General features: G+C 62.7%; 51 protein-coding genes and 1 other RNA gene (2 of these 52 cut by a window edge). 10 read left to right on the plus strand and 42 right to left on the minus strand.

All coding sequences use genetic code 11. The annotated features are described in order from the left end of the window. Positions 1-1,920 carry the 3' portion of an ATP-binding protein gene (locus ASD58_RS14715; protein WP_057261899.1) on the plus strand. It extends 57 nt beyond the left edge of the window, so 1,920 of the gene's 1,977 nt are visible here — the last part of the coding sequence; the start codon falls outside the window, past its left edge; the stop codon is at positions 1,918-1,920. Here ASD58_RS14715 and ureG read toward each other — a convergent pair. Genes ureG through ASD58_RS14755 form a run of 8 tightly spaced genes read right to left on the minus strand, consistent with a single transcriptional unit; the run spans position 1,917 to position 7,742 of the window. Continuing rightward, a complete protein-coding gene (gene ureG, locus ASD58_RS14720; protein ID WP_057261900.1) occupies positions 1,917-2,549 on the minus strand; it encodes an urease accessory protein UreG in 633 nt (210 codons plus the stop codon). The two genes, ASD58_RS14715 and ureG, sit on opposite strands and share 4 nt — an antisense overlap. 10 nt (positions 2,550-2,559) lie before the next feature. Beyond that, positions 2,560-3,219: an urease accessory protein UreF gene (locus ASD58_RS14725; protein ID WP_057261901.1), complete on the minus strand. Its 660-nt coding sequence runs from the start codon at positions 3,217-3,219 to the stop codon at positions 2,560-2,562. Positions 3,220-3,221: 2 nt separating this feature from the next. Next, positions 3,222-3,713, minus strand: coding sequence for an urease accessory protein UreE (gene ureE / locus ASD58_RS14730; protein WP_057261902.1), 492 nt, complete (start codon positions 3,711-3,713; stop codon positions 3,222-3,224). 12 nt (positions 3,714-3,725) lie between these two features. Further along, a complete protein-coding gene (gene ureC / locus ASD58_RS14735) occupies positions 3,726-5,426 on the minus strand; it encodes an urease subunit alpha (RefSeq protein ID WP_057261903.1) in 1,701 nt (566 codons plus the stop codon). Continuing rightward, positions 5,426-5,743, minus strand: a complete 318-nt coding sequence (locus ASD58_RS14740) for an urease subunit beta (RefSeq protein WP_057261904.1) — start codon at positions 5,741-5,743, stop codon at positions 5,426-5,428. The genes ureC and ASD58_RS14740 overlap by 1 nt, the downstream gene beginning before the upstream one ends. A 7-nt stretch (positions 5,744-5,750) precedes the next feature. Further along, positions 5,751-6,053 (minus strand): urease subunit gamma, encoded by a 303-nt coding sequence (locus tag ASD58_RS14745; protein WP_057261905.1) that lies wholly within the window; start codon positions 6,051-6,053, stop codon positions 5,751-5,753. Position 6,054: 1 nt separating this feature from the next. Further along, positions 6,055-6,897, minus strand: coding sequence for an urease accessory protein UreD (locus tag ASD58_RS14750; protein ID WP_057262107.1), 843 nt, complete (start codon positions 6,895-6,897; stop codon positions 6,055-6,057). Between the two features lie 11 nt (positions 6,898-6,908). Further along, positions 6,909-7,742 (minus strand): nickel transporter, encoded by an 834-nt coding sequence (locus tag ASD58_RS14755; RefSeq protein ID WP_057261906.1) that lies wholly within the window; start codon positions 7,740-7,742, stop codon positions 6,909-6,911. Positions 7,743-7,839: 97 nt separating this feature from the next. Between ASD58_RS14755 and ASD58_RS14760 the strand changes: the two genes are divergently transcribed. Together ASD58_RS14760 and ASD58_RS14765 are read left to right on the plus strand one after the other, a co-directional pair. Then, positions 7,840-11,187: an ATP-binding protein gene (locus tag ASD58_RS14760; RefSeq protein ID WP_057261907.1), complete on the plus strand. Its 3,348-nt coding sequence runs from the start codon at positions 7,840-7,842 to the stop codon at positions 11,185-11,187. Then, on the plus strand, positions 11,171-12,106 hold the full coding sequence (locus ASD58_RS14765; protein WP_057261908.1) for a response regulator transcription factor: 936 nt from the start codon (positions 11,171-11,173) through the stop codon (positions 12,104-12,106). Before ASD58_RS14760 ends, ASD58_RS14765 begins: the two co-directional genes overlap by 17 nt. Here ASD58_RS14765 and urtE read toward each other — a convergent pair. From urtE to secA, 7 genes are all read right to left on the minus strand, one after another. After that, the gene (urtE, locus tag ASD58_RS14770) at positions 12,084-12,782 is read right to left on the minus strand and encodes an urea ABC transporter ATP-binding subunit UrtE (protein ID WP_057262108.1); all 699 of its coding nucleotides are present in this window, start codon (positions 12,780-12,782) and stop codon (positions 12,084-12,086) included. The two genes, ASD58_RS14765 and urtE, sit on opposite strands and share 23 nt — an antisense overlap. A 7-nt stretch (positions 12,783-12,789) precedes the next feature. Further along, positions 12,790-13,569: an urea ABC transporter ATP-binding protein UrtD gene (gene urtD, locus ASD58_RS14775; protein ID WP_057261909.1), complete on the minus strand. Its 780-nt coding sequence runs from the start codon at positions 13,567-13,569 to the stop codon at positions 12,790-12,792. After that, positions 13,566-14,675 carry an urea ABC transporter permease subunit UrtC gene (gene urtC / locus ASD58_RS14780; protein WP_057261910.1) on the minus strand — a complete coding sequence of 370 codons (1,110 nt, stop codon included), beginning with the start codon at positions 14,673-14,675 and terminating at the stop codon, positions 13,566-13,568. The genes urtD and urtC overlap by 4 nt, the downstream gene beginning before the upstream one ends. Further along, positions 14,672-16,243, minus strand: a complete 1,572-nt coding sequence (gene urtB, locus ASD58_RS14785; RefSeq protein ID WP_229209985.1) for an urea ABC transporter permease subunit UrtB — start codon at positions 16,241-16,243, stop codon at positions 14,672-14,674. Before urtB ends, urtC begins: the two co-directional genes overlap by 4 nt. Positions 16,244-16,306: 63 nt before the next feature. Continuing rightward, positions 16,307-17,563: an urea ABC transporter substrate-binding protein gene (gene urtA / locus ASD58_RS14790; RefSeq protein WP_156401284.1), complete on the minus strand. Its 1,257-nt coding sequence runs from the start codon at positions 17,561-17,563 to the stop codon at positions 16,307-16,309. A gap of 36 nt (positions 17,564-17,599) precedes the next feature. Continuing rightward, complete coding sequence (locus tag ASD58_RS14795) at positions 17,600-18,709, minus strand: porin (protein WP_156401285.1); 1,110 nt, start codon at positions 18,707-18,709, stop codon at positions 17,600-17,602. 167 nt (positions 18,710-18,876) lie between these two features. Beyond that, a complete protein-coding gene (gene secA, locus ASD58_RS14800) occupies positions 18,877-21,639 on the minus strand; it encodes a preprotein translocase subunit SecA (RefSeq protein ID WP_057261912.1) in 2,763 nt (920 codons plus the stop codon). A gap of 145 nt (positions 21,640-21,784) precedes the next feature. Here secA and ASD58_RS14805 point away from each other — a divergent pair, with 145 nt between their 5' ends. Next, positions 21,785-22,258, plus strand: a complete 474-nt coding sequence (locus ASD58_RS14805) for a DciA family protein (RefSeq protein WP_057261913.1) — start codon at positions 21,785-21,787, stop codon at positions 22,256-22,258. Here the strand turns inward: ASD58_RS14805 and ASD58_RS14810 are convergent, their stop codons facing one another. The 5 genes from ASD58_RS14810 to ASD58_RS14830 all read right to left on the minus strand — a co-directional run bounded on the left by ASD58_RS14810 (position 22,259) and on the right by ASD58_RS14830 (position 25,116). Next, a complete protein-coding gene (locus ASD58_RS14810) occupies positions 22,259-22,537 on the minus strand; it encodes a hypothetical protein (protein WP_156401286.1) in 279 nt (92 codons plus the stop codon). It lies immediately after the preceding gene. After that, positions 22,537-22,743 (minus strand): hypothetical protein, encoded by a 207-nt coding sequence (locus ASD58_RS14815; RefSeq protein WP_057261915.1) that lies wholly within the window; start codon positions 22,741-22,743, stop codon positions 22,537-22,539. Before ASD58_RS14815 ends, ASD58_RS14810 begins: the two co-directional genes overlap by 1 nt. 74 nt (positions 22,744-22,817) lie before the next feature. After that, on the minus strand, positions 22,818-23,753 hold the full coding sequence (gene lpxC, locus ASD58_RS14820; protein ID WP_057261916.1) for a UDP-3-O-acyl-N-acetylglucosamine deacetylase: 936 nt from the start codon (positions 23,751-23,753) through the stop codon (positions 22,818-22,820). A 33-nt stretch (positions 23,754-23,786) separates the two neighbouring features. Then, on the minus strand, positions 23,787-24,629 hold the full coding sequence (locus tag ASD58_RS14825; protein ID WP_057262111.1) for a DMT family transporter: 843 nt from the start codon (positions 24,627-24,629) through the stop codon (positions 23,787-23,789). 112 nt (positions 24,630-24,741) lie between these two features. Beyond that, positions 24,742-25,116 (minus strand): hypothetical protein, encoded by a 375-nt coding sequence (locus ASD58_RS14830; RefSeq protein ID WP_057261917.1) that lies wholly within the window; start codon positions 25,114-25,116, stop codon positions 24,742-24,744. A 104-nt stretch (positions 25,117-25,220) separates the two neighbouring features. Here ASD58_RS14830 and ASD58_RS14835 point away from each other — a divergent pair, with 104 nt between their 5' ends. After that, complete coding sequence (locus tag ASD58_RS14835) at positions 25,221-25,775, plus strand: SET domain-containing protein (RefSeq protein ID WP_057261918.1); 555 nt, start codon at positions 25,221-25,223, stop codon at positions 25,773-25,775. Between the two features lie 8 nt (positions 25,776-25,783). Here the strand turns inward: ASD58_RS14835 and ASD58_RS14840 are convergent, their stop codons facing one another. The 20 genes from ASD58_RS14840 to rnpB all read right to left on the minus strand — a co-directional run bounded on the left by ASD58_RS14840 (position 25,784) and on the right by rnpB (position 48,884). Beyond that, on the minus strand, positions 25,784-26,287 hold the full coding sequence (locus tag ASD58_RS14840; protein ID WP_057261919.1) for a peroxiredoxin: 504 nt from the start codon (positions 26,285-26,287) through the stop codon (positions 25,784-25,786). Between the two features lie 81 nt (positions 26,288-26,368). Next, positions 26,369-27,589, minus strand: coding sequence for a cell division protein FtsZ (gene ftsZ, locus ASD58_RS14845; protein ID WP_057261920.1), 1,221 nt, complete (start codon positions 27,587-27,589; stop codon positions 26,369-26,371). Positions 27,590-27,692: 103 nt separating this feature from the next. Then, a complete protein-coding gene (gene ftsA / locus ASD58_RS14850; RefSeq protein WP_055932698.1) occupies positions 27,693-28,925 on the minus strand; it encodes a cell division protein FtsA in 1,233 nt (410 codons plus the stop codon). Between the two features lie 15 nt (positions 28,926-28,940). Further along, the gene (locus ASD58_RS14855; protein ID WP_057261921.1) at positions 28,941-29,705 is read right to left on the minus strand and encodes a cell division protein FtsQ/DivIB; all 765 of its coding nucleotides are present in this window, start codon (positions 29,703-29,705) and stop codon (positions 28,941-28,943) included. 16 nt (positions 29,706-29,721) lie between these two features. Beyond that, the gene (locus ASD58_RS14860; protein ID WP_057261922.1) at positions 29,722-30,681 is read right to left on the minus strand and encodes a D-alanine--D-alanine ligase; all 960 of its coding nucleotides are present in this window, start codon (positions 30,679-30,681) and stop codon (positions 29,722-29,724) included. A gap of 4 nt (positions 30,682-30,685) precedes the next feature. Continuing rightward, complete coding sequence (gene murC / locus ASD58_RS14865; protein WP_057261923.1) at positions 30,686-32,074, minus strand: UDP-N-acetylmuramate--L-alanine ligase; 1,389 nt, start codon at positions 32,072-32,074, stop codon at positions 30,686-30,688. Next, positions 32,071-33,141, minus strand: coding sequence for an undecaprenyldiphospho-muramoylpentapeptide beta-N-acetylglucosaminyltransferase (murG, locus tag ASD58_RS14870; RefSeq protein WP_229209986.1), 1,071 nt, complete (start codon positions 33,139-33,141; stop codon positions 32,071-32,073). Before murG ends, murC begins: the two co-directional genes overlap by 4 nt. Beyond that, a complete protein-coding gene (ftsW, locus tag ASD58_RS14875; RefSeq protein WP_057261924.1) occupies positions 33,138-34,349 on the minus strand; it encodes a putative lipid II flippase FtsW in 1,212 nt (403 codons plus the stop codon). Before ftsW ends, murG begins: the two co-directional genes overlap by 4 nt. Then, positions 34,349-35,854 carry a UDP-N-acetylmuramoyl-L-alanine--D-glutamate ligase gene (gene murD, locus ASD58_RS14880; protein ID WP_057261925.1) on the minus strand — a complete coding sequence of 502 codons (1,506 nt, stop codon included), beginning with the start codon at positions 35,852-35,854 and terminating at the stop codon, positions 34,349-34,351. Before murD ends, ftsW begins: the two co-directional genes overlap by 1 nt. Continuing rightward, complete coding sequence (gene mraY, locus ASD58_RS14885; protein WP_057261926.1) at positions 35,854-37,023, minus strand: phospho-N-acetylmuramoyl-pentapeptide-transferase; 1,170 nt, start codon at positions 37,021-37,023, stop codon at positions 35,854-35,856. Before mraY ends, murD begins: the two co-directional genes overlap by 1 nt. Before the next feature lie 2 nt (positions 37,024-37,025). Then, positions 37,026-38,480: a UDP-N-acetylmuramoyl-tripeptide--D-alanyl-D-alanine ligase gene (gene murF / locus ASD58_RS14890; protein WP_057261927.1), complete on the minus strand. Its 1,455-nt coding sequence runs from the start codon at positions 38,478-38,480 to the stop codon at positions 37,026-37,028. Next, the gene (locus tag ASD58_RS14895) at positions 38,480-40,015 is read right to left on the minus strand and encodes a UDP-N-acetylmuramoyl-L-alanyl-D-glutamate--2,6-diaminopimelate ligase (protein ID WP_156401305.1); all 1,536 of its coding nucleotides are present in this window, start codon (positions 40,013-40,015) and stop codon (positions 38,480-38,482) included. Before ASD58_RS14895 ends, murF begins: the two co-directional genes overlap by 1 nt. 9 nt (positions 40,016-40,024) lie before the next feature. Then, a complete protein-coding gene (locus ASD58_RS14900; protein WP_057261929.1) occupies positions 40,025-41,812 on the minus strand; it encodes a penicillin-binding protein 2 in 1,788 nt (595 codons plus the stop codon). Continuing rightward, positions 41,812-42,084, minus strand: a complete 273-nt coding sequence (ftsL, locus tag ASD58_RS14905; RefSeq protein WP_057261930.1) for a cell division protein FtsL — start codon at positions 42,082-42,084, stop codon at positions 41,812-41,814. Before ftsL ends, ASD58_RS14900 begins: the two co-directional genes overlap by 1 nt. Continuing rightward, positions 42,081-43,046, minus strand: a complete 966-nt coding sequence (gene rsmH / locus ASD58_RS14910; protein WP_057261931.1) for a 16S rRNA (cytosine(1402)-N(4))-methyltransferase RsmH — start codon at positions 43,044-43,046, stop codon at positions 42,081-42,083. Before rsmH ends, ftsL begins: the two co-directional genes overlap by 4 nt. A gap of 13 nt (positions 43,047-43,059) precedes the next feature. Further along, complete coding sequence (gene mraZ / locus ASD58_RS14915) at positions 43,060-43,488, minus strand: division/cell wall cluster transcriptional repressor MraZ (RefSeq protein ID WP_057261932.1); 429 nt, start codon at positions 43,486-43,488, stop codon at positions 43,060-43,062. 477 nt (positions 43,489-43,965) lie between these two features. Further along, positions 43,966-46,188 carry a M9 family metallopeptidase gene (locus tag ASD58_RS14920; protein WP_057261933.1) on the minus strand — a complete coding sequence of 741 codons (2,223 nt, stop codon included), beginning with the start codon at positions 46,186-46,188 and terminating at the stop codon, positions 43,966-43,968. Positions 46,189-46,285: 97 nt separating this feature from the next. After that, positions 46,286-47,059 carry an AraC family transcriptional regulator gene (locus ASD58_RS14925; RefSeq protein ID WP_057261934.1) on the minus strand — a complete coding sequence of 258 codons (774 nt, stop codon included), beginning with the start codon at positions 47,057-47,059 and terminating at the stop codon, positions 46,286-46,288. Further along, positions 47,056-48,540 carry a glycerol kinase GlpK gene (gene glpK, locus ASD58_RS14930; protein ID WP_057261935.1) on the minus strand — a complete coding sequence of 495 codons (1,485 nt, stop codon included), beginning with the start codon at positions 48,538-48,540 and terminating at the stop codon, positions 47,056-47,058. Before glpK ends, ASD58_RS14925 begins: the two co-directional genes overlap by 4 nt. A 12-nt stretch (positions 48,541-48,552) precedes the next feature. Beyond that, positions 48,553-48,884: RNase P RNA component class A (gene rnpB, locus ASD58_RS15730), an RNA gene on the minus strand. 174 nt (positions 48,885-49,058) lie between these two features. Here rnpB and ASD58_RS14935 point away from each other — a divergent pair. Next, on the plus strand, positions 49,059-50,756 hold the full coding sequence (locus ASD58_RS14935; protein WP_057261936.1) for a thiamine pyrophosphate-binding protein: 1,698 nt from the start codon (positions 49,059-49,061) through the stop codon (positions 50,754-50,756). Between the two features lie 62 nt (positions 50,757-50,818). Here the strand turns inward: ASD58_RS14935 and ASD58_RS14940 are convergent, their stop codons facing one another. Both ASD58_RS14940 and ASD58_RS14945 read right to left on the minus strand, forming a co-directional pair. Continuing rightward, a complete protein-coding gene (locus tag ASD58_RS14940; protein ID WP_057261937.1) occupies positions 50,819-51,286 on the minus strand; it encodes a hypothetical protein in 468 nt (155 codons plus the stop codon). Between the two features lie 62 nt (positions 51,287-51,348). Further along, a complete protein-coding gene (locus ASD58_RS14945) occupies positions 51,349-52,422 on the minus strand; it encodes a porin (protein WP_057261938.1) in 1,074 nt (357 codons plus the stop codon). A gap of 356 nt (positions 52,423-52,778) precedes the next feature. Between ASD58_RS14945 and ASD58_RS14950 the strand changes: the two genes are divergently transcribed. The 4 genes in view from ASD58_RS14950 to ftsX are tightly spaced (at most 50 nt apart) and all read left to right on the plus strand, a layout consistent with a single transcriptional unit that may run on beyond the window. Beyond that, complete coding sequence (locus ASD58_RS14950; protein WP_057261939.1) at positions 52,779-53,729, plus strand: MerR family transcriptional regulator; 951 nt, start codon at positions 52,779-52,781, stop codon at positions 53,727-53,729. Between the two features lie 50 nt (positions 53,730-53,779). After that, the gene (gene ftsY, locus ASD58_RS14955; protein WP_057261940.1) at positions 53,780-54,832 is read left to right on the plus strand and encodes a signal recognition particle-docking protein FtsY; all 1,053 of its coding nucleotides are present in this window, start codon (positions 53,780-53,782) and stop codon (positions 54,830-54,832) included. Positions 54,833-54,853: 21 nt separating this feature from the next. Continuing rightward, a complete protein-coding gene (locus tag ASD58_RS14960; RefSeq protein WP_057261941.1) occupies positions 54,854-55,513 on the plus strand; it encodes a cell division ATP-binding protein FtsE in 660 nt (219 codons plus the stop codon). After that, a protein-coding gene (gene ftsX / locus ASD58_RS14965; protein WP_057261942.1) for a permease-like cell division protein FtsX crosses the window boundary here: on the plus strand, positions 55,510-56,157 show its 5' portion. It continues 267 nt past the right edge of the window; only the first 648 of its 915 coding nucleotides appear in the window; the start codon lies at positions 55,510-55,512; its stop codon lies off the right edge, out of view. The genes ASD58_RS14960 and ftsX overlap by 4 nt, the downstream gene beginning before the upstream one ends.

Consider the following 56,157-nt stretch of genomic DNA (forward strand, 5'->3'; position numbering starts at 1 on the left):
GTGGTGGCCCTGTTGATCGGCAACAGCTTGCGCCTGATGACCAATGCCGTCAGCCGCAATGCCGACCGCGTCGCCCACGAATACGCCGTCAACCTCAACCTGACCCTGACGCCTTACGCCAGCAGCGGCCGGCTCGGCGAATTGCGCAGCTACTGGTCGGAAATGCTGTCCGACCCACGTGACAGCTTTCTGCGCTATATCGTGATTCTCGACGCCTCCGGCGAAACGGTGCTGGAAGCGGGCGAGCGCCCCGAGTTCATGCCGGAAGCGCTGCGCCAGGCGCAGCTGGGCGGTGGGGTGCGCACTTCCGTTGACGGCAACTTGCTGCACGCGCAGGCGCCGCTGCTGCTGAAAGATAACCAGGTGGGCATGCTGCACTTCGGTCTGTCCACCGTCGACCTGGTGACGGCGCGTGACGACGTGCTGCGCCAGGGCGGCCTGATCGCCCTGCTCGGATTCGCATTGGCCCTGCTGCTGTTCTACGCCATGACGCGCGGCGTTGGCAAGCGCCTGGGCGCCCTGGCCCAACACTCGGAAAAGCTGGCGCAAGGGCAGTTCAGCCAATTGCCAGAAAGCGGCGGCGACGAACTGGAAGTGGTGACCCACTCGCTCAACCTGATGAGCGCCGCGCTGCGCGAACGCATCGCCCAGCTCGAGGAGTCGCAACGCCGCCTGCGCGAGTCGGAAGAGCGCTTCCGCACCCTGTTCGACATGACGCCGCTGCCGCTGTCGGTCTCCGACCAGGAAGGCCGCATCATCGCTGCCAACCAGGCGCTGGCGCGCACCTTCGGCACCCCGCTGCACCAGCTGATTGGCCGCCGCTCGGACGAAGTGACCTTTTGGGCCACGCCAAACGAACGCCAGCGCATCTGGAACGAGTTCCGCCTGCATGGCGTGGTGCGCGGCGAGATGGCCGACGTGGTGCTGCCCGATGGCGGGCCGGGACAGGTGGCGATCTGGTCATCCTCCCTGCTCCTGGACGGCAAGCACGCCATCATCTGGGCCATACTCGACCTGACGCAGGAAATGAAGGCCAAGCAGCAATTGCGCGAATTGAACGACGCTTTGGAGTCGCGCGTGCGCGAACGCTCGGCCGCGCTGGAGCAGGCCAATCGCGACCTGTCGCATGCCCTGGAAACCGTGCAGCGCACGCAGCATGACCTGATCGCCTCGGAGAAAATGGCCTCCCTCGGCTCGCTCGTGGCCGGCATCGCACACGAACTGAATACGCCGATCGGCAACAGTCTGCTGGCCTCCACCGCGCTGGACGACCGCGTGAAGGAATTCAAACAGTCGGTTGCCGATGGCTCCGTGCGGCGCTCCACGCTGAATCACCACCTGGAAGAAGTGCAGCTCGCGTGCGGCCTGATTTCCAGCTCGCTGGAAAAAGCCGCCTCACTGATTGCCTCGTTCAAGCAGATTGCGGTGGATCAGACCAACGACCAGCGCCGCCATTTCCGTCTGCGCGCGGTCGCGCTCGACACCGCCGCGACTTATGCGCCACGCCTGCGCCGCAGCGCCATCCAGATGGATGTCGACGTGCCCTATGAGCTGGAGCTCGATTCCTATCCTGGCAGCGTCTATCAGATCTTCAATAACCTGATCAACAACGCCCTGATGCACGCTTTCGAAGGCCGCAACTGCGGCCGCATCTGGCTGTCCGCACGCATTGTCGAAGACGGCCAGATCGAAATCGTTTTCCGCGACGACGGCGCCGGCATGCCGGAAGAAGTGCAGCGCAAAGTCTTCGACCCGTTCTTCACCACCAAGATGGGCAGTGGCGGCACGGGCCTGGGCATGAACATCGTCTACAACATCGTCACCGGCGTGATGGGCGGGCGCATCGCGATCGATTCGGCGCCGGGCGAAGGTACCACGGTCCGAATAGCGCTCCCGACCAGCTCACCGCAAAAGGACTAGGCGGCGGCCTGCGATCCTGATGTGCCCAGCAAACCCTGCTCGCGAATGAAGCTGACGACCTCCTGCACGCCCTGCCCGCTGCGCAAATTGGTAAACACGAAAGGACGTTCACCTCGCTGCCGCGCGGCGTCGCGTGCCATGACTTCCAGGTCGGCGCCTACATGTGGCGCCAGGTCGGTCTTGTTGATGATCAGCAGGTCGGAGCGCGTGATGCCGGGCCCGCCCTTGCGCGGAATCTTTTCACCGCCCGCCACATCGATGACATACAAGGTCAGGTCCGATAGCTCCGGACTGAAAGTCGCGGCCAGATTGTCGCCCCCGGATTCGACCAGGATCAGGTCGAGCGCCGGGAAATCTGCCTGCAAGCGCGCGATCGCTTCCAGATTGATCGATGCGTCCTCGCGAATAGCTGTGTGCGGGCAGCCGCCCGTCTCCACGCCCATCAGGCGCTCCGGCGGCAGCGCCTGGGCGCGCAACAGGATTTCCATGTCTTCACGGGTGTAGATGTCGTTAGTGATGACGGCCATGTCGTAATCGTCGCGCATGGCCTTGCACAGCATTTCGCAGAGGGCGGTCTTGCCGGAGCCGACCGGTCCGCCGATGCCAACGCGCAGGGGATTGGATGCCATAGTAATTCCTTTATGAACGGTAAAGCCTGCCGTGCTGCACTTCGTGCCGCATCGACAGCAGGGACAGCCCGGGCGCCCAGTTGGACATGTCTGCATCGTCCAGCGCCAGCGCGGACCGGGCAGCTTCCTCGATTTCCGGGCGCAGCGACAGCAGCAGTCGCTGGCCCGCCACCTGCCCCAGCGGGATGGATTTGACGCACACCAGCACCTGGTTCTCGGCCCAGCCGAACAGCATGGCCAGCAATGCCGCCTCGTGCGGGATGCCCAGCGCATGCACGGCCCGCGCCAGCGCCGCCAGGTAAGCCTCTTCACCCCCGGTGGCTGGCGCCAGCTCCAGTTCGGCCAGCAGGCGCGCCAGCGAAAAACCCATCTGCACCGATTCCGCGCGCAGTTCCGCCGTATCGCGCGACGCCAGGTAGCGCTCGGCCCAGCACGACGCCGCCTCTGCATCGCCTGCCGCGTGGGCACGCAGCAGGCGGCAGAACAGGGGGGCATCCCAGCGCGCCAGCACCTCATGCAGCATGCTGCACATCCAGGCACGCGCCGTGGCGGCATCATGCACGCTGCCCTCTTCCAACGCCGCCTCCAGGCCTTGCGAATAACTGTAGGCGCCAACCGGCAGCGCCGGGCTGGCGAATTGCAGCAGATGCAGCAGCGCCTGCGCCTCCATTGTCATGCATCCGCCGGACGATGAATCTTTTGCCGCAACGGCACTGGTGCCAGCGGGTGGCCATGCGCATGCCCGCCGGAATAGGCGCCGGCCTCCGGTTCGAACGCCGCCATGTCCTCCGTCACCACCGCGCCCAGGCCGGTCAGCATGTCGCGCAGCACAGGGTCGACGCGGATACGCAGGAAGCCGTCCCCTACCTCCACCTGGCTGTGGCGGTTGCCAAGGTGGAAAGCGCAGCGCAGCAAGCCATGCGCATCGGCGGCGCGCACGGTATAAATCGGCTCCGCAGCCGCGCGCACGCGCGCCACGAAGCCGGTTTCACCGGTCAGCAGGTCGCCGTCGCGCAGCACGGTGCCGCGCGCCGTGAACAGGGCAATCTCCTCTCCCGAGGCCAGGCGTGCCCGCTGGCGGCACTTCTCGCGCTGGTCATAAGTCAGTACCAGTTCGCCGTCGACGCCTTCGGCGGCGGCCAGTTTGGTGTGCAGGGTCAGCATGTTCATCCTCCATCAGAACAGGAAATAACGCTGCGCCATCGGCAGCACGGACGCGGCTTCGCACACCAGCAACTGGCCATCGGCTCGCACTTCATAAGTTTCAGGGTCGACCTCCATATGCGGGGTCGCGCCGTTGTGGACCATATCGGCTTTGCGCAGCTGGCGGGTGGCGCGCACCGGCACCACGCGCTTGGCCAGGCCAAGGCGCTGCGCCACGCCAGCTTCGAACGCCGTCTGCGAAACGAAGGTCAGCGACTTTTTCAGCCCGCCGCCGAAGGCGCCGAACATGGGCCGCATGTATACCGGCTGCGGCGTGGGAATCGAAGCGTTCGGATCGCCCATCTGGGCACATGCGATCATGCCTCCCTTCAGCACCATGGAAGGCTTGACGCCGAAGAAGGCCGGACGCCACAGCACCAGGTCCGCCAACTTGCCAACTTCCAGTGAGCCCACCACGTGCGAAACGCCATGCGCGATGGCGGGATTGATGGTGTACTTGGCCACGTAGCGCTTGACGCGCGTGTTGTCGTTGCGGCCATCGTCGCCCGGCAGCGGGCCGCGCTGCACTTTCATCTTATGCGCGGTCTGCCAGGTGCGCATGATGACTTCTCCAACACGACCCATGGCCTGCGAGTCCGATGACATCATCGAAATCGCACCCAGGTCGTGCAGGATGTCTTCCGCCGCAATGGTTTCGCGGCGGATGCGCGATTCGGCAAAGGCCACGTCCTCGGCGATGGCAGCGTCCAGGTGGTGGCACACCATCAGCATGTCCAGGTGCTCGTCCAGGGTGTTGACGGTGAAAGGGCGGGTCGGGTTGGTGGACGAAGGCAGCACATTCGACTGGCCGACCGCTGCAATAATGTCCGGCGCATGGCCGCCTCCGGCGCCTTCCGTGTGGAAGGTGTGGATGGTACGGTCCTTGAACGCCGCCAGCGTCGCTTCCAGGAAGCCGCCCTCATTCAGCGTGTCGGTATGGATGGCGACCTGCACGTCCATGCGGTCGGCCACCGACAGGCAGTTGTCGATCGCCGCCGGCGTGCTGCCCCAGTCCTCGTGCAGCTTCAGGCCGATGGCACCGGCCTCGACTTGTTCCTCCAGCGGGCGCGGCAGGCTCACATTGCCCTTGCCCAGGAAACCCAGGTTCATCGGGAAGGCATCGGCCGCCGCCAGCATGGCGTGGATGTGCCAAGGGCCGGGAGTGCAGGTGGTGGCCGCCGTACCGACGGCCGGTCCGGTGCCGCCGCCGATCATGGTGGTCACGCCCGATGCCAGCGCTTCTTCGATCTGTTGCGGGCAGATGAAATGGATGTGCGTATCGACTCCGCCGGCGGTAACGATCATGCCCTCGCCCGCAATGATTTCGGTAGCGCCGCCGATGGCCATCGTGACGCCGGGCTGGATGTCGGGATTGCCGGCCTTGCCGATGGCGGCAATCTGGCCATCCTTCAAGCCGATATCGGCTTTCACGATGCCCCAGTGGTCCAGGATCACGGCATTGGTGATCACCGTGTCCATCACGTCCCGGTGCGGCAGCTGGGATTGGCCCATGCCGTCGCGGATCACCTTGCCGCCACCGAATTTCACTTCTTCGCCGGGAATGGCGTAGTCATGCTCGATCTCGATAAACAGTTCGGTATCGGCCAGGCGGATACGGTCGCCCTTGGTCGGCCCGAACATTTCCGCATACGCCCGGCGCGAAATCCGGGCCATTATGCCTCCCCGTCCAATGCACCCATCACGCGGGCATTGAAGCCATACACATGGCGCGTGCCTGCCAGCGCCACCAGTTGCACCGTGCGGCGCTGGCCGGGCTCAAAGCGCACGGCAGTGCCGGCCGCGATATCGAGCCGCATACCGCGCGCCTGGCCGCGATCGAACTGCAGCGCCTCGTTCACTTCGAAAAAATGAAAATGCGACCCGACCTGCACCGGCCGGTCGCCGCTGTTGGCCACCACCAGGATGCAAGCGGCGCGGCCGGCATTGAGGGTGATGTCGCCTTCTTCAAGCAGGTATTCGCCAGGTATCATGCTGACCTCAAACGATAGGGTGATGGACGGTGACCAGCTTGGTCCCGTCGGGAAAGGTCGCTTCGACCTGGATGTCGGGGATCATCTCGGGCACGCCCTCCATCACTTCGTCGCGCGCCAGCACCTGGGTACCCTCGGCCATCAGTTGGGCCACGGTCTTGCCGTCGCGCGCGCCCTCCAGGATCGCCGCGCTGATCAGGGCCACGGCTTCCGGGTAATTGAGCTTGAGGCCGCGCGCGCGACGGCGTTCCGCCAGCAGCGCAGCCGTGAACAACAGCAGTTTGTCTTTTTCGCGTGGGGAGAGGTCCATATCACGTATTCCATATGCGTAGTTCAGTTGCAGGGCGATCCATCCAGTGCGGGCGCAGGACCTGCCAGGCTTGCGCCATCAGCTGGCGCGCATGTTCTGCATCGTATCCAAGGTGGCGCAGCACCAGCACAGTCTTGAACGAAGTCACGCCCAGCGCCGGATCCAGTGCGCGCAACTGCGCCACCAGCGCAGCATCGGCAGAACGTCCCGCCGCCAGCAAGGTGGCGCAGACGGTCGCGCCGCCCAGCACGTGCGGGCTTTGCATGGCGCCGCTGCCGCCGTGCAGCACGCCCTGGTCCCACCACAGCAAGCGCCCGGCCTGGCGCAGCTGCAGTTGCTGGCGCACCGTACCGCGTGCAAAACGCTCGCCGCTGGCGCTTCGGCCAAAGCACAGGATGTCGCAGCCGATGTAGCGCGCACCGGGCGCCAGCTCGACCTCCTGCAACAGATTGGCGTCGGTGGCATCGAAGAAGATCGTTTCCTGTGGCAGCCATTCCAGCCGTGCGTCGTGCGACGCACGGATCCTGACGCGCTGCCAGGCCGGCTTGCCGTTGGCGCGGTACCATTTGGCGGCACCCGGCGTGGTCAGCAAGGCATGCGAGCCGGCATCGGCCGTGACGTCGATGCACAGTTCATCGCCACCGGCTATGCCTGCCGGCGGGTGCAGCAAGATGTTGTGGCAGACAGACTCCCCTTCCGGATAGAAGGCCTTTTGCACGCGTAAGGGGCCGCTGTGCGCGCGCTGCACCAGCCGCGTGGCGGCACCGGCGCGCGCATAGCCCAGCGCCAGGCTGGCGCGCCACGCGGCGGAGGGTAAGGTTGCGGCAGTGGGGTCGATACGCATGACAGCCACCACTACCCGAGCGACGCGTCGGAGGACGCATTGGCGCGCGGCCGCACCATGGCCATGGCAAGCAGGAAGCTGCCGGCCAGCACAGCCACCAGTGCCGCACCAAAGGCCAGCTGCTTGCCATCACTCCATGCGTCGATGGTGGGCGATGTCAGCTTCAACACACCGAAACCCGCCACCAGAAAACTCACGCCGGCCACCACCCAGCCCATGATGCGCGAGGCCAGCACTGCCGCCTCGCCGCTACGCCGCAGCAAGCGCGCAATCCAGAGACCGTGCACGCCATCGGCCAGCAGCATCCCCTGGGTAAACAGTACGCCCATCAGCATTGCATGCGGCCAGCCGCCGAACTGCGTGGCAGCCACGGCAAAGAGGCTGGCCTGGCTGACGGTATCGAACGACAAGGCGAACAAGGCACCCACCAGCGCCACCCCGCCAGGCCGCGATGCTGCGGCGAGGCGGCCCAGGAAGAGGCCCTTCAAGCGCGCTGGTGCGACCACCTGTCCTGCGGCTGCCGTGAGCAAGGCCCGTATATTCAGCAACCCCAGACCGATCAGGCAGGCTATCGACACCCATGCACCGCACAGTTCGAGCCAGGCCGGCGGCTGCCAGTAGCCGGCCAGCGTGCTGAGCGCAACCGCAATGGCGATGACGACTGCGCCGTGACCCAGGGAAAACCAGACACCGCACTGGCGCGCCAGGCGTGGCCGGGCTGGCATATTCCAGCGCGCCAGACCGTCAATCGTCGCCAGGTGGTCAGGGTCGAAGCCATGCTTCAGGCCCAGGCTGAGCACCAGCAAACAGAGTCCAATCAAATTGTCGGGAAGGGTATGGGCCATACCCCTCAATAAGCAAGACGCATACCAGTTGAGACAGGCGCACAGATGGGCATAGTAATTGCATTAATGCAGTAGCCAGCATGCACAACGCGATCCCATGAACACCTCTGCACCAAACTTGGAAAGCCCACGCACCAAAACGGTTCAGCGCATCGTCAAGATTCGGCGCGACTACAACACCTGGGTCGCCAATGAAACCATTGAAGATTACGCGCTGCGCTTCACGCCGCGCGCCTTCCGCAAATGGTCCATTTTTCGCGTCGCCAATACCGCGTTTGGTGCGATTGCTTTCCTGGTGCTGGAAGCGATCGGCGGCACGCTGGCCGTGCACTATGGCTTTATCAACGCCTTCTGGGCCATCCTCGCGGTCAGCCTGATCATTTTCCTGACCGGCCTGCCCATCAGTTATTACGCGGCGCGCCACGGCGTGGACATGGACTTGCTGACCCGCGGCGCCGGCTTCGGCTATATCGGCTCCACTATTTCCTCCTTTATCTACGCTTCGTTTACCTTCATCCTGTTCGCCCTGGAAGCGGCCATCATGGCCTATGCGCTGGAACTGTATTTCGGCCTGCCCTTGTGGCTGGGCTACCTGGCCAGTGCGCTGGCAGTGGTGCCCCTGGTGACACACGGCGTGACCCTGATCAGCCGCATCCAGATGGTGAGCCAGCCACTCTGGCTGCTCTTGATGGCACTGCCCTTCATCGCCATTGCGCTCAAGCGCCCGGAGTTGCCTATCGAGTTGCTGCAGTTCGCCGGCACCGACCAGGCCAACGCCCATTTCAACACCCTGGCCTTCGGTGCCGCCACCGCCGTTGGCGTCGCCCTGATTCCGCAGATTGGCGAACAGGTCGATTTCCTGCGCTTCATGCCGCCGCCGGGAAAGAAGCGCCTGCGCTGGCATCTTGGCGTGCTGGCGGCGGGACCTGGCTGGGCGGTGGTCGGCGCGTTGAAAATGCTGGCCGGCGCCTTGCTCGCCCTGCTCGTGCTGCAGGGCGGCGCCAGCCTGGCGCAAGCGGTCAACCCGACCCATATGTACCTGGCCGGTTTCAAGCTGCTTGGCGCCGGCCCGCGCCTGGCGCTGCTGGCCACCGTGGTGTTTGTGGTGGTGTCGCAGATCAAGATCAATATGACCAATGCCTATGCCGGCTCGCTGGCCTGGTCGAATTTCTTCGCGCGCCTGACCCATAGCCATCCGGGTCGCGTGGTGTGGGCTTGCTTCAATGCCCTGATTGCGGTGCTGCTGATGGAGCTGAACGTGTTTCAGGCGCTGGACCAGGTACTCGGCCTGTTTTCCAATATCGCCCTCGCCTGGATCGCGGCCGTGGTGGCCGACTTGGTCATCAATAAGCCGCTGGGACTGAGCCCGCCAGGCATCGAATTCCGCCGCGCCTACCTGTACGATATCAATCCGGTCGGCGTGGGCGCCATGTTACTGGCCTCACTGCTGTCGGTGGCCGCCTTCAGCGGTCTGTTCGGCGCCACGGCCCAGGCATTTTCCGCCTTCATCGCGCTTGCCACCGCGTTCGCTGCAGCGCCGGCCATTGCCTATCTCACCAGCGGCCGCTACTACATTGCGCGCCAGGCAGTTGCGGCGCACAACAATACCTGCAGCATCTGTGACAAAGCCTACGAAGCGGAGGACATGGCGCATTGCCCGGCCTACCAGGGGCCGATCTGCTCGCTGTGCTGCTGCCTCGACGCGCGCTGCGACGATGCATGCAAGCCCCATGCACGCCTGTCCGTGCAATGGCAGGGCGCCATGCATTGGCTGCTTCCCAGGTCGGCCTGGCCTTACCTGGTCAGCGGGCTGGGCTACTACCTGCTGCTGATGACGCTGACCCTGCTCTTCCTCGCCGGCCTGCTGGGATTGCTATACCTGCATGAGGCGACGGCCCTGGTCCTGGCCGGGCAGGCGCTCCTGCTGGCGCCATTGCGCCTGGCCTTCCTCAAGATCTTCGGCGCGCTGCTGCTGGTCAGTGCCATCGTGGCTTGGTGGCTGGTGCTGAACCGCGAAGGCCGCCGCGTGGCGCAGGAGGAAGCGCAGCAGGCCAGGAAGCTGGCCGACCAGGCCAACCAGGCCAAGAGCCGCTACATCGCCGGCATCAGCCACGAGATCCGCACCCCGCTCAACAGCATCCTCGGCTATGCGCAGTTGCTGGAGCACGACCCAGCGATGCCACCGCACCGGCAGCAGGCCATCCGCGTCATCCGCGGCAGCGGCGAGCACCTGCTGTCCCTGATCGAGGGCACGCTCGACATTGCCCGCATCGAAGGCGGCCGCCTGAGCGTCGACTTGCACCCACTGCAATTCGCCACCTTCATCGCGCAGCTGGTGCAGATGTTCGAACAGCAGGCCGCCAGCAAGGGACTGGCTTTCCGCTACGAGGTGCAGGGCAATCTGCCGACGGTGGTGCGGGCGGACCGCAAGCGGCTCGGCCAGATCCTGATCAATATTCTCGGCAACGCGGTCAAGTTCACCAGTCAGGGCAGCATTGCCTTCCGCCTGCGCTACCAGCGTGACATGGCCCACTTCGAAGTGGAAGACAGCGGCCCCGGCATCCTGGAGCACGAACTCGAACGCATTTTCGAGCCGTTCGCGCGCGGCAGCGCCGGTGATGCCGCCAACTGCGGCGGCACCGGCCTTGGCCTGCCGATCAGCAAGCTGCTGACGGAGCTGATGGGCGGTGAACTGACGGTGCGCAGCACGCCGGGCGTGGGCAGCGTCTTCGGCGTGCGCCTGCTGCTGCCGCGCCTGCATGCCGAGGCGCCGCCACCCGATGCCGCACCGCTCCAGCGCAGCGGCTATGCCGGCGTCCGCCGCCGCATCCTGGTGGTCGACAATGACCGCAACGACCGCGAACTGCTGGCGGAGATCCTGACGCCGCTCGGCTTCATCGTCGGCCAGGCCGCTTCCGGCCTGGAGTGCCTGCAATGCCAGGCCGGCTTCGCCCCGGACCTGATCCTGATGGACCTGGCCATGCCGGGCATGGACGGCTGGGAAGCCAGCCACCTGCTGCGCACCGGGCATGGCTGCACGGTGCCGATCGGCATCGTCTCGGCCAATGCCTACGACAAGGGCCTGCCCAACCCGGCCGGCATCGGCGCCGACGATTTCTTCACCAAGCCAGTCCAGCTGGCCGAACTGCTGGACTGGATCGGGCGCCGGTTGCAGCTCGACTGGCTGACGCCGGAAGCGCCTGCCGCCAGCGCTCCGCCATCCGGCCTGCCGCAGCTGCCACCGGCCGCCCAACTGGCGCCTTTGCGGGCCCAGGTCAAAGCCGGCTATATGCGCGGCATCAAGCAGCAGCTGGACGTCATCGCCACGCTCGGCGAACCGTACCGCCAATTTGTCGACATCATGCAAGGACACGCGCTCCGCTTCGAACTGGAAGCGATGGCGCGCCTGCTCGAACAGGGAGTATCCCATGCAACAAACGATTGAGCGTCCACCAGGCCAATTGGTACTGGTGGTTGACGATATGCCCGAAAACCTGGCTGTGCTGCACGACGCGCTGGATGAATCGGGATATTCCGTGGTGGTCGCCAACAATGGCGCCACCGCACTGGAACAGGCGCAGACCCTGGTGCCCGACGTCGTGCTGCTGGATGCCGTCATGCCCGGCATGGACGGCTTCGAAGTCTGCCGCCGCCTGAAAGCGGACCTCCAGACCCGCGCCATCCCGGTGATCTTCATGACGGGCCTGACGGAGAGCGAACATGTGGTGGCGGCATTCCAGGCCGGCGGCAGCGACTATGTGACCAAGCCGGTACGCCAGAACGAAATGCTGGCGCGCATCCGCGCCCACACGCAGAATGCGCGCCTGGTAAGCCAGGCCCGCAGCGCCCTCGACGCCTTTGGCCACGCCGTGCTGGCGGTCGACCCGGACGAACGCATCATCTGGCAGACGCCGCTGGCCCGGCAATGGTTGGACATCTATTTTCCGGCCCACGCAAAATCGTCGCTGCCGCCGCAGGTATCGCCGTGGCTGCAGCGCGCCGTTCGTGCCCGCTCCGCCGGCGAAGAGGCGGCAGCGCTGGTCATCGCGCAAGGCACGCGGCGCCTGATTTTCACGCTTGGCGAGGCGGAGGAGGCGGTCCAGTGGAGCGTAGTGCTGCGCGAAGAAGCGGACGACGCCCTGGTGCAGTCGCTGATGGCGAAGCACCGTCTGACCCAGCGCGAAGCGGAGGTGCTGCATTGGGTCAGCAAGGGCAAGACCAACCGCGACATCGGCGACATCCTCGGCACCAGTCCGCGCACCGTGAACAAGCACCTGGAGCACGTGTTTGCCAAACTGGGCGTGGAGACGCGCACGGCCGCCGCCGCGCTGGCCGTGTCGTCTAGACCGACAGGTAGCGGGTGACGTCGTCGCCCGCCATCTGCGCCTGGCTGCCGGCCGCCACCACGGCGCCGCGCGACAGCACGACGAATTGATCGGCCAGCGCGTGGGCGAAGTCGAAGTATTGCTCACACAAGAGGATGGCCATGTCGCCACGTTGGCGCAGCAGGCGGATCACGCGTTCGATGTCCTTGATGATGGAGGGCTGGATGCCCTCGGTCGGTTCATCCAGGATCAGCACCTGCGGCCGTTGCAGCAGGGCGCGTGCGATGGCCAGTTGCTGCTGCTGGCCGCCTGACAGGTCGCCGCCGCGCCGCTGCAGCATGTCCTTCAGCACGGGAAACAGCTCGTACACCTCGCCGCTGATGCGCGCTGCCTGGCGGCCCGGCAGTATTGCCATGCCCATGCGCAGGTTTTCCTCCACCGTCAGGCGCGCAAAGATTTCCCGGCCTTGCGGCACATAGGCGATGCCGGCTGCCGCGCGCACATGGGGCGGCTGCCGAGTGATGTCGCGCCCGGCGAGCCGCACCGTGCCGCCGGACACGGGCAGCACGCCCATCAGGCATTTCAGCAGCGTGGTCTTGCCCACGCCATTCCGGCCCAACAAGGCCAGGCATTGGCCGCGCGCCACTTGTAGCGAAATGCTACGCAAGGTGTGGGAAGAGCCGTAGTACTGGTTCAGGTTTTCCGCGTGCAGCATCATCGTCCTAACGTCCCAAGTAGACTTCTATCACCCGTTCATCGGCCTGCACTTCGTCCATGCGGCCCTGCGCCAGCACGGCGCCTTCATGCAGCACCGTCACCTTGCCGCGCTGCGCGATGTCGGCCACGAAGCCCATATCGTGCTCCACCACCATGATGGAATGCTTGCCGCGCAATTCGTTGAGCAATTCCGCGGTGCGCGCCGTTTCCGCGTCGGACATGCCAGCCACCGGTTCGTCGAGCAGGATCAATTGCGGCTCCTGGATCAGCAGCATGCCAATTTCCAGCCATTGCTTCTGGCCGTGCGAGAGCAGGCCAGCCAGGCGCTCGGCCTGCCCTGCCAGGCGGATCTGGCGCAGGATGGCGCCGATCTTGTCGCGCTGCTCACCGCTCAGGCGCGCGAACAGCGTCGGCCGCACGCGCTTGTCCATTTTCATCGCCAGCTCCAGGTTTTCGAACACCGTGTGCGATTCGAACACCGTCGGCCGCTGGAATTTTCGGCCAATGCCGGCTTGCGCGATCTGGTACTCCGTCAGCGCCGACAAATCGTGGCGCTGCCCGAACCAGGCGCTGCCCGAACTGGGCCGTGTCCTGCCGGTGATGACGTCCATCATCGTGGTCTTGCCGGCGCCGTTGGGGCCGATAATGCAGCGCAGTTCCCCCACCGAGATATCGAGACTGAGCTTGTTCAATGCGCGGAAGCCGTCGAATTCGACCGTCACGTCTTCCAGGTAGAGGATGGCGCCATGGCTCGCGTCCAGCCCTTTTTCTTGCGCGACCTTCATGCCACTTCCTCCAGTTCATGCCTGGCTTCCGGCACGCGCTGCGGGCGCCGCGGCAGGCGCAGGCCCAACAGGCCTTGCTGCATCAGCAGCGTCACCATAATGAACAACAGGCCTAGCGCAAACAACCACAAGTCCGGGAAGGCTGCGGTGAACCAGCTCTTCAAGCCATTCACGGTGAACGCGCCGAGGATCGCGCCCAGCAAAGTCCCGCGCCCGCCAACCGCCACCCAGACCACCATCTCGATCGAGTTCGCCGGCGACATTTCCGACGGGTTGATGATGCCGACCTGCGGCACGTACAGCGCGCCGGCAATTGCGCACAGGATGGCCGACAGGGTCCAGACAAAGAGCTTGAACCATAGCGGGTTGTAGCCGATGAACATCAGGCGCGCCTCCGAATCGCGCACCGCTTGCAGCACGCGACCCAGGCGCGAGGTCACGATCCAGCGGCATAGCAACAGAGCGCCGACCAGGCAGGCCAGCGTCGCCAGGTACAGCACCGCCTTGGTGGCCGGCGCCGTGATGCTGTAGCCGAGGATGCGCTTGAAATCGGTGAAGCCGTTATTGCCGCCGAAGCCGGTGTCATTGCGGAAGAACAGCAGCATGCAGGCATAAGTCAGTGCTTGCGTGATGATGGAAAAGTACACGCCCTTGATGCGGGAACGGAAAGCGAAATAGCCGAACACGAAAGCCAACGCGCCCGGCGCCAGCACCACCAGCGCCAGGCAATACCAGAAACTGTCCGTCATGGCCCAGTACCACGGGAATTCCTTCCAGTCCAGGAAGACCATGAAGTCGGGCAGCGCGCTCTGGTAGATGCCTTCGCGCCCGATCGCGCGCATCAGGTACATGCCGTGCGCGTAGCCACCCAAGGCAAAGAACAATCCATGGCCCAGCGACAGGATGCCGGTGTAGCCCCACACCAGGTCGAGCGCCAGCGCCGCCAGGGCATAGCACATGAACTTGCCGGTCAGCCCGATCAGGTAGTCCGGCACATGCAGCGCATGGCCTGGAGGGAATGCGAGATTACATGCCGGCAGCAAGGCCGCAAGCAACGTCAGGCCCGTCATGACACACCAGGTGCGACGGGAAAACAGCTTAGTCATTCGACGCTCCTGCCTTTGACAGCGAACAGCCCTTGCGGCCGGCGCTGGATGAAGATGATGATGAAGGCCAGGATGGCGATCTTGGCCAGCACGGCTCCCGCCACCGGTTCCAGTAACTTATTGGCCTCACCAAGCCCCAGGGCGGCGAGCACCGTGCCTGACATCTGGCCGACGCCGCCCAGTACCACCACCATGAACGAGTCGATGATGTAGGACTGCCCAAGGTCCGGCCCCACATTGCCCAGTTGCGACAGCGCCACTCCGCCCAGCCCTGCAATGCCGGAACCCAGCCCGAACGTCAGCATGTCGATGCGGCCGGTCGGCACCCCGACGCAGCCGGCCATGCGCCGGTTCTGCATGACAGCGCGCACGAACAGTCCAAGCCGCGTACTGTTCAACAGCAGCCACACGCCGGCCGTCACCAGCACGGCAAACACGATGATGGCGATGCGGTTGCAGGGCAGGACCAGCGATCCAAGCACCGTCACGCCACCCGACATCCAGGCCGGATTGGCCACTTCCACGTTCTGCGCACCGAACAGGGTCCGTACCGCCTGCATCAGCACCAGGCTGATGCCCGAAGTCGCCAGCAAGGTTTCCAGCGGGCGCCCGTACAGCCAGCGGATGACCGTTCGTTCCAGCGCCATGCCCACCAGCGCCGCCACGGCGAAAGCAGCCGGCAGTGCCGCCAGCAGGTACAGGTCCAGCGCCTGCGGCAAGTAGTGCCGGAACAGCGACTGCACCAGGTATGTCGTATAGGCGCCGATCATCAGCAACTCGCCGTGCGCCATATTGATGATCCCCATCAGGCCAAAGGTGATGGCCAGGCCGAGTGCCGCCAGCAGCAGCACGCTGGCCAGCGACACGCCGTAAAACAGATTGCCGACCAGCTCAGTGCGTGCTTGCCTGGCGTCGATAACCTTCAAGGCATCTGTTACCGCCAGGCGAACGGTGGCATCGGGTTCGGTGGATGCCGTCTCCAACATGGCCTGCAGCGGCGCACGCTGTGCACTGCCACCCAGCTCACCCACCCGGCGCACGGCAGCGGCGCGTTCGGCCGCCTGTGGCGCCTGCAAGCTGGCGAGCGCCAGCAACAACTGCAGTGCCGCACGCACTTGCCCGTCCTGCTCGGTCTTCAGGGCACGCTGTACCAGCACCAACTGGCCGGAACTCGCTTCCTGGCCCAGCAAGGCACGCGCAGCTGCCAATCGTTGCGCCGGCTCGGGCGCCAGCAAATCCATGCCCGACAGGGCCGCCTCGATGGCAGCGCGCAAGCGGTTGTTGACGACAATGGCGGCCGCGCCTGCGGGTGCCGCCGCCGGCGGTACAAGGATGGCCACCTGTCCGTCGGGCATCATGTATAAAGCATCTTCCTTCAAAGCGCGCAGCACAGCCACAGCTTCCGGGGTCCCGAGCGCGCCGATGGCAGCGACAGCCGCCACGCGCGCGTCGGGATCGTCGCCGGCCAGCGGCTGCAGCATGGCTGGCGCAAGGGCCGCCTGCGCGGCGCCGGCCAGCAGGCAAAGCGCGATGCCGGCCACCAGCCGGCGCATAGCGGAATACATCATGGGAAAGTCTCCATTGATCAAGGCCGGCGGGTGGCGCAGCCATCTCCCCGCCGGCGTACCGAGTTACAGCTTTTGCTTGCCTTCGTTGCCTGGAATGAACGGGCTCCAAGGCTGTGCGCGGATCGGTTCCTTGCTCTTCCACACGACGCTGAACTGGCCGTCAGCCTTGATCTCTCCAATCATCACCGGCTTGTGCAGGTGGTGGTTGCTCGGGTCCATGGTCAGTATGAATCCGGAAGGCGCGGTGAAGGACTGGCCGCCCATCGCTGCGATCACCTTGTCGGTGTCGGTGGACTTGGCCTTTTCGACGGCCTGTGCCCACATATGGATGCCGACATAAGTTGCCTCCATCGGGTCGTTGGTCACTGCGGTCGCCGCATTTGGCAGCTTCTTCGCTACCGCGTAGGCCTTCCATTTCTTGATGAAGGTCTCGTTCACCGGATTTTTGACCGACTCGAAATAGTTCCAGGCCGCGAGGTGGCCGACCAACGGCTTGGCATCCACGCCGCGCAGCTCCTCTTCGCCCACCGAGAAAGCGACGACCGGCACCTGCGTCGCCTTCAGGCCGGCATTGCCCAGCTCCTTGTAGAAGGGCACGTTGGAATCGCCGTTGATGGTGGAGATCACGGCGGTCTTGCCCCCGGCCGAGAACTTCTTGATATTGGCGACGATGGTCTGGTAATCCGAATGACCGAACGGCGTATAGGTTTCCTCGATGTCGCTGTCCTTGACGCCTTTGCTCTTCAGGAAAGCACGCAGGATCTTGTTGGTGGTACGCGGGTACACATAGTCCGTGCCGAGCAACACGAAGCGCCTGGCGCCGCCGCCTTCCTTGCTCATCAGGTACTCGACCGCAGGAATCGCCTGCTGGTTCGGCGCTGCCCCGGTGTAGAACACATTTTTCTCGAGTTCTTCCCCTTCATACTGCACAGGGTAGAACAATAGGCCATTCAATTCCTTGAAGACCGGCAGCACGGACTTGCGCGAGACCGAAGTCCAGCAGCCGAACACTGCGGCCACTTTGTCTTTTGCGACCAGCTGGCGCGCCTTCTCGGCGAACAGCGGCCAGTTCGACGCCGGATCGACCACCACCGGCTCCAGTTTTTTGCCCAGCACGCCGCCCTTCGCATTGATTTCGTCGATGGACATCAGGGCCACGTCTTTCAGCGAAGTTTCGGAAATCGCCATGGTGCCGGACAGTGAATGCAGGATGCCGACCTTGATGGTGTCGCCCGCGTAGGCCGCGAAGCTGCCACCCAGCAGTGCGGCACCGGCCGCAATGCGGGTCAGGGAAGCGATGAAATGACGGCGAGTTTGCATGATGGTTACCCTCTTCTAATGGTGGAAGGATGGTGCTTAGTATTGGACTTGCAGCGCGACTACGAACTTCGACTGGTCGGCAGCGGCCACGGTTTCGGTCTTCGAATACTTGGCGCTCAACTGCGCGTTGTAGCCATCGATGATGTAATTAAGGCCCACGTCCGATTGCTTGACGTCGATGTTGTTGTCGGGCTTGAACTTCTGATATTGGACGAAGGGCTGCAACTTGCCTTGCCCCGGCGCGAGGTTGAAGACGTAGGCGAGGCCGGCCGACCACGCCTTGCCCTGCTCCGCCAGGATCACGTCGCCGTTGCGGTAGTTGTAGTAGGCCGCCTCCACCGACACTGCACCGGTGCCGATGCGCTTCTCCAGCAGGAAGTCCAGGTTCCATGCCTTGTAGTCGCCGTTCCTGGCGACGGTCAGCACGCCATCCTTCTGGTAGCGGCCGGCCAGACCGATGGCCAGGATATCCTTGCTGCCCAGGTAGTTGCCGGTGCCGTAGTAGCCTGGCTCCCCATCCCAGAAGTCGTATTGCACGCGACCCGAATACATCAAGCTGTCGTCGGCCTTGATGCCCGCCGCCTTGGCCTCCTTCTGTGTCAGGCTGCCGATGCCGAAGGTGTGGCCCTCGAAAGCGCCGAAGGAATATCCAAGCCTGCCATCGGCGGCATTCCCCCACACCACTATGCCGTCATCACGGCCACGGAAAATGCCGCCGTTATAACCATAGCGCGAAGCGACGCCCGCCCAGTAGCCGCCACCCAACGAATAGTAAGGACCAGCCATATTCGCGCGGTCGCTCGGCGACAGGAGACGCCCGGCCCAGACATTCAGCTCCGGCGAGAATGCGAACTGCGCGGCAGCATCCAGCACACGGATCTGGTCACCATCCCACTCGGTGTTCAGCATGCCCTTGATGTTCTTGTTCAGCGAGGCACCAAGGAACAGGCGCGCGCTGTCCAGGTTGAAATCGTTCGAGCGCGAGCTGCCGTCCGGTGCGCCGTCTTTGGCACTGGTGTAACTGCCACGCGCGCCAAAGCCTACGCTGAGGGACTTGTCGTCGCCGATTGGCATGGTGGCGCCTGCGTGCGCCAGCGATGCCACGGTGGCGCCGAGTAATACCGAGAGCTTGATCTTCCTTTGCATGCCAGTCCTCATTTCACAAGTTGGTAAATGTTGCCGCTTGTGATCAGGGTAAAGAGGCTGGCCGCGCTGGCCCATACGTCAAGTGACGTAGTGGCTGATTGGCGTCACAAAACAAAACGGCCCGGGCGCTTGCGCGGCCGGGCCGTTTTTACTGGGACTTTAAGTGCTTAAGCCAGCTTGCCGTGGCAAGCCTTGAACTTCTTGCCGCTGCCGCATGGGCATGGGTCGTTGCGGCCAACCTTGAAGCCCTGGCTGATCGCAGCGTCCAGGTCGCCCGCAGGCATAGCGGTTGGGGCCAGTAGTTCTTCCGGCGCCGCGTTCGGATTGAAGTCGGCGTGCTGGTAGTGGACGTTCTCGACGTGCGACTGGTTCATGGCGGCTTCCGCTGCCTCGACCTCTTCGCGCGACTGGATGCGCACCATCATCACCATGCGGATCACGTCGTTCTTGATCATGTCCAGCATGGTGCCGAACAGTTCGAACGCTTCGCGCTTGTATTCCTGCTTAGGATTCTTCTGTGCGTAGCCGCGCAGGTGGATACCCTGGCGCAGATGGTCCAGTGCCGCCAGGTGCTCGCGCCAGTGGGTGTCCACCGACTGCAGCATGACGTTGCGCTCGAAGCCGCCGAAGGCTTCCTTCGACACGATATCGACCTTGGCCTGGTACACGGCATCGGCCGCAGCGATGACGCGCTCGACGATGTCTTCGTCCGTGATGCTGCTTTCCTTCTCCATCATCGCGACCAGCGGAACGTCGATCATCCATTCTTGCGCCAGCGTCTTCTGCAGGGCCGGGATATCCCACTGCTCTTCCACCGATTCTTCCGGCACATAGGTGCGCACCACGTCGGTGAACACGCCATGGCGCAGGCTCATGATGGTTTCGGAAATATCGGTCGCTTCCAGCAGCTCGTTACGCTGCGAGTAGATCACCTTACGCTGGTCGTTGGCGACGTCGTCGTATTCCAGCAGTTGCTTACGGATGTCGAAGTTGCGGGCTTCAACCTTGCGCTGTGCGGATTCAATGGAACGGGACACGATGCCCGCTTCGATCGGTTCGCCTTCCGGCATCTTCAGGCGGTCCATGATCGCGCGCACGCGGTCGCCGGCAAAGATGCGCAGGAGCGGATCGTCCAGCGACAGGTAGAAGCGCGAGGAGCCCGGGTCGCCCTGGCGGCCGGAACGGCCACGCAGCTGGTTGTCGACGCGGCGGGATTCGTGACGCTCGGTACCGACGATGTGCAGGCCGCCGGCCGCCACCACCTGGTTGTGCAGCGACTGCCAGCCACCGCGCAGGTGCTGCGCCTTGGCTGCCTTCTCTTCGTCGCTCAACTCAGGGTTGGCTTCGATGATCTGGATCTGCTTCTCGATATTGCCGCCCAAAACGATGTCGGTACCACGACCTGCCATATTGGTGGCGATGGTGATCGCTTTCGGGATGCCTGCCTGGGCGATGATTTCCGCTTCGCGGGCGTGCTGTTTTGCGTTCAGCACGTTGTGCGGCAGCTTGGCCTTGTCCAGGATGCCGGACAGCAGTTCGGAATTTTCAATCGAGGTGGTACCGACCAGCACTGGCTGGCCGCGCTCGTAGCAGTCGCGGATGTCGAGCATCATCGCGTTGTACTTTTCTTCGTTCGACTTGTACACCTGGTCCTGGCGATCTTTGCGCGCCGATGGACGATTCGGCGGAATCACCACGGTCTCCAGGCCGTAGATCTCCTGGAATTCATACGCTTCGGTGTCGGCGGTACCGGTCATGCCTGACAGCTTGGCATACATACGGAAGTAGTTCTGGAAGGTGATCGAGGCCAGGGTCTGGTTCTCGTTCTGGATCTTCACGCCTTCCTTGGCTTCGACTGCCTGGTGCAGGCCGTCGGACCAGCGGCGGCCAGTCATCAGACGGCCGGTGAATTCGTCGACGATCACCACTTCATTGTTCTGCACTACGTAGTGCTGGTCCTTGAAGTACAGCACGTGCGCACGCAGGGCAGCGTACAGGTGATGCACCAGGGTGATATTGGCGGAATCGTACAGGGACGCGCCTTCCGGCAGCAGGCCCATCTTGGTCAGGATGCCTTCGGCCTTTTCGTGGCCGGCTTCGGTCAGCAGCACCTGGTGCGCTTTTTCGTCCTTGGTGTAGTCGCCAGGGACTTCGATCTTGCCTTTGCCGTCGGCGGTTTCTTCGCCGATCTGCAGGGTCAGTTGCGGTGGAACCAGATTGATCTTGTGGTACAGGTCGGTGTGGTTTTCAGCCTGGCCGGAGATGATCAGCGGGGTACGCGCTTCGTCGATCAGGATCGAGTCCACTTCGTCGACGATGCCGAAATTCAGGGCGCGCTGCACGCGCTCGCTGGCTTCGAACACCATATTGTCGCGCAGGTAGTCGAAACCGAATTCGTTATTGGTGCCGTAGGTGATGTCGGCGGCGTAGGCTTCCTGCTTATCGTCGTGCGGCATTTGCGACAGGTTCACGCCGCAAGACAGGCCCAGCCAGCGGTACAGCTTGCCCATGGTTTCGGCGTCGCGCTGTGCCAGGTAATCGTTGACGGTCACGATGTGCACGCCCTTGCCGGACAGTGCATTCAGGTAAGCCGGCAGGGTTGCTGTCAGGGTCTTGCCTTCACCGGTGCCCATTTCAGCAATCTTACCATAATGCAACACCATGCCGCCGATCAGCTGGACGTCGAAGTGGCGCATCTTGAACACGCGCTTGGACGCTTCGCGGCAGACGGCGAAGGCTTCCGGCAACAGGTCATCCAGCGATTCGCCATTGGCAACGCGCTCCTTGAGGGCAGGCGTTTTCGCTTGCAGCTCGGCATCCGACAGCTTTTCAAACTCCGGCTCCAGGGCGTTAATCGCCTTTACCGTTTTTTGGTATTGCTTAAGCAGACGCTGGTTGCGGCTGCCGAAAATCTGGGTCAGTAAGGACATTTCTTAAATTCTTCCTCGGGTCCGCCAATGGCAAAAGTGCGTGATTTTATCATGCGTTCGTAGCAAGGTTGGGATCTTGGCCTATATAACAATAGGCTAGCGATGAAAAATTCACCGGCTGGGGCCGCCACTGTAAAATGTCGGAATGGGGTTTTCATTCACAGATCGCAAGCACGCACCGCAGGAAGCCACGGATTTCCTACGCGGCAACGCACGCCTGGCGGCTTTGCTGCCGGCAGTGCAGCGCATGGCGAAATTACAACGCGATTGTGCTGAAGTCCTGCCTTCGGCTTTCAAAAGCTGCGAAATCTTTGCTTTCGACGGCGGAGAACTGACCCTGGCCGTGCCCAATACGGCGGTGGCAGCCAAACTCAAGCAACAGGTGCCAAAACTGCAGGAAGCGCTGAACGAAAAGGGGTGGCAGATCAACAACATCCGCTTCCGAGTGCAGATGCCGAAGGGGATCGCGCATGTCGGTCCGAGTGGTGAAGGCTTGAAGTTACCCGAAACGGCCGTCAACTCGTTTGACGAGCTGAGCCAGAAACTGGAACCAACCGCCGCCAACGAGCCACTGATTGAGGCGATGCGGCGCTTGGTCGCCCGCCGTCGGGAAGTCTAATTAGCGGTGAATCGGAAAGTAGTATGAGGCGGTGAGCGTTACGATTGGCAGCATTCCGATCTTCACGAATTCGAACATCGCTTCCAGGGCTTTATTTTGCGAGAACATTCCGTAAGCGAGCATCACCCCAACGGAAAACAAACCCAACCCACACAAGAGCTGCTTCGCAAACTTTAGGCGCGCTGTTGCACTGAGTTCTACCACTTCCGCGCGCCACGCTTGCCGCGCCTCCATTTGCCAATCTGAAGCGCGCCGCCCGTTTGTACGTTCGGTTGGCATCAGAATATGCCAACCAGGCGATGGATCGGATTTAGTTCGGGATCGACAATGGCAATTGAGTTTCCTTCCGACTGAGCTTCTTCTGCAACTGCTAACAAGGCTAAAGCGCGGCCTATGGTCAGCGCACGCGAAAGTCCATTCCGCTTGGCTATGTTATTAAGGTTGCGAGCGAACTCATCGCTCATCTCCAAGGTGATCTGCTCCATGGCATCCTCCCGTTGCAATACTGTCAGTATTGCCAACGAAACGTCTGTCTGGCAAGCAGGGCAGGAGAATTAAGTTATAGGTAGGCCCACTCGCGCGACATCTGCTTGGCGTAGGACGGCGGGGCAGTGTCGAGGGAGTCGAAGGTGACCAGCTCGTAGGAATCCGGATCGGCCAGCATGGCACGCAGCAGCTGGTTATTCAGGGCGTGGCCGGATTTGTGCGCTTCGTAGCTGGCAATGATCGGGTGGCCGACCATGTACAGGTCGCCGATCGCGTCGAGGATCTTGTGGCGCACGAATTCGTCGTCGTAGCGCAGGCCATCCTGGTTCAGGATGCGGTATTCATCCATCACGATGGCGTTTTCCAGCGAACCGCCGCGCGCCAGGCCAATCCCGCGCAACATTTCCACGTCCTGCATGAAGCCGAAGGTGCGGGCGCGGGCAATCGCCTGGATGTACGACACGTCGCCGAAGTCCACCGTGGCGCGCTGCGCCGTGCCATCCACCGCCGGGTGGTTGAATTCGATGAAGAAGTCCAGCTTGAAGCCGTCGTGCGGGACCAGGCGTGCCCACTTTTCAGCGGCACCCTTGCCTTCCCGGATTTCGATCGGCTTTTTCACTTTGATAAACTTTTTCGGTGCTTCCTGCTCCTGCACACCGCCCTGCTGCAGCAGGTAGACAAACGAAGAGGCCGAACCATCCATGATCGGGATTTCTTCCGCCGTCACGTCGACGTAGAGATTGTCGATGCCCAGGCCGGCGCAGGCCGACATCAGGTGTTCGACGGTCGAGACGCGGCCGCCGTCCTTCATCAGCACAGTTGCCATGCGGGTATCGCCCACAATGTCAGCCCTTGTCGGGAAGACAACCTGCGGGTTCAGGTCCACACGGCGGAAGACGATGCCGGTATCCGGCTCAGCAGGGCGCAAGGTCAGCTCGACCTTGGTGCCGGAGTGCAGGCCGACACCTGTGGTGCGGACGATTTCTTTGATGGTTCGTTGTTTCAGCATGCAAGGATTATAGCGCCCTGCGCCCTTCCCCGCTTACGGGTGCTCGGCCTCGGCATGTTCGGTTTCACGGCGCACCAGGTAGATGCCGGAGCCGATGATGATGGCCGCCCCCACCAGGGTGTAAGCATCCGGCAGCGTATGCCACAGCAGCCAGTCGATACCCACGCCCCAGGCCAGCGCCGTGTACTCGAACGGCGCCACGATCGAAGCCTTGCCCATGCTGAAAGCGCGCGTCAGCGCGAGCTGGCCGAAGAAGCCGCTCACCGCCAGCGCCAGCATGGCGGGCCACAGCGACCAGTCGATGCTGACCCAGGCGTCGATGGCTAGCGGCGCAACGCCAATGCCCATCAGGGTCAGCACCCAGAACATCACGTGTTCGGGAGCGTCGGTTTTGGCCAGCACACGGCCGGCAATGGCGGAAATGCCGTAGCAGACGGCCGAAGCCAGCACAGCCAGTCCTGCGATCGACGCGAAGTTGGTGCCGTCCGGGCGCAGCACCACCAGCACGCCGCCCAAGCCGACAAAGATCGCCACCCACTGCCCCAGGCTGACTTTTTCTTTCAGGATGAACACCGCCAGCACGGTCACCAGTGCCGGCGCGATGAAGAAGATGGCGTAAGTATCGGCCAACGGCAGCGACTTCAGCGCGAACGCAAACAGCGACAGCATGGCAATGCCAACCGCACCGCGCAGCAGGTGCAGCGGCCAGCGCACGTTGAAGATGCCGGTGAACTTGCCGCGATAAGCCATGAACGCACACACCAGCGGCATCGAAAGCATGCATCGCAACGCGGTCACCTGTACGGCCGGGTAGCGTGCGGCCAGCACTTTCATGGAAGCGTCCATGAGGGAGAACATGGCGACCGCAGCCACCATGGCGTAAATAGCTTGCAGGTTTTCTTTTTGTTGCGGAGTCACGATGGAAGGCCCAAATCCGTTGCCGGGTCGTCCATTGTACTGAAAGAAAGGGTTTGCTGCTGAGGCCACGTCAGCTTAGGCGGTAACAGTAGAAGTCCCTGTTTGCCCATTCATGATCGCCCGCGCCTCGGCCGTGCGGCATGCGCTGCCGCGACTGCTTATAGCCCGGATCCTGGGTACCCCTCACATCAAAATAGTCGGGTCTCAACAACTCCTTCACTTCGGGCAAGGCATCCAATGCACTGAACACGCGCCGGAGAATCTTGAAATTGTCCTCCACATCCATATGCTTGATGACGACCTGCAGCAGCCATTCACGGCACTCCTCGTCGTATTCCCAGTACATGGAATCGGGCCGTAGCCCCTCCAGATCCAGTTGTTGAAGTAGCTTACGTCCCCCAGTTATCATTTCCTGAGTCAGGTCGTGGAGTTCGATGCGATTCATGGTTAGCCCTTAGATACAAAAACAATGAGACAAGCAGGCGCTGGAATTGTTCCCGACTTCTGAAAGAAATCACGAAGAAATTCGCGGCGAGTTATGATGCTGGGATGAATACTGAAGCGCTACTTGTCGACGTGATCGAAGAGATCGAGCCACTCTATGTGGTTCACGAGTCGCCCGTGCATGGGCGGGGTGTGTTTGCGCGCCGGATGATCCCGGCCGGCACCCGCATCATCGAGTACACCGGCGAGATCGTCGACTGGGAAGAATGCTGCCGCCGCACCGAGGAGAAAGGCGGCCCGATCGGCCACACGTTCTTCTTCAGCCTGAATAACGGCATGCTGATCGACGGCGGCTCGGGCGGCAACGAGGCGCGCTACATCAACCACTCCTGCGAGCCGAATTGCGAAGCCGAAGAAGACGATGAAGACCGCGTCTACATCTGCTCCCTGCGCGACATCGAGGAAGGCGAAGAGCTGAACTACAACTACGGCCTGATTTATGAAGCCCGCCACACCGCCAAAGTGAAGAAGGAATTCGCCTGCTACTGCGGCGCACCGTCCTGCAGCGGCGTCATGCTGGCGCCCAAGAAGCGCAAGTCACGCGCAAAAGCGAAAGCAGAAACGCAAAACGGCGCCGAAGCGCCGTCTCTAGCGGAGTAATCCGGGGATTACAGCTGGCCCAGCATGGTCTCGGCGTTCGACACTTCGAACTTGCCGCCTTGCTCGACGTTCAGTTGCTTGACCACGCCGTCTTCCACCAGCATCGAGTAACGCTGGGAGCGGGTGCCCATGCCGAATTTGGAGAAGTCTGCATCCAGGCCCAGAGCCTTGGAGTAAGCAGCGTTGCCGTCAGCCATCATGCGGACGGTGCCGGTGGCTTTCTGATCGCGGCCCCATGCGCCCATCACGAAGGCGTCGTTCACGGAGATGCACCAGATTTCGTCTACGCCCTTGGCTTTCAGGTCGGCTGCGTGCTTGACGTAGCCTGGCACGTGCTGTGCGGAGCAGGTTGGGGTGTAGGCGCCTGGCAGGCCGAAGATCGCGATCTTCTTGCCTTTGGTGATGTCCTGCACATTGAAGGTGTTCGGGCCGAGGGAGCAGCCTTCGGTCTCGGTTTCGATGAATTCGGACAGTTGGCCTTCCGGCAGTTTGTCGCCGATCTTGATGGTCATTTCGGGTTCTCCTTCTTGTGAAAACCCAGAGTATAACTCCGCGCCGCCGGATGCGTGATCCGGCGGCGCGGCTGACCTTATTTAGTCAGCCTGCTTGCGGAGGAAGGCAGGAATGTCGTAGGTTTCCATGCCCGATTTGGCCAGCGCATTCACCTGCTCGGTGGCCGACTCACGGCGCCACACGGCTGGCTGCTTCTGCACGTCGGAAGACACGCCGGAGAAACCTGCGTTGCCGAATCCGCCCACTGCCGCAGTTGCTGCGCCGCCGCCCAGGGCACCGTTGACGTTCAGCGGGTTGCCGCCGTGGGTACCGGTGCGCAGTTGCTGCTGCGGCACCAGTTGCACGTGCTTCTTGGCTTTACCCAGGCCGGTTGCGACCACGGTCACGCGGATATCGTCGCCCATTGCGTCGTCGTAGGCGATGCCTTGTGCGATCGACGCATCCGGTGCGGCGAAGGCGCGCACGGCAGCCATGACTTCCTTGATTTCCTTACCTTTCAGGCCGCGCGATGCCGTCACGTTCACCAGCACGCCACGGGCGCCTGCCAGGTCGACGCCGTCCAGCAGCGGGGAGGCAACTGCCTGCTCGGCTGCCACGCGTGCACGGTCCACGCCGGAAGCGGTGGCGGTACCCATCATCGCCTTGCCCTGCTCGCCCATGATGGTCTTCACGTCGTTGAAGTCGACGTTGATGTGGCCAGGCACGTTGATGATTTCAGCGATACCGGCAACGGCGTTGTTCAGGACGTCGTCAGCGTGTTGCAGCCATTCGATCAGCGATTCGTCTTCGTAGATTTCTTCCAGCTTTTCGTTGCAGATCACGATCAGCGAGTCCACGTTCTGCGACAGCGCTTCCAGGCCGGCTTCCGCAATGTCCAGGCATTTCTGGCCTTCGTGCGAGAACGGCTTGGACACCACTGCCACGGTCAGCGCGCCCTGCTGCTTGGCGATTTCCGCCACGATCGGTGCTGCGCCGGTGCCGGTGCCGCCGCCCATGCCGGCTGCGATGAACACCATGTGCGCGCCGCGCAGTGCATCTTCGATGCGGGTGCGGGATTCTTCTGCCAGCGCACGGCCGACGTCAGGCTTCATGCCCGCGCCCAGGCCGCTCGCGCCGATCTGGATAATGTTGCTTGCCTTCGAAGCGGCCAGCGCTTGTGCGTCGGTATTGGCGGCGATGAATTCCACGCCGCTCATGCCCTTGTTGATCATATGCTGGACAGCATTGCCGCCCGCACCGCCAACGCCGACGACCTTGATGACCGTTCCCAGTGTTGCGTTATCAACCATATCAAACTCCATGATTTACTCCTATCTAGAATGCGGTTTTCAAGCGCCAGGCCTCATAAATTTAGGAGAACTGGAGATTGAAAACTGCAGGGGTTTATTATTCAAAAAATTAGTATTAAAAGTTACCCAGGAACCATTCCTTCATGCGCTGCCAAACTGCCTTCACTGATCCATCCTGGCGCGTCACGATGTGGCCGCGCAGATACTGCTTCTTAGCTTCCAACAACAGGCCCAACACGGTCGCATAGCGCGGGCTGCGCACCACGTCGGCCAGTTGGCCGCGATAGTCCGGGGTGCCCAGGCGCGCAGGCTTGAGGAAGATGTCTTCCGCCATCTCCACCATGCCCGGCATGATCGAAGTGCCGCCGGTCAGCACGATGCCCGACGAGAGCACGCCCTCATAGCCGGACTCGCGCACCACTTGGTGCACCATCGCAAACAGTTCTTCCACACGCGGCTCGATCACCGCGGCCAGCGCCTGGCGCGACAGATTGCGCGGGCCGCGGTCGCCCAGGCCCGGCACTTCCAGGTGTTCGCCCGGATCGGCCAGCACTTGCTTAGCCACGCCGTAGCGGATCTTGATTTCTTCCGCTTCGCCGGTCGGCGTGCGCAGCGCCATCGCGATGTCGTTGGTGATCTGGTCGCCGGCGATCGGGATCACGGCCGTATGGCGGATCGCACCGTCGCTGAATACCGCCACGTCGGTGGTGCCGCCGCCGATGTCGATCAGCACCACGCCCAGTTCTTTTTCATCCGTAGTCAGCACCGCGTCGGCCGAGGCCATCGGTTGCAGGATCAGGTCCGACACTTCAAGTCCGCAGCGGCGCACGCACTTGACGATGTTCTGCACCGCGCTCACCGCGCCGGTGACGATGTGCACCTTCACTTCCAGGCGGATGCCGCTCATGCCGATCGGCTCGCGCACGTCGTCCTGCGAGTCGACGATGAATTCCTGCGGCACCGTGTGCAGCAGCTGCTGGTCGGTCGGGATGTTGACTGCCTTGGCGGTCTCGATCACGCGCGCCACGTCGGTGGCGGTGACTTCCTTGTCCTTGATCGCCACCATGCCGCTGGAATTGAAGCTGCGGATATGGCTGCCTGCAATGCCCGCGTACACGTTGCGGATCTTGCAGTCGGCCATCAGCTCCGCCTCTTCCAGCGCGCGCTGGATCGATTCCACGGTCGCCTCAATGTTCACCACCACGCCTTTTTTCAGGCCGCTGGATTCGTGCTGGCCCAGGCCAATCACCTCGTGGCGTCCATCGCCCATCACCTCGGCCACCACGGCCACCACTTTGGAGGTGCCGATGTCGAGGCCGACGATCAGGTTTTTAGCGTCTTTAGTCATCTCTATGCCCTGCTTTCAACGTTTCTTCGTATCCGACGGGATCTTCAATCCCGCTGCGCTCAAAGCCAGGCCGTTCTGGTAGCGCATATCAATCGTTTCAATATTCGGCACGCGGCTGGAAATCTGCGGCCAGATCCCGACCAGGCGCATCACCCGCTGATGCAGGGTGTCATGCGTTGCCTCGCGTCCCAGCGCCACACTGGCGCCGTTGTCCAACTTCACCGTCCACGCATAGCGCCCCGACAGCGCCACGCCCTTCGGCACCAGGCTGACCGGAGCAAACCAGGTCCTCAACTCGCCGTAGCGCGCCAGTACTTCCTTCTCGCTGCCATCGGGCCCTGAAAACTCCGGCAGCTCGTGATCTTCTTCCGCTTCGGCCAGGTTGGCGGTGAAGACATCGCCTTTCACCGACAACAGCCGCCCGTCTTCACCCCAGGTGCCGAGCGCTTCGTGCTCTTCCAGCGACACGATCAGCTGGTTCGGCCACTCGCGCCGCACGCTGGCGCGGCGTACCCATGGCACCGACTCGAACACCTTGCGCACCTGCTCCAGGTCGGCGGTGAAGAAGTTGCCGAGCAGCCGGCCCTGGGTGCCGTTGCGCAGCGTCAGGTGGTTCACATGCTTGAATTCCGACTTGTCCATGGTTTCAACGCGGATGGAGCGCAAATCGAATACAGGACGATTCGCCACCCACCACACGCCGGCAGCGGCGCAAGCCAGCACCGACAGCGCGACCAGGCCGCTGGCGGATGCATTCAAGGCTTTTACGTCGTGCCACATAGGGTTCTTCGGTCCTTTACTTCTTCAGCTTCAGCCGTGCGGTGCGCAGGATTTCCACGCACAGTTCTTCGTAGCTCACACCGGTCGCGCGGGCAGCCATCGGCACCAGCGAATGGCTGGTCATGCCTGGCGAGGTATTCACCTCCAGCAGGAATGGCTTGTGATCCCTGGCGCGCAGCAGCACGTCGACCCGGCCCCACCCCTCGCAGCCGACGGCGCGGTAGGCCGCCACGGCCAGGCGCTGCATTTCGTCCTGCATCGCCTGATCCAGCTGCGGCGGGCAGAAATACTTGGTGTCGTCGGTGAAGTACTTGTTCTGGTAGTCGTAATTGCCTTGCGGCGCCACGATCTCCACGATCGGCAGCGCGCGCGCGTCCTTGCCGGTGCCCAGCACGGCGACGGTGAATTCGCGGCCTTCCACGAATTCTTCGGCCAGCACGCAGTCGTCCAGCGCCGCGGCGGCATCGTAGGCGGCTTTCAGGCCGGCCTTGTCGCTCACCTTGGTAATGCCGATGGTCGAACCTTCATGCGGCGGCTTCATGATCAGCGGCAGGCCAAGGCGCGCCGCTTCCGCGTCCAGGTCGGAATCCGGGCCCAGCACCGCGTATTCCGGCGTCGGCAGGTTTTCGCGCAGCCACAGGATCTTGGTGGTGATCTTGTCCATGCCGACCGAGCTGGCCATGACGCCGGAGCCGGTATAAGGAATGCCCAGCAGTTCCAGCGCGCCCTGGATGCTGCCGTCTTCGCCGTAGCGGCCGTGCAGAGCGATGAACACGCGGTCGAATTTTTCAGCCGCCAGTTCGGCCAGCGAACGCTGGCCCGGGTCGAAGGCGTGCGCGTCCACGCCCTGGCTTTGCAGGGCCGCCAGCACACCGGTGCCGGACATGATGGAGACGTCGCGTTCGGCGGACAGGCCGCCCATCAGCACGCCTACCTTGCCGAATGCTTGCGCTTCTTGTGCAGTCAATTTCGTCATCGCGTCAAGCCTTCCAGTTCGTGAGTTTTGCTGGGACGCCACTGATCGAGCCTGCGCCCATCGTGAGCACGACGTCGCCATCGCGCACCACGTTCATGATCGTTTCCGGCATGTCGGCGATGTTTTCGACGAATACCGGCTCAGTTTTGCCGCGCGCGCGGATGGCGTGCGCCAGCGCGCGGCCGTCGGCGGCCACGACCGGCGCCTCGCCCGCTGCATACACGTCCGACAGCACCAGCACGTCGACCGTGCTCAGGACCTTTGCGAAATCTTCGAACAGGTCGCGCGTGCGGCTGTAGCGGTGCGGCTGGAATGCCAGCAGCAGGCGGCGGCCGGGATAGGCAGCGCGCGCAGCGGCGGTGGTCACTTCCATTTCAATCGGGTGGTGGCCGAAGTCGTCCACCAGGGTGAAGCTGCCGCCCGCTGGGATGGCCACTTCGCCGTATTTGGTAAAGCGGCGGCCGACGCCGGCAAAGCCTGCCAGGCCGGCCTGCGTTGCGGCATCAGGCACGCCGATTTCGCGTGCAATGGCGACCGCCGAGCAGGCGTTCTGCACGTTGTGCATGCCGGGCTGGTTCAGCACGATGTCCAGGTCCGGGAAGCCTTCCTGCAGCACGGTGAAGTGCATCTGGGTGCCGACTGCGCGCGCATTCACGGCGCGTACTTCGGCGTCTTCCGCGAAGCCGTAGGTGGTGACCGGCTTGGTCACCTGCGGGATGATGGCGCGCACGTGCGGGTCATCGACGCACAGCATGGCGCGGCCGTAGAACGGCAGGCGATGCGTGAAGTGCACGAAGGCCTGTTTCAGCTTTTCGAAATCGTGCTCGTAGGTTTCCATATGATCGGCATCGATATTGGTGATGACTTCGATCATTGGGGTCAGGTTGAGGAACGAGGCGTCCGATTCGTCCGCCTCGGCCACCAGGTATTCGCCGGAGCCCAGCTTGGCATTGGCGCCGGCTGCGGTCAGGCGGCCGCCAATCACGAAGGTCGGGTCCAGGCCGCCCTCTGCCAGCACCGATGCCACCAGGCTGGTGGTGGTGGTCTTGCCGTGGGTGCCGGCAATGGCGATGCCGCGCTTCAGGCGCATCAGTTCACCGAGCATCACGGCGCGCGGCACGATCGGAATCTTGCGGGCGCGCGCGGCAACCACTTCCGGATTGTCGGCCTTGACGGCGGTCGACGTCACAACCGCGTCGGCATTGCCGATGAAAGCCGCATCGTGGCCCTGGTGCACGGTAGCGCCCATGTCGACCAGGCGCTGGGTCACGGCGTTCGAACCGAGGTCCGAGCCGGAGACGTTGTAGCCCAGCGTCACCAGCACTTCGGCAATGCCGCTCATGCCGCTGCCGCCGATGCCGACGAAGTGAATGTTCTTTACTTTATGTTTCATGCTAGTGCTTCCAATTCTTGTGCGATGGCGTCATTCGCATCGCGCTTGCCCACTGCAAGCGCGGCGGCCGCCATCTTCTGGCAGGTGCTGCGGCTCAAGGTCTGCAACAGTGCTGCCAGGCTTTCCGGATTCAGTTCCGTCTGCGGCATGTGGATGGACGCGCCCTGCTTGGCCATCCATTGCGCGTTGTCGCGCTGGTGGCTGGTGGTCGAGACCACCAGCGGAACCAGCACGCTGGCTACTCCGGCGGCAGTCAGTTCCGACACGGTGATGGCGCCGGCGCGGCAGATCACAACATCCGCCTGCGCATATGCGCTCGCCATGTCGTCGATGAAGTCGACCACGTTCGCTTCCACATGCGCCTGCGCGTAAGCCGCGCGCAGGGCTTCAATATTCTTTTTGCCCGACTGGTGGGTCACCAGCGGGCGCTGTTCCGGCGCAATCTGCGCCAGTGCGGCCGGCAGCGCATCGTTGAGCGCCTTGGCGCCCAGGCTGCCGCCCACTACCAGGATGCGCAGCACACCGTCGCGGCCCGAGAAGCGCTGTTCCGGCGCCGGCAGCGCCAGGATTTCCTTGCGCACAGGGTTGCCCGTGACGACGGCCTTGCCGGCTACCGCGCCGAAATCGGCCGTGAAGCCGAAGAACACCTTCTTCGCCATCGGCGCCAGCGTCTTGTTCGACAGCAGCAAGCCCGCATCGGCGTTCACCAGGGCCAGCGGCACGCCGCGCAGCCTGGCCATCACGCCGCCCGGCACGCAGACATAGCCTCCCATGCCCAGCACCACGTCCGGCTTGCGCTTGCCGATGAAGCGGAAGCAGTCGATGAAGGCGCCAATCATCCTGAACGCACCGCTTACCGAGTGCGCCAGGCCCTTGCCGCGCATGCCGCTGAAGTGGACCACGTCCATGTCCACGTTGTGCTTCGGCACCAGGTCGGTCTCCATGCCATGCGAGGTGCCGAGCCAGGTCACTTCCCAGCCGCGGGCGCGCATGGCCTGGGCAATTGCCAGGCCAGGGAAAATGTGGCCACCGGTGCCGGCTGCCATGATCATCAGGCGCTTGGTCATACCCGCCCTCCCCGCATCATCTGGCGGTTCTCGAAGTCGATGCGCAGCAGGATCGCCAGGCCCACGCAGTTGATGATGATGCCGGTGCCGCCATAGCTCATGAGCGGCAGGGTCAGGCCTTTGGTTGGCAGCAAGCCGAGATTCACGCCCATATTGATAAATGTCTGTACGCCGATCCAGATGCCGATGCCTTTGGCGGCCAGGCCGGCGAAGGTCTGGTCCATCGCAATCGCCTGGCGGCCGATGTCGAAAGCACGCTTGACGATCCAGTAGAACATGCCGATGGTGACCAGCACCCCGATCATGCCCAACTCTTCGCCAATCACAGCCAGCAGGAAGTCGGTATGCGCTTCCGGCAGGTAGTGCAGTTTTTCCACGCTGGCGCCCAGGCCCACGCCGCCAATCTCGCCACGGCCGAAAGCAATCAGCGAGTGGGTCAGTTGGTAGGACTTGTTCAGGGCGTTCTCTTCTTCCCAAGGATTCAGGTAAGCGAACAGGCGCGCGCGGCGGAACGGCGACAACCAGATAATGGCCACAAAGATCGTCACCAGCATGCCGGCGATGCCGCCGAACCAGACCGCGTTGACGCCGCCCAGGAACAGGATGCCCATGGCGATGCAGACGATCACGCCAAAGGCGCCGAGGTCGGGCTCCAGCAGCAGCAACAGGCCGACGAAAGCCACCGCCAGCGCCATCGGTGCAAAGCCCTTGGACAGGCGGTGCATGAATTCCTGCTTGCGCACGGTGTAGTCGGCCGCGTACAGCACGATGAAGAGCTTCATCAGCTCCGACGGCTGGAACTGGAATAGCTTGAGGTTCAGCCAGCGGCGGCCGCCGTTGACGTTCACACCCAGGCCTGGCACCAGCACCAGGACCAGCGCCACCAGGGTAGCGATGAACAGGTAAGGCGCGGCCCTCTGCCAATCTTCCACGCGCACGCGGAACGCCACCGCCGCCGCCACGATGGCAATGGCAATAAAGATTGCCTGGCGCTGCACGAAGTAATGATTCTTGTAGGCGGCAAACTTGGGCGAATCCGGCAGTGCAATCGAGGCTGAGTACACCATCACCATCCCGAACAGCATGAGCAACAGCACCGACCATACCAGCGGCTGGTCGTAATCCATCATCTTCGAATGGCGTGCGCGTCCATCCAGCGGAGCTGGGGACTCGGAGCCACCGAAGCGGAATGGAAGCTGGATTGCCATCAGATCTCCTGCCCCGCATCAAGTGCGATCTCGCGCACGGTGTCGATGAACACCTGCGCGCGGTGCGCGTAGTTCTTGAACATGTCCAGGCTGGCGCAGGCCGGCGACAGCAGCACGGCATCGCCAGCATGGGCCAGCGCTGATGCACGCTTGGTGGCTTCTTCCAGTGTCGCGAAATCTTCCATCTTCACGCCGGTCGGTTCCAGCGCCGTGCGGATGGCCGGGGCATCGCGGCCGATCAGCACCACGGCGCGCACGAAGCGGCGCACCGGGTCGGCCAGCGGGTCGAATTCCTGGCCTTTGCCATCGCCGCCGGCAATCACCACCAGCTTTTGCTCGCTGCCGGCGAAGGACTGGCCCAAGCCCACCAGCGCGGCGACAGTTGCGCCAACGTTGGTGCCTTTGGAATCGTCGTAGTAATCGACGCCATTGATTTGCGCCACCAGCTCCACGCGGTGCGGCTGCCCTTTGTATTCGCGCAGGCCATGCAGCAGCGGAGCAAACGGCAGGCCGATGGCGCGGCACAATGCCAGCGCAGCCAGCGCGTTGGATGCGTTGTGAGTGCCGCGGATCTGCAACGCGTCGGCTGGCATCAATTTCTTGGTGTAGCACTCCACCGGCGGCGGCGGCGGGTCGTTCTTCTTGCGGCGCTTCGGCGGCTCGGCGTCGTCGGTCGGTTCGGCAGTGGCAAGCCAGTACACACCGCGCTCGCTGACGAGGCCAAAGCTATGCGCCAGTTCCGGCGCATCGGTGCCGAAGGTGACGTTCTCGCCGATCGGATTGGACATCGCCATGGTCCATTTGTCGTCGCGGTTCAGCACGCGCACGGTGTCGTCGCCGAAGATGCGTTTCTTGTCGTCGGCATAGGCCTGCATGCTGCCGTGCCAGTCCAGGTGGTCCTGGGTCACGTTCAGCACGGTGGCGGCGTCGGCATTCAGGCTGTAGGTCGTATGCAACTGGAAGCTGGACAGCTCGAGCACCCAGGCTTGCGGCAGGGTGTCGTTCTCCATGACTTCACGCAGCACGTCCAGCGCTGCCGGACTGATATTGCCGGCCACGCGCACCGACATGCCGGCGCGTTCGCACAACTGGCCAGTCAGGCTTGTGACGGTAGTCTTGCCATTGGTACCGGTGATGGCGATGACTTTCGGCGCATAGGCGCGGTCTTCCTTCAGCCATTTCAGCGCCTGAGCGAACAGTTCGATCTCGCCCCAGACCGGAATGCCCTTCTCGGCCGCCGCAGGGATGATCTCGGCCAGTTCCTTGTTCGGGCCCAGGCCGGGGCTGGCGCAAACGAAGTCCACCCCATCCAGCAGCGCCGCATTGAACGGGCCGGAAATGAACTGCGTGCCGGGCAACTGCTCGCGCAGCAGCGGCAGGCGGTCTGGCACCGGGCGCGTGTCGGCAACGCGCAGCAGCGCGCCGCAGCGCGCCAGCCAGTGCGCCATCGCCAGGCCCGATTCCCCGAGCCCCAGTACCAGTGCAATTTTGCCGTTATAGATCATCAGCGCAGCTTCAGGGTAGACAGGCCAACCAGGACCAGCATCATCGTGATAATCCAGAAGCGCACGACGACCTGGGTTTCTTTCCAACCCTTCTGTTCAAAGTGGTGGTGCAAAGGTGCCATCAGGAACACGCGGCGGCCAACGCCGTAGCGCTTCTTGGTGTACTTGAACCAGCCCACCTGGATAATCACCGACAGCGTCTCCGCAACGAAGATGCCGCCCATGATGAACAGGACGATTTCCTGGCGCACGATCACAGCGATCGTGCCGAGCGCGCCGCCCAGCGCCAATGCGCCGACGTCGCCCATGAAGACTTGGGCAGGGTGCGCGTTGTACCAGAGGAAGGCCAGGCCGGCACCCGCCATCGCACCGCAGAAGATGATCAACTCACCCGCACCAGGAATATGCGGGATGAACAGGTATTTCGAATAGGTCGCGGAACCGGTCAGGTAGGCGAACAGGCCCAGTGCCGAACCCACCATCACGGTCGGCATGATGGCCAGGCCATCCAGGCCGTCGGTGAAGTTCACGGCATTCGAGGTGCCGACGATCACACAGTAAGTCAGCGCGATGAAACCCCATACGCCCAGCGGATAGCTGATGGTCTTCACGAACGGCACGATCAGGTCGGCTTTCGGCGGCAGGTCCATCGAAAAGCCGGATTGCACCCATTGGAAGAACAGTTCGAACACCTTGGCCGGAGTTGGCGCCGACACCGAAAACGCCAGGTACAGCGCGGCGGCGATGCCGACCAGCGACTGCCAGAAGTATTTTTCAGCCGAGCGCATGCCCTCAGGATCCTGGCGCACCACCTTGCGGTAGTCGTCCACCCAGCCCACGGCGCCGAAGCCCATGGTCACGATCATTACAGGCCAGATCAGGCGGTTCGACCAGTCGCACCACAGCACAGTGGCGATGCCGACCGCAATCAGCAGCAGCACGCCACCCATGGTCGGGGTGCCGTGTTTCTTCAAGTGGGTCTGCGGACCGTCGGTGCGCACGGCCTGGCCGTACTTCATGACGGTCAGTTTGCGGATCACGGCGGGACCGGCGATCAGGCCGATCAGCAGGGCCGTGATGGTAGCCATCACGGCGCGGAAGGTGATGTAGTTAAAGAGGCGGAAAGCCCCAATGTCGTCCTGCAGGATTTGTGCAAGCCAGAGCAGCATGATTAGTGTGTTTCCTTTGTAGCGTGTTGCGATCCAATCAAATGCTGCACGACCCGTTCCATCTTCATGAAGCGGGAGCCCTTGATCAATACGGTTGCATCCGGCGTTACTGCGGCACTTACGGCCTGCAGCAGCGCGTCGAATTCCTGGTGGTGCTCGGCATGCGGCGCCATATGGGCGGCCAGCGTGCCGGTGGCGAAGAAGCGTTCAATGCCCTTTGTCGCGGCATAGGCAGCGACTTCTTCGTGAAACTCCTTGCCCTGCGTGCCGACTTCACCCATGTCGCCCAGCACCAGCACGCGCGGTGCCTTGGCCCTGGCCAGCACGTCGATGGCGGCGCGCACCGAGTCCGGGTTGGCGTTATAGCTGTCGTCGATCAGCAGCGCGCCATTGGCTGCCTGCTTCTTCTGCAGGCGGCCATTTACCGGCGCAAACGCTTCCAGCCCTGTGCGGATGGTGGAAGTGTCGATGCCGGCTGCATAAGTGCAGGCAATCGCGGCCAGCGCATTGCGAACGTTGTGTTCTCCGGCCGCCTGCAGCGATACGCTGAAGTGGCGCGGCACTGCGTCGGGTGCGGAGAAGGACGCGGCGGCGCCATGGCCGGCAGCTTGCGCGTTGGCCGCGGGACGCACGGTCACTTCCAGTTCGGCGCCGAAGTCGCCGGCAGTGTAGGTGCAGCTCACGTTGGCGGCGGCATCCAGGCCAAAGGTCAGCACGCGGCGGCCGACCGACAGTTCGCGCCAGACCGGCGTGAATTCGTCGCCATGCGGGAACACGGCTACACCCTCGCCGGGCAATGCAGCCAGCACGCTGCCGTTCTCGCGCGCCACCGCTTCCACTGTGTGCATGAATTCCTGGTGTTCGCGCTGGGCGTTGTTCACCATGCCGATAGTCGGCGCGGCGATGGCGCTCAGGCGGCCGATTTCGCCCGGATGGTTCATGCCCAGTTCCACCACGGCGGAACGGTGCGAAGCATTCAGGCGGAACAGCGTCAACGGCACGCCGATTTCATTATTCAGGTTGCCGCGCGTCGCCAGCCGGCCGTCTTCGCCATGGGCGGCAGCCAGGATGGAGGCGATCATTTCCTTGACAGTGGTCTTGCCGTTCGAACCGGTCACGCCGATCACCGGCAACGCAAACTGCCTGCGCCAATAATTGGCGATCTGGCCCAGTGCCGCCAGGGTGTCCGGCACCACGATGGCAGGCAGGGTCCAGCCTTCCGGCAGTTTTTCCACGACCACGGCGACCACGCCCTTGTCGACCACCTGCTGCAGGAAGTCGTGGGCATCGAATACCTCGCCGCGCAAGGCGACAAACAACTGGCCGGCGCCGGCCGTGCGGGTATCGGTCGAGACGCCGTCGAAGTCCAGCGCCAGCGCGGCGTCATTGGACAGCACGCCATGATGCAGGTGCGCGCCGCTCAGCGCCGGCAGGATATGTGCAATAGAGCTGCGCATCAGTGCGGCCTCATCATGGTAAGGCGTGCAGACAATGCAAGCTGCGCGTGCTCGGCATCCGAGAACGGCATCTTGCGGCCCTTGATTTCCTGGTAGGGCTCATGGCCCTTCCCTGCCAGCAGGATCACGTCCGCCTTGCCGGCATTGCGCACGGCGGACAGGATCGCCGCTGCGCGGTCTTCCACCGTCATGAATTCGGAATTCGGATGGTCCGGGTCCATGCCCGCCACGATCTGGCGAATGATGTCGGCCGGTTCTTCGCTGCGCGGGTTGTCGCTGGTGACAAGCACGTGTTCCGCCATCTGCGAAATCCCGCCCATTTGCGGGCGCTTGCCCGGATCACGGTCGCCACCGCAGCCGAACACGCACCACAGGTGGCCGCCGCGGTCGTCCGCTACGGAACGCAAGGCTTCCAGCGTCTTTTCCAGTGCATCCGGCGTATGGGCGTAGTCAATCACGACCATCGGTGCTTCCTGGCCGCCGATCTGCTGCATGCGGCCAGGGGCCGGCTGCAGCGATTCAATACCGTCGATGGCGGTGCGGAAGGCAATGCCTTTCGCCAGCAGCGCGGCCAGCACGGCCAGCGCATTGCTCACGTTGAACGGTCCCACGAGCTGGGTACGCACGTGGGCGTGGCCGAAGGTCGAATCCAGGTTGAATTCGGTGCCCAGGTTGCGGCTGCGCAGCGAGCTGGCGCGCAGCATCGAAATACCCGGCACATTCGGCTGCGCCTTGATGTCCTTCAGCGTGTAGCCGATGATGGCTGGTTTGCGCACCGCCTTGGAGGCCTTGATGTGCGCAACCAGGCGGTGGCCCATCGGGTCGTCCAGGTTCACCACCGCGTGCTTCAGGCCAGGCCAGTCGAACAGGATGGTCTTGGCAGCTTCGTAATTCGCTTCGTCGCCGTGGTAATCCAGGTGGTCGCGTGTCAGGTTGGTGAAGATCGCGACATCGAAATGCATGCCTTCGGTGCGGCCCTGGTGCAGGCCGATGGACGAGGCTTCGATCGCCAACGCATTGGCGCCGTCGGAATGCACTTCCTTCAGTTTGCGCGCCAGCAGCACGGCGTCCGGCGTGGTGTAACCGGTTTCGTCGAACTCCACTTCGCCGCGGGCGCGGAACATGCCGACGCCCAGCGTGCCGATAACGGCGGTCGTTTCGCCCACCTTGGCCAACGCCTGGCCGGTCCATACGGCGCAGGAAGTCTTGCCGTTGGTGCCGGTGACGGCCACGGTGAACATGTTCGCATCGGGCTGGCCATACCAGGCGTGCGCGATCGGGCCGGCCTGTTTCTTCAAGCCCGCCACGGCGAGCTGCGGCACAGCATGAGCGGCATCCCAGGCGTAGCCGGTATCGTCGTACACCACGGCCGCGGCGCCGTTGGCAATTGCAGCGGCAATGAAAGTACGGCCATCCTTGGCATCGCCAGGATAGGCAAAAAATACGTCGCCGGCCTTGACGCGGCGCGAGTCGGACGCCAGTTGCGCATTTGGCGCAACTTCACGCATCCAGTTGATAATTTCTTGGTGGTTCATCGTAGTCATTTACATGGCCTCCGGTCCGGTGTCCGCCGGCACCACGATTTCGGTGACGTTGGAATCAGGAGGCACATTGGAGGCGCGCAATGCGTTGATTGCGACTGCCGCGAAAGTTGGTGCTGCGACCGAACCGCCAAAGTGGCCGTTCTGGGTCGGTTCGTCGATCATGACTGCAATGATGAAGCGCGGCGCCGACATCGGCACCATGCCGACGAAGGAACCGATGTATTTGCGCGGCATCGCATAGCGGCCGTTCTCCACCTTGTAGGCGGTGCCGGTCTTGCCGCCCACGCGGTAGCCCGGAATCTGCGCCTTCTTGGCAGTGCCGTCCTTGCCCGATACCACGGACTCCAGCATTTCGCGCATCTGCGCGGCGGTCTGCGGTTTGATGATCTGCTGGCCCAGCGGCTCTTTTTCCACCTTCTCAAACGACAAAGGAATGGTGTCACCATTCCGGGCAAACATCATGTAAGAGCGCGCTAGCTGTATCAGCGACACCGAGATACCGTTACCGTAACTCATGGTCGCCTGCTCGATCGGCCGCCATGATTTATAGGGCCGCACCCTTCCCGCCACCGCCCCGGGGAAGCCCCACTTCGGTTGCTGGCCAAAGCCGACTTTTGTGAACATCTCCCACATTTCCTGGGACGGCATGCTAAGTGCGATTTTCGAGGTGCCGATGTTGGACGACATCTCGATAATCTGCGACACACTGATTACTCCGTGCGCCTTGGTATCGGAGATCGGACGGTCAAAGATCTGCAAGCGGCCGTTGCCGGTATCGATCAGCGTATTCGGTTTTACGCGGCCAGTGTCCAACGCCAGCGAAACCGTGATCGGCTTCAGCGTGGAACCCGGTTCAAAAGAGTCCGTCATCACGCGGTTGCGCAGCTGCGCACCGGTCAGGTTACGGCGGTCGTTCGGGTCGTAACTAGGGTAATTGGCCAGCGCCAGCACCTCGCCGCTATGCACGTCCAGCACCACTGCGCCGCCAGCCTTGGCGCCGAAGTGCTCGACTGCGGACTTCAATTGGGTGTAGGCGATGTACTGGATCTTGCTGTCCACCGACAGCACGACATCCTTGCCGTTATGCGGCTCGACCTTGCCGCCAATGTCTTCCACGATGCGGCCGCGGCCATCCTTGATGACACGGCGCGAGCCCGGCTTGCCAACCAGGTTGGCCTGCTGTGCCAGTTCCATCGATTCCTGGCCCTTGTCGTCGACATTGGTGAAACCGACCAGGTGGGTCATCACCTCGCCTTGCGGATAGAAGCGCTTGTATTCAGGGCGAATATCCATTCCGTCCAGGTCCAGCGCCTTGATCTTGTCGGCCACCTCCACTTCGACCTGGCGTTTCAGGTAGACCAGGTTGCGATCGGAGTCCAGCTTCTTGCGCAGTTCGGACTCGCTCATTTCCAGCAAGCCGGCCAGGGCACGAAGTTTTTCTTTCGGCGCAGCCAGCAATTCCTCCGGCGCAGCCCAGATGGCGCGCACAGGGATGGACGAGGCCAGCACCTGGCCATTACGGTCGGTGATCTTGCCGCGCACTGCCGGCAGTTCCTGCGTGCGCTGGTAACGGTTTGCGCCTTCCTTCTGGAGGAATTGCGACTGGGTCGAAGTACCCTGCAACCAGACCGCACGCGCAGCCAGCGCGCCGAACGCGATAAACATCCCGAACAGCACGACGCGCGAGCGCCAGCTTGGCAGGCGCACCGCCAATACTGGGCTCTTGGAGAAGGCCACGCCCTGCGAGCGTGCCACGCGTGCCGTTCCGGTTCCGCCGCTGGAGCGCATCACTTTTCGCCCTCCGTCAGGTATTGGGTGCGGTTCGGCGTGAGCTGGGTCATATTCAGTTCACGGCGTGCGATTTCTTCGATACGGGCGTGCTTGCCCAGCGTCGACTGGTCGAGCTGGAGCTGGGCCCACTCGGTATCGAGCTGGCGCGCCAGCGCTTCCGCACGTTCCTGCTCCACGAACAGGTGGCGAGCCTGGTATTGCGCGTTAACGGCCGACAGGCCGCAAGCGACCAGCAATGCCGTCAGCACGATGTTCACCTTGTTGCTCATGGCACGCCTCCGCTTGAAGGCAGGCGCATGGCAACCCGCATCACGGCCGAACGGGCGCGCGGGTTTTCATCCACCTCTTTGTCGGACGGCTTGATGCGGGCCAGCAGTTTCAACTCCGGCTGCGGCAGGTCGGCCGCCTTGATCGGCAGGCGCCGGTCCGGCTGCTCCACCTTGGCCTTGGAAGCGAGGAACTGCTTGACCATGCGGTCTTCCAGCGAATGGAAGCTGATGATGGCCAGGATGCCGCCCGGTTTCAGGGCGTCGAATGCCTGGCTCAGGGCCGATTCGAGGTCCTCAAGCTCTTTATTGACGAAAATCCGGATAGCCTGAAAGGTGCGGGTGGCCGGATCTTTGCCCTTCTCGCGAGTCTTGACCGCGCCTGCCACGATACCGGCAAGCTGTCGTGTGCTTGAAATTGGCTCGACTGCCCGGCGAGCAACAATCGCCTTTGCAATCTGAAAAGCAAACCGTTCTTCCCCATAATCCCTTATCACCTTTTCCAGTGTTTTTTCTGATTCCGTGGCCAGCCACTCGGCAGCGGAGATACCACGCGTGGTATCCATGCGCATGTCGAGCGGGCCATCGTTGCGGAAGCTGAAGCCGCGCGCAGCATCGTCTACTTGTGGTGACGAGATGCCGAGGTCCAGCAAAATGCCGTCGACGGCGGGAATGCCGCGTTCGGCCAGCGCATCCGCCATGGTGGCGAAGCTGTCGTGCACGATGGTGAAACGCGCATCGTCGATGGTTTCGGCGTTGGCGATAGCTTGCAGGTCTTTGTCGAAGGCGATCAGGCGGGCTTCCGGGCCCAGCCGGGACAGGATCAAGCGGCTGTGGCCGCCGCGGCCGAAGGTGCCATCTATATAGATGCCGTTGGCGCGCGCGCCGGCCAGGTCGAGCGCATCCACCGCTTCATCTAACAGCACCGTGCGATGCTGGAACTCTGGCACCGAGGTCGTCGTCATATTGAACCGGGCCTCAGAAGGAGAAATCGGACAGGGTATCGGGCATGCCTACCTCGATGGTGGCTTGCTCGTTTTCGGCGCGCTTGACCGGATCCCAGATCTCGAAGTGGGTCAGCATGCCGGACAGCACGACTTCGCGGCCAAGGCCGACGGCGTCGCGCAATTCAGGGGCAACCAGGATGCGGCCGGCGGAATCCATCTCGACGTCGGCGGCATTGCCCAGCAGGATGCGCTGCCAGCCGCGGGCCGACATCGGCCACGAAGCGATCTGGTCGCGCTTGGCTTCCCAGACGTGGCGCGGGTACATCAACAGGCAGCCGTCCGGGTGTTTGGTAAGCGTGAGCCGTCCTTCGCACTGGATCATCAGTGCGTCACGATGCTTGGCCGGGATGGACATCCTGCCTTTCGCATCTAATGTGATCGCGGACGCGCCTTGGAACACGACTTAACCTTATCTAAAAAATCCCACAAAACTACACTTTTTCACACTATCGCCCACTTTAGAGGATGCTCACAAGGTGGTCAAGCGATTTTCCCAAGCAAAAACAGCGATTTGTCCAATGAAATTAAGGACTTAGCGGCATTCCTTGAGAAATAGCCGAGATAAAAACCATTGAGAAATTAGGGACTTATGAAAGATAGTGAAAGTGCTACTTCACGTGCAGAGGTGGCCAAACGCGCAGAAAATGACTAAAAATAAATTTGCAAATCGGCGTTTGCTTGTCTTAAGGCAAGGACACTTGATCAATTTAACAACAAGTGCCGCAGACCCGCAATGGCGGGAGAATGAAGCCTGCCGCGCCTTGCGCGCGATCTGTACCCTCAAAAAAACATGCCGCCCAGTGTGGACTGGGCGGCAACTTGTATAGACAAATGGCGATGCCGCCGCTTGCCTACATTATACGGCTTGAGACACTTGTCACTCGTAAGTGACGCCTACCGTGACGCCGCTGAACGGCTGTTTCGCTTCCAGCGTGATGTAATACCACTGGTTGGCCACCGGGCTTGCGATGCTGATATTTTCAGCATTGCCGGCATTGGTGGAAGCGTAATCAAAGGAGGTGGTGCTCGGATAGCGGTTCAGGGCCACGTACATGTCCATATTGCCGCTGCCGCCCGCACTCATGATCTTCACGTTCCTGGCGCCGGCCGGCACGATCAGGTGCAGGTAGGTGCGCGAACCGGACGACAGGTTGCGGATGGCGCAGTTCTTGCCAAGGTAGGTCGGCGAAGCCTGGCCGCTGCAAGTTGGCAGGTTCGACACGCTGTCCGGCATTGGCGGTTCGCCGGCCGTGGTGGCCGCGTCGGCCCAGGCCGTGAACTCGTTGTCGTAGCGGGTGCCGATGTCGCGCATGAAGTCGTTGTAGCGCGCGTAATCGCCAACACGGAACTTGGCCAGCACCTGGTCCACGTCGGAACGATGGCGCTCCATCATGAAGCGGGTCGCCATATAGCCCCAGCGGTAGGCACGGTCCTGGTAGTCCGCCATCGAATACGTATTGCCGAAGATGTCGCTCAGGCGGTACTTGCGGCTGCGCGCCATGTCGATTGCCGGCTGGTTGTTATTCTTCAGCGACAGGTATTCCGCGACGCCTTCGATCCACCACACGGTCGGCACGGAAGTGCCCTGGCCGAAATCGCCGTACATGTCGAAGCGGCCGTCGATGTAGTGCACGAATTCGTGCTCCAGGTTCCACACCTTGAAGGTTGGGCGCAGCCACGAAGCCTCGTGGGCGATGAAGCGCGCCTGGTTGCCGACCACGGAAGGATCGCCCTCCAGGTACATGCCGCCGTTGTTGGTGTCGATGCCGTAGATTACGCCAGCGTACTTGCTGTAGTTGGTGTAGTCGTCGAATACCACCAGCTCCAGCGCGGTGTTGTTGTCATGCGCAACCGGAGTGCGGTTGGTCTGCAGCATGGTGTGGGCATAGCCCTCTTCCGTCGCCAGTGCGGAGCAGATTTCCTGCACCTGGGCCTGGGTTACGTCCTGTGCGCGCAGGCGCAGGGTCGGGCTGCAGTTGTAGCTGGTCTTCAGCACCGCATTGGCCAACTGGTCTTCGTAATTGCACACGCCGTACTGGGAGCAATTGCCGCTGTCGTAGTACTTCACGGCCTGCGCAGCTGCCAGCCACATGCCGCTGTCGGCGCCCAGCATGGTGCTGCTGTTCAGGGTGTTTTGCACCATCGGCTTGACCTGCGGTTTCAGCCCGGCGTACTGCATGAAGCGGAAGGTCTCGTTCGCCGCATCGGTCAACTGGTAGCCGGCATTGGAATTCAGCAGCGCCGCCTTGTTGTTGGTGATGAAGGTGTACAGCGTGTTGGCGTAGGAGATATCGTTCGACAGCGTGGTGCCGACATCAGGCGAAGTATGGCCGCGGAACAGCACGGTCAGCGCGCCGGTCATGCCGCCACCGGCACTGTCCTGCTTCAGCGCTTCCGCTTCCGTCGCCGAGGACGAGGTATTGGTGAAGCGCGCCACGGTAGCTTTCGCATCCGGCAGGAACTGCACCTCGTCGTGCATATTGGTGACCAGCTTCCAGGTTTCGCCTGCGGTGGTTGGCGCCACGGAGTTGTTGGCGTACAGGGCACTGCCGCGCACCAGGCCGTGGATGGCCGTGCGCAGCGGTGCGCGTACCGATTCGGTCAGCGCCGGAATGGTGCCGCCGCTGGCCTGGTAGTAGCCGGCGCGCAGGTAAAGCACCAGGTTCACCAGCTTCATGTTGGAGCCGTTGTAGCTGGCTGCCTCGCTGGCCAGGCGGCTGGCGACAGCGCTCACGTTAGCGCTGGAATAGATGCTGGTGGCCAGCGCCGGCGCAGCGGAGAACAGCGGATAAGTGCACTCGTAGTCCGGCAATGTAGCCACGTATTCGGCCAGTGCTGCGCCGCTGTAGCTGGCCAGGGTATTCATGTCCTTGCACTGCGGCGTTGCGGACATTGGCGCCATGCTGGTTTTCAGGCTGCGCGGCATCAGGTCATTGCGCGGCTTGCGCGTTGGCGCCAGGTCGTACTTGCTTTGCTCCAGCGTGGGCGGCAGGGATTGCCGCTGGTGCGGCGCGGGCGGCTGGTGCAGCTTGTTACCGCTATCCGCATGCGCTTGCGCGGCGAGCAGCAGGGCTGCTGCGCCGATTGCTTTCAACATCATGTCTCCACCTCTTCTGTTATGTAATGGGAGCGCCCATGCTAACGAGGAGAGGTGGCACGATTTCAAGCGTGCGCGCCGTTATGGTGATTTCGCCGATTCAGCTAACGTGAACTGCACAGGCGATGGACGAAAAAGCCACAGGTGGACGCGAGCCGGAACCGGTGCGGAACTGGCTTGGCGTATAACCCGTCATCGATTTGAACTGGCGGCTGAAGGCGCTATGGTCGGTGTAGCCGCATTCGCGCGCAATGTCGGCAATGCTGCGGCCCGGGTAGGCCTCGATCAGCGCCAGCGCGCCTTCCAGCCGCGATTGCAGCAGCAGCTGGCGCGGGCTGTAGTGGAACACTTTCTGGAACAGGCGCTCCACGCGCGCCAGCGACAAGCCTTCCTCGCGCGCCAGGTCGGCCAGGTTCAGTTGCATGTGGAAGTTCTCGCGGATGCGCTGCGCGATGCGCGCCACCTGGCGGTACACCGGGTGCTGTTCGTCGACCAGGCCCAGGTCATGCGAGGTGCCGACCAGGCCCACGATGTCGCCTTGCTCGTTGCGCAGCGGGGCCTTATGGGTCAGGCACCAGCCGCGGCGGCGGTTCGGGTACAGGTGCAGTTCCAGGTGCTTCTCGATGGTGGCGCCCATGTCGATCACCTGCCGGTCCTGTGCCTCATAGGCTGCGGCCAGCGGGCGCGGATGCACGTCCATCACGGTCTTACCGAGGATATCGGACTTGTTGCGCAAGCCGCAGCGGCGGGCCAGCGTATTGTTGACGGCCACATAGCGGCCATCGCGATCCTTCACAAAGAAGGCTACTTCGGTCATCGCGTCGAACAGTTTCTCGATCGCGTCCAACTCCACGTTCCAAGGACGGTCCGTCATAAAGGTGTCTCCCATGCTTTGGCGCGCTCTGTGGCGCGATTCCATTTTGCCAGCAACTCGGCCCGCTGGTCATCCCCCATCGCTGGAGTGAAGCGGCGCTCGCAGGCCCACTGCGTGGCGATTTCTTCCTGCGATTCCCAGAAACCGACAGCCAGGCCGGCCAGGTAGGCGGCGCCCAGCGCCGTGGTTTCCGTCACCTTCGGACGCAGCACGGGCACGCCCAGCAAGTCGGACTGGAACTGCATCAGCATGTCGTTGCGGGCGGCGCCGCCGTCGGCGCGCACTTCCGTCACCGGCATCGAGGCATCCTTCTGCATGGCGGCCAGCAATTCGGCGCTCTGGTAGGCGATCGATTCCACGGCAGCGCGCGCGATGTGCGCCTTGTTGCTGCCGCGCGTCAGGCCAACGATGGTGCCGCGCGCATAGGGATCCCAGTGCGGCGCGCCAAGTCCGACGAAGGCCGGCACCAGGAATACGCCGCCGCTGTCCGGCACGCTGTTGGCCAGCGCTTCCACGTCGCTCGACTGCTGGATGATGCCCAGGCCGTCGCGCAGCCACTGCACGGTGGCGCCGCCCATGAAGACCGAGCCTTCCAGCATGTAATCCGTCGCGCCGTCGACGCGCCAGCCTACCGTGGAGAGCAGGCGGTTGTGCGAGGTGCGCGGCTGGCGGCCGGCGTGCATCAGCATGAAGCATCCGGTGCCGTAGGTGTTCTTCACCATGCCAGGCTGGTGGCAAGCCTGGCCGAAAGTGGCGGCTTGCTGATCGCCGGCGATACCCGCCACCGGGATCGCATGGCCGAACAAGGCTTCACGCGTGGCGCCTATTTCCTCGCTGGAGGAAACCACCTGGGGCAGCATGGCTTCCGGGACGTCGAACAGCTGCAGCAAGTCCGCGTCCCAGCGCATCAGGTGGATATTGAACAGCATGGTGCGCGAGGCGTTCGACACGTCGGTGACGTGCACGCCGCACAGCTTCCAGGCCAGCCAGGAATCGATGGTGCCAAAGCAAAGGGCTCCCTTGCGCGCACGTTCGCGCGCACCGGGCACGTGGTCCAGGATCCATTTGACCTTGGTGGCGGAGAAATAGGCGTCCAGCTCAAGGCCGGTCGCTTCGCAGATCATTTTCGCCTTGCCGGCGGCGCGCAGCTCTTCGCAGTAGTCGGCAGTGCGGCGGTCCTGCCACACGATGGCGGGCGCGATAGGCTCGCCGGTCTTGCGGTCCCACACCACGGTGGTTTCGCGCTGGTTGGTGATGCCGATGGCACGCACCTTTTTTACGTCGAAGTCCTGCAGGACCTTGCGGGCGACGGTGATCTGGCTGTTCCAGATTTCGTTGGGATCGTGTTCAACCCAGCCAGGCTGGGGGAAGTGCTGGGGAAATTCCTGCGCCGCGCATCCTGCGATTTTTCCTTCGTGGTCGAACAGGATGGCGCGTGAACTGGTTGTGCCCTGGTCCAGGGCGAGGATGTATTGAGTCATCTCTCAAGAATTAGTTGAAGCAAGCCGATAGGCCGGATTTTGTTACGGCACCCGAAGGTGCTATGACAGCCATTCCTCTAGGCGACGGATTACTCCGCCGCTCAAGCTTTCTACCCGCACGCTCCGCGAGCAACATCATCGCGTGCCTATTTGAAATTGCACCAGGTGGAGGTTACCGCGTTTCACCGTAACTTAATACGCTCGTCTCTGTGGCCCTATTCCTCGCCTTATACCATTGCTGGCTTTCAGCGGACGGCCGTTAACCGTCACCCCGCTCTGTGGAGTCCGGACCTTCCTCCCGCCCATGTCTTGCGACATGAGCCAGCGGCTGTCTGGCTTGCTTCGGGCGATATTCTACATTATTTACTGCCGGGGTCAGGTCCCGACACCTGACACGGCACAGCCGTGTTGGGTGTTGGGCCCTGACTCCGTCCATATAATTTGGTGTCGCAAAACCGAAAGCCATTTCCCCAGAGCAGGCATAGAATGCCAAATCCATGTATAAGAAGGCAAGTACCATGACGCAAACTCCTCGTTCCGGCGGCCAGATCCTGGTCGATGCGCTGAAAGTCCACGGCACCGATACCGCCTTCGGCGTGCCCGGCGAAAGCTACCTGGACGTGCTGGACGCCCTGCACGAATCCGGCATCCGCTTCATCATCAACCGCCAGGAGGGCGGCGCTGCCTTCATGGCCGACGCTTACGGCAAGATGACCGGCAAGCCAGGCATCTGTTTCGTCACCCGTGGCCCGGGCGCCACCAATGCCTCGATCGGCGTGCACACCGCCTTCCAGGATTCGACCCCGATGATCCTGTTCATCGGCCAGGTTGGCAGCGATTTCATGGACCGCGAAGCCTTCCAGGAAGTCGATTACCGCCGCATGTTCGGCCAGATGGCGAAATGGGTAGCCCAGATCGACCGCGCCGACCGCATCCCTGAATACATCGCCCGCGCCTTCCAGGTCGCCACCAGCGGTCGCCCGGGCCCAGTGGTACTGGCCCTGCCGGAAGACATGCTGACCGCCAAGGCCACCGTGGCCGACACCCGCGCCTATGTGCCGACCCAGGGCGCACCTTCCGCCCCGCAAATCGCGCAACTGCGCCAGATGCTGGCTGAAGCGAAGCGCCCGATGCTGCTGCTGGGTGGCGGCGGCTGGAACCAGCAGGCGACGGCCGACATCCGCAAATTCGCCGAAGCGAACCAGCTGCCGGTCGGCTGCGCCTTCCGCTTCCAGGACCTGCTGGACAACAGCCACCCGAACTACATCGGCGATGTCGGCATCGGCATCAACCCGAAGCTGGCCGCACGCGTAAAACAAGCCGATGTACTGATCGCCATCGGCCCGCGTCTCGGCGAAATGACCACCAGCGGCTACTCGATCATCGCCTCGCCGGTGCCGCAGCAGCGCCTGGTGCACATCCACGCCAGCCCCGAAGAACTGGGCAGCGTCTACCAGGGCGAAATGATGATCGCCTCCGGCATGCCGCAGGCCGCCGCAATGCTGGCGGCCATGGAGCCGGTCGATTCGAGCGCATGGCGCGACAGCGTTGAACAGGCGCGCGCCGAATACAACGCCTGGCAGCAGCAGCCGTCGATCTTCAAGGACAACAATGCTCCGCTGAACCTGTGGCAGGTGGTGCAGGAACTGAAGGCCCAGTGCCCGGCCGACACCATCATCACCAATGGCGCCGGCAATTACGCCACCTGGGCGCACCGCTACTGGCCTTACGGCGGCATGCGCACCCAGCTCGCGCCGACCAGCGGCGCCATGGGCTACTCGGTACCTTCCGGCGTAGCCGCAAAGATCATCGATCCGGCGCGCACCGTGGTGACGTTCGCGGGCGACGGCGAATACCTGATGAACGGCCAGGAACTGGCCACTGCCGTGCAGTACAAGGCGGGTGTGGTCATCATCGTATTCAACAACCAGATGTTCGGCACCATCCGCATGCACCAGGAGCGCGAATACCCAGGCCGCGTTTCCGGCACCACGCTGCACAATCCGGACTTCGCCGCAGTGGCGCGCGCCTTCGGCGGCCATGGCGAAACCGTTGCTGTTACCGAGGACTTCGCCCCGGCCCTGCAGCGCGCCCTCGCCTTCACCCGCGAGCAGAACCTGCCAGCCATCATCGAATTGCGCTACGACGGCAACCTGATCACCCCAGGCGCCACCCTCGACACCATCCGCAAGCAGGCTGTCGCCGCCGGCAAGTAATCCCCGCCGTTCCGGCTAAAGGGCTGGCCCGCAATTGCGCGGCCAGCCCTTCGATTTTTCGCTTACCGCTTCGGTGCGGGACAGGCTTTGCAGGCTTTGGCGGCACGGCTGAAATCGTGCACCTTGGCCAGTACCATTGGCTGCGACTGGTCGTCGCAATAGCCGCCATCCAGTGTCAGCGTTTCGCCGTTAGGCGAGAACTTGCCGCTGATGGTGCGCTCGTCCTCCCCTTCCTGCACGGTGAAGTACATCATCTTGCCGCGCGGGTCGACATTCACGTCGGTCGCCACCAAGGGCCAGCTCAAGCCGCCGGCCGTGTATTCGTAAATTACGGTATCGACTTCAGCAAAGCGCTGCAGCGTGATGCGCTGGCCGCCGTACTCGCCGCTGCCTTCATGCACGCACAAGTCCGAGTAGACCACCATGCCGTGGCGCGGCAGCCCCCCAGCCTTGTTGGCCGCCAGCGCGGCGGGCAGGACTGTGACGGAGACGAGCAGCAGCGCGCTGCCGATGCGATGGGAAGTTTTCATATCAGCATTGTAAAAAAAAACGGCTGCACGAGGCAGCCGTTTTGACCAGCAACTGGTATCTATCAGAAGGTGTGACGGATGCCTACGTTGTAAGCGGAGTCACCGGAGCCGGATTCAGCGTTGTTGCCAACGGTGAAGGAAGCGCCGTTCTTGTTCTTGATCTTACCGTAGGACATGTAAGTGGTGGTGCGTGGCGACAGCTTGTGCAGGTAGCCGATTGCGTACTGGGTAGCATCGCGGTTGGCAACTTCACGGTCATCCGCGCGGGCCACGGAAGCCACCAGGGAACCAGCAGCCGACACAGGAACGGTTGCACCGACCAGGTAGTTGCGGCTGTCGATCGACGGCGCCACTGCAGCTGCGGTGAAGGCGGTGCCGTTCGGGTAAGCAACGCTGTTCAGGCCTTTGTTGGTGTTGAACATGGCGTAGGCTTTAACGACCTTGAAGTCGTAGTTCACAGCCAGCAGGGTGTTGTGGCCAATGTCACGACCGGTCACGACGTTGTTGGCAACGGTGTCGTTGTTACGGTTGTTGTATGCCAGGCGGGCGTTGAAATCGCCGTTCTGGTAGCCGATCGACGCGCCCAGTTGACGGCCGGTCGAAGATTCTTTCTGCTCGCCGGCAGCGTAGAACACTTCAGCCGTAATACCCATCATGTCTGGCGACTTGTAGTACACGGAATTGCTGTTGCGGACGTTGATGCCGTTCGCTGGGAAGATATTCTTGGCCGAGCCGGACAGGCCAGCCTGGAACGGATCGCCAACTTGCACGAAGGCGTTGTACCAAGGGGTGTACTGGCGGCCCAGGGTCAGGGTACCAGCCGACTTGGACACCAGGCCAACATAAGCCTGGCGCTGGAATACGGAACCGGCCACATCGGATTCACCGGTGTCGCCTTTGATGCCGCCTTCCAGCATGAATACTGCGGACAGGCCGCCACCGAGGTCTTCGGTGCCCTTGAAGCCGATGCGCGATGCATTGGCGACGCCGGAGGACACTTTGTTGACGTTACCGTTCTTGCCACCGTGTTCGGACACGATGCCGGCATCCATGATACCGAAGATGGTTACGTTGGATTGGGCATACGCGCTACCGGATGCTGCGAGAATCGCGAGGGAAATCAAGGTCTTCTTCATGATGTGCTTCTTCCTTTTCTTTGTTATCGATCACCAGGGCTCTTCGGCGCTGATCGCCCGTCATTTTATATGATCTCAATATTTCCTGCTAATCACGTAGTAATACGTATTGCAAGATGACGGCTTTTGCCACAAGGGCCGAATAAAATTTAAGCAGCCTTCAACTATTTTGTTCAGGACACATTTCACACTTTCCGTTCTTTTCGCGGCTAAACCGAAAGCGCCAGGATTGTGTCATGGACAAGCGATTTGAACCCCAGTTTCATAGTGAAACTAGCCTGCACCGTAGGCAACTTTGTGTCAGACTTCGGCGTTAGAATGCAGGTCGCGTATCAATCTGGGGGCGCTGTCGGCGAATGAAAACGAGTACGGCTTTTGTAACAATTCCGTCCACCATCAGCGATGTGGAGCGGGACACCGGTCTTGCAAAAGAAACTTTGCGAGTCTGGGAGCGTCGTTACGATTTCCCCCGCCCTGAACGCGACACGTTCGGAGAGCGAGTCTATCCAAGCGAACAAGTAATTAAATTGAGATTGATCAAGAGATTGATTGATCTGGGGCATCGTCCTGGCAAGGTGATCGGCTATTCGGCCGATGAATTGCAGGCACTGGCGCAAAAGAGCAGCACCAGCCTGCGGGACGAGGCTGCGCTGCCCCATCCTGAGTTGCAAGCCTACCTGGAACTCTGCAAAGCCCACCAGATGGAGGCTTTTCGCCGCAAACTGACGCAGGCGATGTTGGTGATGGGCTTGAAAAATTTCGTGATCAACCTGGTGGCGCCGCTCACCACCCTGGTGGGAGAAGCGTGGGCTTGCGGGCAGTTCGCGGTGTTTGAAGAGCATTTGTTTGCAGAATCGGTGCAGATCGTGTTGCGCAGCGCCGTATTCTCGGTACCGCAAGTGAACCACAGCAGCGGCGCGCCGCGCCCGCGCGTGCTACTGACCACCCTGCCGCAGGAACGGCACGGCCTGGGCCTGCTGATGGCCGAGGCCATATTTGCCGCCGAGGGAGCACATTGCATCCCCTTAGGCGTTCAGACGCCCTTGCCGGACATCGTCGAAGGCGCGCGCGCCATGCAGGCCGACATCATTGCACTGTCCTTTTTCGCCACCATGAACCCGCGCCACGTGAACGACAGCTTGCGCGAATTGCGGGCCCGCCTGCCGGAACAGGCTGAAATCTGGGCCGGCGGCAGCAATTCCGCCTTGCGCAAGCGGGCGCCCAGCTGTGTGACGGTGTGCGAACTGACCGCGATCAGCGCTGCGGTCATCGAATGGCGGCAGCGCCAACGGCAAGCCCTCAGCTAGCCTCTGGTAGAATACGCGGTTCGATTGAAGGACCCTCTGCCAACCTGTCCATGTTCAGTTTTTTCAAGAAGAAACCGGTCGCCCCGGAAGCCGCGCCCGCTGCGCCGGCCGCAGCGCCTGCGGCCCCTGCGCCTTCCGCGCCAGCCAGCACTGAGACCGCAGCGCCGCTGGCGTTTGAAGTCGAAACGGCCGCCAGGCCCGAACCGAAGCAAAGCTGGATGAGCCGCCTGAAGGCCGGCTTGTCGAAGACCTCCGCCAACCTGTCCATCCTGTTCGTCGGCGCCAAGATCGACGAAGACCTGTACGACGAGCTGGAAGCGGCGCTGCTGATGTCCGATGCCGGCGTCGATGCCACCCAATACCTGCTCGATGCGCTCAAGCGCAAGGTCAAGGAAGACAAGCTGCTCGATGGCGCCCAGGTCAAGGAGGCGCTCAAGCAATTGATGACCGACCTGCTGCAACCGCTGCAAAAGCCATTCGAACTGGGCCGCCACCAGCCGCTGGTGATGATGATTTCCGGCGTCAACGGCGCAGGCAAGACCACCACCATCGGCAAGCTGGCCAAGCATATGCAGGCGCACGGCCAGTCGGTACTGTTGGCTGCAGGCGACACTTTCCGTGCCGCCGCCCGCGAACAACTGATGGTGTGGGGCCAGCGCAACAATGTGACCGTGATTTCCCAGGAGTCGGGCGACCCGGCTGCCGTGTCCTTTGACGCGGTGCAGTCCGGCAAGGCGCGCGGCACCAATGTCGTGATGATCGACACCGCCGGCCGCCTGCCGACCCAGCTCCACCTGATGGAAGAGCTGAAGAAGGTCAAGCGCGTGATCGGCAAGGGCATGGAGGGTGCACCGCACGAAACCTTGCTGGTGATCGACGGTAATACCGGCCAGAATGCCCTGGCCCAGGTAAAGGCTTTCGATGATGCTCTGCAATTGTCCGGCCTGATCATCACCAAGCTCGATGGCACTGCGAAGGGCGGCATCCTGGCCGCCATCGCCCGAGTACGCCCGGTCCCGGTGTACTTCATTGGCATCGGCGAAAAGATTGAAGACCTGCAGCCGTTCAATGCGGCTGAATTTGTTGAAGCACTGCTCGCTTAACATGACCGATTCGCGGCCTACATGATCGAATTACAGCACGTCAGCAAGCAATATTCCCCCGACGGTGTCGCCCTGCGCGACATTTCCTTCACCATTGCCAAAGGCGAGCTGGTCTACCTGGCCGGCCCTTCCGGCGCCGGCAAGTCGACCCTGCTGAAGATGATTGCCGCCATGGAACGGCCGACGTCCGGCAAGGTACTGGTGAATGGTCAGGACATCGGCACCCTGAAGCGCGCCGGCATTCCCTTCCTGCGCCGCAACCTCGGCCTGATCTTCCAGGAACAGCGCCTGCTGAACGACCGCACCGTGCTGGCCAATGTGATGATGCCGCTGCTGGTGACGGGCTCGCCGCGCGCCGTTGCCGAGCAGCGCGCGCGTGCCGCGCTCGACAAGGTGGGCTTGCTGGACCGCGCCGACGGCCAGCCGCTGGCCCTGTCCGGCGGCGAACAGCAGCGCGTGTCGATCGCGCGCGCCATCGTCAACCGGCCGCAGATCATCCTGGCCGACGAGCCGACCGCCAACCTGGACCGCGCCAGCGCCAACAAGGTGATCGACGCCCTGCATGCCTTCCACTCGGTGGGCGTGACTTGCCTGATTTCCTCGCACGATGAACAGATCCTGGACGCTGCGGCGCGCGTGATCCATCTCGAGCGCGGCGAACTGATGAGGGAGGCCGCATGAGCACCTGGCTGCGCCACCACCTGTTCGCCCTCAGTTCCGCCCTGGTGCATGTGCGCCGGGCGCCGGGTTCTTTCCTGTTCAATATCCTGGTGGTCGCGATTGCCCTGGCCCTGCCCTTCATGGGCGTGACCTTGCTCGACAATGTGCGGCCGATGTCGGAGCAGATGGCAGTCGAGCCTGAGCTCAGCGTCTTCATCAAGGCCGAGACCCCGCGCGAGCAAGCCACCGGGCTGGCTTCCGCGCTGCGCACGATTGCGCCGACCGCCAAGATCATTTTCACCTCGCGCGAAAAGGCGCTGGAGCAGCTCAATGCCAAGAGCGGCTTGTCCGACGTGGTGGCCACCCTGGGTGAAAACCCGCTGCCGGACAGCTATGTGGTCAAGCTGAACGCCTTCCAGAACGCCGCCGAAGGCAGCAAGATCGACAGTATTGCCGAGCAGATGCGCGACCTGCCGGGCGTGGAATCGGTACAGGTTGACTCGGCCTGGGTCAAGCGGCTGGCCGCCCTGTTGGGCATCCTGCGCCTGGCCCTGCTGCTGCTGGCCGCCACGCTGGCCACGGTGGTGGTGGCGGTGGTGTTCAATACCATTCGCCTGCAAGTGATGACCCAGCGTGAAGAAATCCTGGTCTCCAAGCTGATTGGC

Source organism: Duganella sp. Root1480D1 (genome assembly GCF_001427305.1).
Classification (GTDB): Bacteria; Pseudomonadota; Gammaproteobacteria; order Burkholderiales; family Burkholderiaceae_D; genus Rugamonas.

What these genes read in the sequence shown, in the direction of transcription:
- ASD58_RS14925 (WP_057261934.1), bottom strand. Translation starts at nt 47,059, where the DNA reads ATGACGGACCGTCCTTGGAACGTGGAGTTGGACGCGATCGAGAAACTG.
- ASD58_RS14825 (WP_057262111.1), bottom strand. Translation starts at nt 24,629, where the DNA reads ATGGTGGCTGCGGTCGCCATGTTCTCCCTCATGGACGCTTCCATGAAA.
- urtB (WP_229209985.1), bottom strand. Translation starts at nt 16,243, where the DNA reads ATGATGTATTCCGCTATGCGCCGGCTGGTGGCCGGCATCGCGCTTTGC.
- ASD58_RS14940 (WP_057261937.1), bottom strand. Translation starts at nt 51,286, where the DNA reads ATGAAAACTTCCCATCGCATCGGCAGCGCGCTGCTGCTCGTCTCCGTC.
- ftsZ (WP_057261920.1), bottom strand. Translation starts at nt 27,589, where the DNA reads ATGGAGTTTGATATGGTTGATAACGCAACACTGGGAACGGTCATCAAG.
- ASD58_RS14755 (WP_057261906.1), bottom strand. Translation starts at nt 7,742, where the DNA reads ATGGCCCATACCCTTCCCGACAATTTGATTGGACTCTGTTTGCTGGTG.
- urtC (WP_057261910.1), bottom strand. Translation starts at nt 14,675, where the DNA reads ATGACTAAGCTGTTTTCCCGTCGCACCTGGTGTGTCATGACGGGCCTG.
- ASD58_RS14950 (WP_057261939.1), top strand. Translation starts at nt 52,779, where the DNA reads ATGAAAACGAGTACGGCTTTTGTAACAATTCCGTCCACCATCAGCGAT.
- murF (WP_057261927.1), bottom strand. Translation starts at nt 38,480, where the DNA reads ATGCGCAGCTCTATTGCACATATCCTGCCGGCGCTGAGCGGCGCGCAC.
- ASD58_RS14840 (WP_057261919.1), bottom strand. Translation starts at nt 26,287, where the DNA reads ATGACCATCAAGATCGGCGACAAACTGCCGGAAGGCCAACTGTCCGAA.
- murD (WP_057261925.1), bottom strand. Translation starts at nt 35,854, where the DNA reads ATGATCTATAACGGCAAAATTGCACTGGTACTGGGGCTCGGGGAATCG.
- ureG (WP_057261900.1), bottom strand. Translation starts at nt 2,549, where the DNA reads ATGGCATCCAATCCCCTGCGCGTTGGCATCGGCGGACCGGTCGGCTCC.
- ASD58_RS14835 (WP_057261918.1), top strand. Translation starts at nt 25,221, where the DNA reads ATGAATACTGAAGCGCTACTTGTCGACGTGATCGAAGAGATCGAGCCA.
- ASD58_RS14740 (WP_057261904.1), bottom strand. Translation starts at nt 5,743, where the DNA reads ATGATACCTGGCGAATACCTGCTTGAAGAAGGCGACATCACCCTCAAT.
- ASD58_RS14895 (WP_156401305.1), bottom strand. Translation starts at nt 40,015, where the DNA reads ATGAACCACCAAGAAATTATCAACTGGATGCGTGAAGTTGCGCCAAAT.
- ASD58_RS14945 (WP_057261938.1), bottom strand. Translation starts at nt 52,422, where the DNA reads ATGAAGAAGACCTTGATTTCCCTCGCGATTCTCGCAGCATCCGGTAGC.
- mraY (WP_057261926.1), bottom strand. Translation starts at nt 37,023, where the DNA reads ATGCTGCTCTGGCTTGCACAAATCCTGCAGGACGACATTGGGGCTTTC.
- ftsA (WP_055932698.1), bottom strand. Translation starts at nt 28,925, where the DNA reads ATGACTAAAGACGCTAAAAACCTGATCGTCGGCCTCGACATCGGCACC.
- ftsL (WP_057261930.1), bottom strand. Translation starts at nt 42,084, where the DNA reads ATGAGCAACAAGGTGAACATCGTGCTGACGGCATTGCTGGTCGCTTGC.
- ASD58_RS14760 (WP_057261907.1), top strand. Translation starts at nt 7,840, where the DNA reads ATGAACACCTCTGCACCAAACTTGGAAAGCCCACGCACCAAAACGGTT.
- secA (WP_057261912.1), bottom strand. Translation starts at nt 21,639, where the DNA reads ATGTCCTTACTGACCCAGATTTTCGGCAGCCGCAACCAGCGTCTGCTT.
- ASD58_RS14810 (WP_156401286.1), bottom strand. Translation starts at nt 22,537, where the DNA reads ATGCCAACCGAACGTACAAACGGGCGGCGCGCTTCAGATTGGCAAATG.
- ASD58_RS14765 (WP_057261908.1), top strand. Translation starts at nt 11,171, where the DNA reads ATGCAACAAACGATTGAGCGTCCACCAGGCCAATTGGTACTGGTGGTT.
- glpK (WP_057261935.1), bottom strand. Translation starts at nt 48,540, where the DNA reads ATGACTCAATACATCCTCGCCCTGGACCAGGGCACAACCAGTTCACGC.
- ASD58_RS14900 (WP_057261929.1), bottom strand. Translation starts at nt 41,812, where the DNA reads ATGCGCTCCAGCGGCGGAACCGGAACGGCACGCGTGGCACGCTCGCAG.
- ftsW (WP_057261924.1), bottom strand. Translation starts at nt 34,349, where the DNA reads ATGGCAATCCAGCTTCCATTCCGCTTCGGTGGCTCCGAGTCCCCAGCT.
- ASD58_RS14805 (WP_057261913.1), top strand. Translation starts at nt 21,785, where the DNA reads ATGGGGTTTTCATTCACAGATCGCAAGCACGCACCGCAGGAAGCCACG.
- ASD58_RS14725 (WP_057261901.1), bottom strand. Translation starts at nt 3,219, where the DNA reads ATGGAGGCGCAGGCGCTGCTGCATCTGCTGCAATTCGCCAGCCCGGCG.
- ASD58_RS14750 (WP_057262107.1), bottom strand. Translation starts at nt 6,897, where the DNA reads ATGCGTATCGACCCCACTGCCGCAACCTTACCCTCCGCCGCGTGGCGC.
- ASD58_RS14960 (WP_057261941.1), top strand. Translation starts at nt 54,854, where the DNA reads ATGATCGAATTACAGCACGTCAGCAAGCAATATTCCCCCGACGGTGTC.
- urtA (WP_156401284.1), bottom strand. Translation starts at nt 17,563, where the DNA reads ATGCAAACTCGCCGTCATTTCATCGCTTCCCTGACCCGCATTGCGGCC.
- ASD58_RS14935 (WP_057261936.1), top strand. Translation starts at nt 49,059, where the DNA reads ATGACGCAAACTCCTCGTTCCGGCGGCCAGATCCTGGTCGATGCGCTG.
- urtE (WP_057262108.1), bottom strand. Translation starts at nt 12,782, where the DNA reads ATGCTGCACGCGGAAAACCTGAACCAGTACTACGGCTCTTCCCACACC.
- ASD58_RS14920 (WP_057261933.1), bottom strand. Translation starts at nt 46,188, where the DNA reads ATGATGTTGAAAGCAATCGGCGCAGCAGCCCTGCTGCTCGCCGCGCAA.
- ASD58_RS14745 (WP_057261905.1), bottom strand. Translation starts at nt 6,053, where the DNA reads ATGGACCTCTCCCCACGCGAAAAAGACAAACTGCTGTTGTTCACGGCT.
- ASD58_RS14860 (WP_057261922.1), bottom strand. Translation starts at nt 30,681, where the DNA reads ATGACGAAATTGACTGCACAAGAAGCGCAAGCATTCGGCAAGGTAGGC.
- murC (WP_057261923.1), bottom strand. Translation starts at nt 32,074, where the DNA reads ATGAAACATAAAGTAAAGAACATTCACTTCGTCGGCATCGGCGGCAGC.
- ASD58_RS14830 (WP_057261917.1), bottom strand. Translation starts at nt 25,116, where the DNA reads ATGAATCGCATCGAACTCCACGACCTGACTCAGGAAATGATAACTGGG.
- ureC (WP_057261903.1), bottom strand. Translation starts at nt 5,426, where the DNA reads ATGGCCCGGATTTCGCGCCGGGCGTATGCGGAAATGTTCGGGCCGACC.
- urtD (WP_057261909.1), bottom strand. Translation starts at nt 13,569, where the DNA reads ATGAAGGTCGCGCAAGAAAAAGGGCTGGACGCGAGCCATGGCGCCATC.
- lpxC (WP_057261916.1), bottom strand. Translation starts at nt 23,753, where the DNA reads ATGCTGAAACAACGAACCATCAAAGAAATCGTCCGCACCACAGGTGTC.
- ASD58_RS14815 (WP_057261915.1), bottom strand. Translation starts at nt 22,743, where the DNA reads ATGGAGCAGATCACCTTGGAGATGAGCGATGAGTTCGCTCGCAACCTT.
- ftsY (WP_057261940.1), top strand. Translation starts at nt 53,780, where the DNA reads ATGTTCAGTTTTTTCAAGAAGAAACCGGTCGCCCCGGAAGCCGCGCCC.
- rsmH (WP_057261931.1), bottom strand. Translation starts at nt 43,046, where the DNA reads ATGACGACGACCTCGGTGCCAGAGTTCCAGCATCGCACGGTGCTGTTA.
- ASD58_RS14795 (WP_156401285.1), bottom strand. Translation starts at nt 18,709, where the DNA reads ATGCAAAGGAAGATCAAGCTCTCGGTATTACTCGGCGCCACCGTGGCA.
- ASD58_RS14855 (WP_057261921.1), bottom strand. Translation starts at nt 29,705, where the DNA reads ATGTGGCACGACGTAAAAGCCTTGAATGCATCCGCCAGCGGCCTGGTC.
- ureE (WP_057261902.1), bottom strand. Translation starts at nt 3,713, where the DNA reads ATGCTGACCCTGCACACCAAACTGGCCGCCGCCGAAGGCGTCGACGGC.
- murG (WP_229209986.1), bottom strand. Translation starts at nt 33,141, where the DNA reads ATGACCAAGCGCCTGATGATCATGGCAGCCGGCACCGGTGGCCACATT.